The organism is Vibrio sp. VP6, assembly GCF_028823755.1.
GTDB lineage: Bacteria > Pseudomonadota > Gammaproteobacteria > Enterobacterales > Vibrionaceae > Vibrio > Vibrio parahaemolyticus.
Genome location: NZ_JAPEID010000040.1, coordinates 1 through 42,631, shown reverse-complemented (window position 1 = coordinate 42,631; position 42,631 = coordinate 1). Strand labels below are relative to the sequence as shown.

Here is a 42,631-nt window from a genome sequence, read left to right as displayed (position 1 = left end):
ACGCCTGGTTCCAAGGCTGGGGCTGGCCTTCATGCTCCAAGCTGTTAACCACTTGGTATTCACGCTCCGAGCGTGGCTTCTTATGGGCGATTTGGAACACCGCACACAACGTTGGTGGCGCGCTGATCCCTATTTTGGTGGGCTATTTAACGTTGCACTACAGCTGGCGTGAAGGCTTTATTCTACCCGGCATCATCGGGGTATTACTCGGTCTATTCGTTTGTTGGCGATTGCGCGACAAACCCACAACAATGGGCTTACCAAGTGTCGGACAATGGCGCAACGACGCACTAGAACTTGCGCAAGAAAATTACGGACGTGGCCTCACCTACCGCGAAATTCTGAAATCGTACGTATTTAACAACAAATACATCTGGCTACTCGCGTTCAGTTACGTGTTGGTTTACATCGTCCGAACCGCAATCAATGACTGGGGAAACCTGTACTTGACCGAGCAGCATCACTATAGCCTGATTAACGCCAACGCTGCTCTGTCGATGTTTGAAATCGGCGGTTTTGTTGGTTCACTGGTTGCTGGTTGGGGCTCAGACAAACTCTTTGGCGGTAACCGTGGGCCAATGAACTTACTGTTCGCTATTGGGATTTTCTTATCTGTCTCCGCGCTTTGGCTGATGCCTCTGACCAACTTTGCATTCCAAGCGGCGGGATTGTTCTCCATCGGCTTCTTTGTCTTTGGGCCACAAATGCTGATCGGTATGGCGGCGGCGGAGTGCTCTCACAAAGATTCTGCCGGCGCGGCAACAGGATTCGTGGGCTTGTTCGCCTACATGGGCGCAGCATTGTCTGGTTATCCACTGGCGTTAATTCTTGAAGAATATCATTGGACGGGTTTCTTCATCACCATTTCAGTTTGTGCAGCCGTCATTGGCCTTTTGTTGCTGCCATTTTTGCAAGCGCAACCATCACGAAAACCACTCGAACCAAAACCTCGGTTGTAAATCGACTTATCGCCCTTCGCGCAAATTGGCGAGTGACCTAACCGCGCTCGCCATCCTTATTTAACGTATCTCTGCTCAATTTTTCTTCCGATTCAGTTCGGAGGGTTAACTATGGGAAAAATTCATGAATTTGAACACTATTTCATCGCATAGCTTCTTTCAAATGAACAACAAAATCCAAAACTACGCTTGGGGAAGCACCTCTTCTATTCACGATTTGTTTGGCTTTTCTAACGAAACGAATGAGCCTCAAGCAGAAGTATGGATGGGTACTCACCCAAACGGCTGCTCTGAAGTTCAGATTGAGCAAAACACGCTGCCTTTGTCTGAACTGATCAAACAAAACCAACCCGCTTACTTATCAGCAGAAACCGCAGCGAAATTTGGCGACCTGCCCTTTCTGTTTAAGATCTTAGCGGCCGAACATGCACTGTCGATTCAAGTTCACCCAAGCAAACAAGATGCCGAAATAGGTTTCGAAAAAGAGCAAAGTGCTGGCATTCCACTAAACGCGAGCCATCGTAACTACAAAGATCCAAACCATAAACCTGAGTTGGTGTACGCGCTTACAAGTTACCAAGCCATGAACGGTTTTCGTTCGTATGACGAGATTATTGAAGCATTTGGCCTTTGCGATATCGATGAGCTACGCGCGCCTCTTGATACATTCAAACGCGAAATCAACTCACAAGGTTTACGAGATTTCTTTGTGCACATTCTGACCATGGAAGGAGAAACAAAAGAGCGAGCACTGAAACAGCTTCTTGCCCACGCTTCACGTCAATCGGAAGAAGGCACTGACAGCGACGTTTTCCAGCTCATCTTGGATCTATCCACTCAATACCCCGGCGATGTCGGCTTGTTTGCGCCATTACTGTTGAATGTCATCACACTGCAACCTGGCGAAGCGATGTTCCTGAGCGCAAGAACGCCACACGCTTACATTAAAGGAACGGGATTAGAGATCATGGCGAACTCAGATAACGTTTTGCGTGCAGGACTCACGCCGAAACATATGGATGTTGAAGAACTGGTTAAATGCACAGACTTTGTGCCTAAGCCGTTTAACAGCCTTGTACTAGAACCCAATGCCAATGGTTGCCAAAGCCTTTACCCCGTTCCAGTGGCAGACTTTAGTTTCAGCATTCTTAACCAACCGAACAATGAAGTGGTTGAGGCAAACAGCGCAGAGATTTTGATGGCGATTGATGCCGACCTGACACTCATCAGTGATAACGGTGAGACGTTAACCGCCGCGAAAGGACAATCCGTATTTGTTCCTGCTTACGTTGGCTATTACCGTATTCAAAGTGCGGGACGTGTGGCTCGCGCCTTTAACTAACTTCTGAATAACGGATTCAAGCTAGCGTCTGACCCAAGGGACTGGGTTAGACAATTTATTCCTCTCATAGATTGAGCCTGTCCGGTTTTAAGACACTCATTCTTACACCTTATCGACTCAAAGCCGCTGCGGTCTAAACCATCTAAGTTCTCTGAGAACCATAGATTCCTCTATTCACTACAACATCCATTGTCGATACCCATTTATTTCCGGTAAATTCGCCGCTCCAATATCAAATTACTTGGATAACAAATGCGCTTGCACAGTGGTATTTGTTGCAAAACGTATAATCAACGTTGTAATCAAAGCCTCAATCACTACAATCTCTGGTTCGATTTTTCAGTTAACGTTTGTATGCCGAAGTTAAACCAAGATAACCCTGTTCAAAGCTCCGCCCTTTCCGATATCGAAACCAGCAGTAAGATTCAATCGGCATTAGAACCGAAGTTTCACAAGCCAGAGAAACGTCTCTGCTTAAGCCCAGGCCTGTCGGATAAGCATTTGGCGCGCCGTTGGCAAGTATTGGAACAAGTGACCGATAAAGATCATCTTCTTGATCCTTTCACACAGTCACATTGCGACGCTTACTCCAACAACATCGAGCACTTCATTGGTACTGTCAATGTGCCGGTCGGCATCGCAGGTCCTTTGCGCGTCAACGGTTTGTATGCGAACGATGACTTTTTGGTTCCGCTCGCAACGACAGAAGCCGCGTTAGTCGCTTCCTACAACCGTGGCGCAAATCTTATTACCGCCGCTGGTGGCGCAAGCGCATTGTTACTGAGTGAAGGGGTGAGCCGAACACCAGTGTTCGCCTTTAATAACCTTGCCGACGCTGGCCAGTTCGTCAGTTGGGTTATGACCCAATTTGAAGTATTTCGTCAAATAGCGGAATCCACCACCTCACATGGCAAACTCAAAGATATCAATGTAAATATCGAAGGAAACCACGTTTATTTGGTCTTTGAATACGTGACCGGTGACGCTTCCGGACAAAACATGGTGACCATCGCAACAAACGAAGTGTTCCATCATATTTTGGCGACCAGCCCAATCAAACCAACTCAAGCATTCTTGGATGGCAACTTATCAGGCGACAAAAAACCAAACGCGCACACGCTGCGCTCGGTACGCGGTAAGAAAGTATCCGCCGAAGTGACCATTCCAGCAGAGTTGGTGAAAAAATATCTGCATACAACGCCGGAGTCTATGGTTCAATTTGGCAAAATGACCACGGTGGGCGGTTTACTCAGCGGGACAATTGGCGTCAACGCGCATTACGCAAACGCTCTTGCCGCGCTGTACATTGCTTGCGGTCAAGATGCCGCTTGTGTTGCAGAGTCTGCCATTGGTATCACTCGTATGGATGTGGACGCTCAAGGCAACTTGTACGCGTGCGTAACCTTGCCAAACATCATGGTGGGAACGGTTGGCGGGGGCACTGGCCTTCCTACGCAAAAAGCATGTTTGGATATTTTAGGTTTGCACGGCAACGGCAAAGCGAAAGCCTTAGCCGAAGTCGCAGCTGCGCTTTGTCTGGCTGGCGAACTCTCGATTGTTGGCGCATTTTGTGCCGATCACTTCTCCCGAGCTCATCATAAATTAGCGCGTAAATAACTGACTCGCCGCTCAGAGAAGACCTTTTGTTTTTCTCTGAGCGCTGAACTTCTGCGGGGCACTTATTCAGATCCTTCTCTTCGATAATTTTCTTTCATGGCTCATTCGTTTTAAACACCGAGTTCGCTCTCATCGATAAAGCCGCCTCTTTACCTTGGGCAAAATTGACCGTCAGTTCCGTATCTGTTCACAATTATTCTCTTTCTTACGCGGTTTTTCTTTCTTTTTGTCTATACATAAAATTCAGTAAGTTATCTCAAATTACCAATTCCTGTCGTTACAAAATCGTACTATTTTCAGTAATTGTGTTTTTTATTAGTCACTTATAGCGACTATACTCACCTCTGCAGCTGCTTGATTTTTCTAAATTTATTTTAAAGCTCACACGAGCGTCACTACTCCCGTTAAATGGATTTAAGTCGTTCCTTTGGGTAAGCGAGTTAACTATGAGACGTCAGAAACAAAATGGAATTTCTTGTTGGGTGCTAGGATTCTTAGCCATGTTGCTCTGCTATCCAGGGTCCGTTTCCTCAGAAGAGGATTCCGCTAACTTCGTCAATGCGCGCTTTCTTTATCAAAGTACGTTTGGACCAACGCCAGCCTTGATTGATCAAGTCGAAGAAGTTGGCATTGAAAGTTGGATCAAACAACAACTTCTTCTTCCGGCGACCTATCATCGTCCTCTCTACGACACTCCTTTTAGCAAAGGAGCACAAGCAAATCGAGAAAATGCTTGGTATCAAATTGTTCTCACATCAGAAGACCAGCTTCGTCAGCGAATGGCATTTGCGTTAAGCCAAATACTCGTGGTCTCGCGCTATGGCGGAGCACTATCGAGCAAGCCAACAGGCCTAGTGGACTACTACGATGTGTTGGTGAAGCATGCTTTTGGCAACTATCGTGATCTTCTACACGAAGTGGCTATCCACCCAGCGATGGGTAACTACCTATCAATGATGGGCAGCACTAAGGAAAATACTTCAACAGGCGCGCTACCGGATGAAAACTTTGCCAGAGAACTGATGCAGCTTTTTACGTTAGGACTTTACGAGCTAAACCTTGATGGCAGTGTAAAACGTGCTCCTAAAACCGGAAAACCGCTGCCGACCTACTCTCAAACTGATATCCAAGAACTGGCCCGTGCGCTAACTGGTTGGAAAAATTCAGACACGGCATTTGTTGAACCCATGCGCGTGATAAACAGCCGACATGACACCAACGAAAAAACCGTGTTGGGAACAACCATTCCTGCGGGTTTGACCGCCCAAGAAGAGCTCTCACAAGTGCTGGATATATTGATGTCTCATCCTAACATTGCGCCATTTGTGTCGAAGTTTTTGATTCAACGATTCGTCTCTTCTAACCCAAGCCCGGAGTACGTTGCGCGAGTTGCTCGCGTATTCAACAACAACGGAAAAGGGGTAAAAGGTGATTTAAGCGCAGTGATCCGCGCGGTTTTACTTGATAACGAAGCCATGGGGTTAACCAACACGCCGCCAATGAAAGTGAAAGAGCCCATTTTGGTGCTCACTAACTTCCACCGAGCCGCAGGCTTTACACTTACCGCTGCGCGCTATGACGGAGCAACAACAGTGATGAACACCGCAGAACAAGGCGCACTGCGTTCTCCTTCAGTATTTAATTTCTACTCGCCAGACTATCAACCTTCGAATGAGTTTGTGCAATCAGGCATGGTGTCACCCGAATACGAATTGCTCGATTGGTCAGTGTATACCGATCTGGTCAATTTCATGCTTAGTAGCACTCGCTCGGGTGGTGGTGATACTTATACGCTGGACTTTAGCGAACTGTATTCCCTACTCGATGATCACGAAGCTCTCGTTGAGCGTGTCGATGAACGATTCTTTGCGGGCACGGCTTCGCCTGAACTCAAAGCGCTTTTGCTAGAAGTGTCGGATGAGTATCGAACCGATTACGTACCAACAACAAAACTCGCACTCGTTATCTTTACTGCGATTTCTGGCGATGAATTTTACATTCAGGATTAGGGGTGAATTATGGACATTTCGAGACGTAACTTTCTAAAAAGCACCGCATCGTTTGGGGCGATCGCTTCACTCGGATTGCCGGGTTATTCACTTGCCGCGCCTTCAAATGATTTCCGAGCGCTAATCTGTGTATACTTAGCTGGCGGAAACGACGCGATTAATACCATATTGCCGCTATCTGATTTTCACTACAACCAGTACGCCAATGTGAGAGGATCTCTTTCTGTTGCCAAAAATACCATTATTCCCATCGGATTGAATGCCCACGACGCAAACAACAACGCCGTTCCGCTTGGGCTACATCCTAAGTTGTCGGCACTTGCTCCACTATTCCAACAAGGCGATGCTAATTTGGTGCTCAATAGCGGCATTCTCAATCAACCTGTGACAAAACAAGCCATCGAACAAGGTGATGTTCCATTGCCAGAGCAGTTGTTTTCTCACAACTCACAGACCGCATCTTGGCTGCGCGGTGGGATGGATGCTTCTACGAATTTAGGTTGGGCTGGACGCATGCTCGATGTGCTAACATCAGACGCTCAAATAACACCGCTGTATAGTGTGCATGGCGATACGTTATGGTTGAAGGCCATGGAGCACCGTCAGACCGTACTCAAAAAAGACAAAGCGGTTCAATTGACGGCGGTTGGAAATCCAGTTTACGAAGAGATTTATCAAAAACTGCTCTCACAAAGCGCAGATAACCCGTTCAGTGGGCATTTTAATTTGATGGTCGACGAATCCATGATGATGAGCAACATCCTCGCGGAGCAACTGAAACTGATCGACGACGCGCCTTTATTCTCCTCTTCTACGCTCGGCAAACAAATGCAGACCGTGTACAAATTGATCGCCAGCCAGAGTGCGCTTAGTCAGCAGCGACAAGTGTTCTTTGTAAAACATACAGGATACGACTTGCATGACTCGCAACTTGCGCGACACCCTTTGTTACTCGAAGATCTCGCCACCAACCTAAATGCCATGTATCGCGCAGTTGATAAGCTCGGTATGAGTAAAAACGTGACCACGTTTACGATGTCTGACTTTGGTCGACGAATGACCAATAATGGTAACGGTACCGATCACGGCTGGGGCGGTCATCAGTTATTGATAGGTGGTGCGGTAAATAGCAGTGCGCCGATCGGTACGTGGCCAGAGTTAACACTTGGAGGGCAAGATGATTACTCAAAAGGTCGATTGATTCCGGCTATTGCCGCAGACCAAGTTGGCTCAACTCTCGCACAGTGGATGGGTGTGAGTGACAATGCCGCACTGGACTACGTATTCCCGAACATCCGTAATTTCACCACATCTAACCTTGGCTTTATGGCTTAAGCTAAGCGGCTTAGTTTCGTTTATTTAATTGTCAAAAAGGGAGCGCAATGCTCCCTTTGCAATATCATCTATGTTAACGAACGTTCATTAAACTTCGTCACGACGACGTTCGTTACAAAGCTTGATAGCGCGCTCAAGTAATTCTAGCGCAGATTTTTCACACTCAGGCAGAGCTGCATCACTTTCACCAATTGGCGTTACGCGGTCACCCCACTTCAGCACTGCTGCACCCCACGTCAAACCTGCACCAAACGCAGCCAGAAGCATGTTATCGCCAGGATTTACTCGGCCTTGCTCTACCGCCTCACACAATGCAATTGGCACCGTTGCCGCAGAGGTATTGCCGTAGTTTTGAATGTTCACAAACGCTTTGTCTTGAGGAATACCGGAAAGGTCGCACAGCGTTTGAATAATACGGATGTTCGCTTGATGCGGAATCACCACATCAATTTGTTCCGTCGTCAACTGAGATGCTTTCAGTACGGTTTTCGCCGCTAGGCCCATGCCTTTCACTGCGCGTTTGAAGATCTCTTGACCCACAAAGTTGAAATCCCAGTAACCGTTATCTTCCGCAAAGCGGTCCATACAAGTACCAAACTTCGGCACAGAAAGAATATCGCGACCTTTGGCATCACAACCAATTTGCGATTGCAGCAAGCCCGTTTCTTTCTCTGTGCGAGATAGAACCACCGCACCCGCGCCGTCACCAAATAGAACCGCGGTATCACGCATCGCCCAGTCAATGTAGAAAGACAAGCGTTCCGCACCGATGATGATGGCGTGTCGGTAGTTACCGGACTGAATCAAACGCGTGCCCGTTTCTAGGCCGTATACAAAACCGGTACATGCTGCGTTTAAGTCGAAAGCCGCCGCTGAGCGAATGCCCAGATTTTGCTGCACTTTAGACGCAATGTTTGGAATAAGTGAATCAGGAGAGCACGTTGCAACAATGATTAGGTCGATTTCGCTTGCTTCAACGCCTGCTCTTGCCAACGCATGCTGAGCGGCTACTGTCGCCATATCTGAAGTATTTACATGGCTAATACGGCGATTTTCGATACCTGTTCGGGTGCGAATCCACTCATCTGAAGTATCAAGGAAAGTGCTAAGATCATCGTTAGAGAGCACGGTTGGCGGAACACATTTCCCCCAACCTGTAATTTCAGCGTAGTAATTTGTCATCGCAGACCTATTTATTGTTGTATTTTAATGAAATATCTAAGAACCTGATCCGGTTCTATTATAAAACTTGCTATTCCATAAAATTTGCAAGTAAAAAGAAAGTATACGCATTATGAAGCTGACTGGTAAGTCATGTTTTCATCAAGTTGTTATAAAGGAAGAAGTCATGTCATCGTTTAAAACTCGTTGCCCATCTTGTGGCGGTTTAAATCGTGTCCCTAATGAGCGTGTTGCAGAAGCTGCAACGTGCGGTAAATGTAAGAGCCCGCTTTTAGATGGCGCGCCTATTGAAGGTACACTCGATAACTTTTCTGCACTATTAGAAAGCTCAACGCCAGTTATTGTCGATTTTTGGGCTCCATGGTGCAATCCGTGCGTCGGCTTTGCTCCTGTTTTCTCGGATGTCGCGCAAGAACAAGCAGGAACGGCTCGTTTTGTAAAGATTGATACTGAAGCCCAACAACAGCTTGCGGCGCAGTTTGGTATTCGCAGCATTCCAACCATCATGGTATTCAAGAACGGTCAGCGCGTTGATATGCTGAATGGTGCGCTGCCTAAATCGCAGTTTGATCAATGGTTAAATCAAGCACTTACAAAATAATCCCAACCTTGAGCCTGCCAGTCTGGCAGGCTTTTTTATGCAGCAAATTGCCATATAATCTCGACAAATTTTATTTGTCGATACGACACAAATTTATCATTTTACATGCCTACTAATTAGCCTCATATTCGCGCCGAATAACCCCCAGATTTCTCTTAATTTATAGGCGCAAAACATTGGAAAACACAGTCGTTTCTGCAGCATCACCACGAGTTACAGTTCCAGTCGTCGCACTGTCTCTTTACGCGGTTGCTTCAGGTTATTTGATGAGCTTGATCCCACTCATGCTCGGCGAATACAACATCTCTGCTGATTACGCGAGTTGGTTGGCGAGCGTGTTTTATGGCGGCTTGTTGATTGGTGCCATGTTTATCGAACGCATTGTTCGCAATGTTGGCCACCGCAAAGCATTTATTGGCTGTTTGGCTGCATTTTCGCTCACCATCGTTGCCCTACCAGCATTCCCGAATGGCCTAGTTTGGCTCGTTGCGCGCTTTATTGCTGGTGTCGCGGTTGCTGGTGTATTCGTGATCGTTGAATCCTGGTTGATGTCAGGCGACGAAGCATCACGCGCAAAACGCCTAAGCCTATACATGCTTTCTCTGTACGGCGGTTCGGCTCTAGGTCAATTTGGTATTGGCGTTCTTGGCGTAAGTGGCGGCGTACCCTTTGTTGCGATTACAACATTGATCCTAATGGCGATGCTGGTACTGATGTTTATTGATTGCGAACAACCGAATAGCCATGAATCGACTTCATTGTCATTCAAACAGATTGCAAAACTCAATCATGCAGCGATCATCGGTTGCGTCGTATCTGGTTTAACCTTGGGTGCGATTTACGGTCTTATGCCTGTTGAATTGGCGAACCGTAAAATTACCTACCAAGACATTGGTACGCTTATGGCGTTGGTGATCCTTGGCGGCATGTTGGTTCAACCTATGGTGACCACATTAAACAAATACATGAGCCGAACAGTCTTAATGGCGTTCTTCTGTATTTTGGGTATTTTCTCTATCGGTTTGACGTTCATCTCTACGTCTACCGCAGTGTTGGCGGCGTCGCTTTTCCTATTGGGCATGGCCACGTTTGCTCTATACCCAGTGGCAATCAACCTCGGCTGTGAAGGACTTGATGAACGCTTTATTGTCTCTGCAACTCAAGTCATGCTGTTTAGCTACAGCGTAGGCTCAGTAGCAGGCCCAGTGGTCGCAGACAAATTTATGGGCCAAGTACACGGCTTGTTGGGTTACTTGTTTGCGGCTTTGGTAGCGACATGCGTTTACATGTTGCTTGCAGCGAGCAAAACCAAACAGCAAATGGCTGCGGGCCTATAAAGCTAAAACAACCAAATGACCATTGAAAACGAGGGCTATCTGCCCTCGTTTTTTTATGCGTTTTCCATTAACTGCTTTCGATAACGTGTTGGTGAAATGCCGTAGAACTTCTTAAATCGATGCGTAAAGTTGTACGGGTCTCGGTATCCCAATCGATTGGCAATCATCGCAATTGACCACGCCCGGTATTGCAACAAGTCTGCTGCTTTGTGCATTCGCAGCTCGATCAACTTGCTCCTCGGGCTCATATTGAAGAGCTGTTTCGACAAACGGTTTAGCTGTTCTTCACTAATAAAACATCGCTTCGCCATCTCACTGACAGTCCAAGGCAAATGCAGTTGCCCTTCTATCTCATTAAACAAGGTCTGAACACGCGAAAGTGACGTACTGATTGGCGTTTCCACACTTTTCACCAACCGTTGCACTTCACTGATCAATAACTGACGAAAACCAGAGCGTCCGCCGATTTCGTTGTAGAGTAAGGTCATCAACGACCAAATCTGTTCTGAGCCACGAAATGGAATCACGCACTGACCAAGATCATTGAGATGATGCCATGCAGGTGCATTTTGTGGCAGCAACCAGACCATTTTCCAACTTCCCAAACGCGGGTTGATCTCGAAACGAAAGCAAGTGTCTACGGGCAAGATGGTCAGCGTATACGGTTCGATCTCCTTAACGCAATTCGGCGTAATCAACACACCGCCGCCTTCTAACGTGAATAACAACGTATGCACGCCCACCTTGTCACGCTCAACATGATAACCGTCGTGCAGCTCAGCCAATCCCGCCATAAAAATATCGGCACGTTGCCATTCTGGAATTTCCGTTAGCGTAAGAAAACGTTCTTTGCACGCAGGTGCAAGGTAGACGTCATCGTGCCACTCATGTTGAGGAGAGAATTGACCGATGACGGATTCGCACAGGTTTTGTCGATTTTCGAACATGTATTTATGCCTCGGTTGGTTTTATATTCCCCCACAAACTGAGGAGTGACTATGACGAACAACACTGACATCAAAAACCAAACAAATCCTATGTCTGGCGACTTGTTACGTCAGATTATTCGCTTAGGTTTTCCCGTCGCAATCCAAAGCGCGCTTGTCGCGATATTGGCATTGGCTGATGTTCTCATGGTTAGTGACTTTGGTAAAGAAGCGACAGCGGCTGTGGGAATTGCGTCAAAATGGCATTTCGTAGCGATCATGATCATGGCCGGTCTAGCCTCTGCCAACGGCACGCTCGTTGCTCAATATTGGGGGCGAAATGATGCCGTCAGTGCCAAAACCGTCACTGGTATCGCCATCCGATTTGGCTTAAAAGTGCTTATCCCAGTGACGTTGATCATCACGCTTGGTAGCGAACTCATCATGCGTTTACAAACCAGCGATACACGAGTGATTGAGTTGGGTGCGACTTACTTGTGGTATGCGTTTCCGGTGCTGTTGCTTACGCATATCGTCATCGTGCTCGAAGCCAGCATGCGCTCTTCGGGTGACACCGTCACTCCGCTATTAATGGATGCAATGACCATCGTCCTTAATATTGGTTTGAATTTCTGGTTAATCAAAGGCGGCTTTGGCATCCCAGCAATGGGGGTCGCTGGTGCGGCATTCGCTACGACCATTTCTCGTTTGTTCCAAGTACTCGCCATGATTGCCTACATGCGTTGGCAGAAGCACTGGGTGCTGGAAGTAAAAGAAGGCTCTGAACGCCCTTCGCTGTGGCTGTCTTATCGTCGTCTTGCGCTGCCAATGACGCTAGGTGCGCTACTTTGGGCAATCGGCACTATGGTTTATCAGATGATTTTTGGCCACATGGGGACAACCGAATTGGCGGTATTTAGCATGCTCGGCCCATTTGAATCACTCTGTTACTCGATTTTCTTTGGGATCTCTGTGGCGTGCTCTGTGATGATTGGTCAATCCTTGGGGCGCGATGCCTTTGAGCAAGCCGAACACATGGCAAAATTCTTTATCAAAGCAGTCTTTGTTTTTGGTATTTCCATTGGCGCACTGTTGCTTCTCAATCGTGAGTTGATCATTGCAGCATTGAATTTGGACAACCCTGAGCTTTACACACTCGCAGCCCCTGCGGTGATAATTTTGTGCTGCGCGATTTGGTTGCGTATGTTGAACATGATCATCATTAACGGGATTATTCGAGCTGGTGGCGACAACGTATTCTGCTTACGCATGGACTTTATCGCCATGTGGATGACAGGCTTACCACTTTGCGCAATCGCTGCGTTTGTTCTTGGTTGGGAGTTTAAGTACGTGTATGCACTTATGATTGCAGAGGAAGTCGTTAAGTTGGCGTTGTGTTATCGTCGATACACGCAAAAGTATTGGATAAAGAATCTAACCGTCGTTACGACTTCTTAGTATCGCGTTCTACATTGATTCTTTTGTGGCGGTTCGATGCATTGGCAGCTGGTTTTTCAGGAACCTCGCGTTTCTCGTGCAGCAGGTGCCGAACTGCCAGAATCGGATGTTTTAGTAACATTCTCGGGCCTGAATAGCGCATCACTAAACGCATCTGTTCTTTAGGTTCGGGTTTATAGCAGTGGATTGGGCACTTGTTACACGTCGGTTTTTCTTCTCCGTATGGGCATCGGTCCAATCGCACTTCCGCGTACTCAAGCAGTTCACGGCATTCGCTGCACAGCGCATCTTTGGTTCCATGATGATCATGGCAATACACCTCCACCATCGCTTTGACGGTTTTAAATTCGGTGGCGAGTTTGCCAAGTAAAATATCGCTCATGGTATTGCCCAAAATCACAGCTGGAGAGTGTAGAGTTCTAAAGTTCGGCCATTATCATATTGCTGCTCAACACGTTCAAATTCGAAACCGAGTTTTTTCAGCAAACTTATACTACGAATATTATCATTATTCATAATCGCGAGCAGTTGACTAAGTTGCATCGCTTGTTTCGCGTACTCGATCACTGCCTTTGCTGCTTCTATAGCAAAACCTTGGCCGTAAGCTGAAGGAAGAAAACCATAGCCGATGTCGTAAGCGTTCAAGGTATCACGCTTCACTAACCCACAAATGCCTAGAGGCTGTGTTGTCTGCTTATCTTCAACCACCAGCAAGCTCACACCTTTCTTTTCTTCCATACGCAGCATGTTCTCTTTGATGTAACGAGCCGCTTCGTAATCGGTTCGCATTTGCTTATCCCCAACAAAGCGATAAAAGTCAGGGTGGTTGTAGAGCTCCAATATAAATGGCGCATCATCTACACTCACTAGACGCAGTATCAATCGTTCGGTGGTCAAAGTTTTCATACGAACTCCATTAAGGTTGTAACTTGGATGAAAAATCACTATCCTGCCCCGCTAAATTAAAGGACCAACACCATGAACCGCAAGAAGAAAATCAATCAGATCTTAAAAGCGAAGCAGAAGAAGCACAACGCGAAGCTGCATAAAAGCAACAAACCGCGCTACATCTCTAAAGCTGAGCGCGCGAAAATGGAAGCCGAAGAACAACAGCAATCTTCTGAAAACGTTGTAGAGACAGCAACTGCTGACCAAGCTTAAAAAGAAAAGCCGCATAATGCGGCTTTTTTACTTTTAGAAAAGAATATTGAACTTAGTATTCAAGGCTGTAGTTCAGTGTAAACGTGCGGCCTCGACCTTTGTAATCATACGCCGCCGCATCGTAGTGAGCTGCGTACAAGATCTGTGCACGTTGGCCCCAAGCCGTGGTGTAATCTTCATCAAGCAGGTTTTGAATACCAAAGCCAAGCTGACCAACTGGCAAATTCACATTGCCCAGTAGATCAAACGTGGTGTAACCATCAAGCTTGTTGTTAGCATCATCTTCGTAATCAAACATCGTTTGGCTTTGTAGACGCACTGAATAATCATCCTGATAATAAGCCGCCCACGCGTTCGCTTTTGATGTGCTTGCTTTACCTGCGCTTAAGTCTTCCCACTTCCCGTTGGTTTTTAGCTCAGACACGACATAATGACCAGAAGCACCCAATAGGATGTCACTGCTTACCCAATAATTGATGTTTGCTTCTGCGCCGTAAACGCGCTGCTCGTCATCGACGTTGGTAATTAGAAGCGTTTTTGCTTCTGCGCCGTAAACGCGCTGCTCGTCATCGACGTTGGTAATTAGAAGCGTCTTTTTATCGTACTTGATGGAGTTATCCGACACCGAGTAGTAACCCGCCGCTTGCAGTGCGACGGTATCGGTATCTAAGCGATAACCAATTTCGTAGCTGTCCGTTTTAATGCCCGACATTTTTGAATCGGCTACGTTGATGCTGTCTTTGAGTGCGTAGTGCCCGTTGGCATCAACGGCCTCGTAGCTGCCTTGACCGTAGTATTTCGCTGGGTCTGCTAATTCAAAACCTTGTGAGAAGTTCGCCCACAATTGAGATTCATCATTCAACTGATAAATTGTCCCAACATTAAACAAACTCACCGAGTAATCAGTACTGCCACCCGGCACTTCATCGGCAGACACACCTTTGCCCGAAGCAATGTTCTTCTGCACACTGTATGCGACAAAATCATCAATCTTGTTGTCCATATATTGATAACGGTATCCCGCCTGTATAGACCAATCTTGACTGATTTGGTAATCACCCTGCACAAACATCGCGTAAGAGGTTACGTCTACACCAGGATAACGCCCCACTTCCGCATACGTTCGGTTAATTAGGTTACCTGAGTTGTCAGCGATGGTTTTGTCGAACAAAGCTTGGTTGCTATCGAATCGATCTAGGTATGCATCCACACCGTAAACGGCACTGAATGCACCCCAACTTTTCGCCAGCGCTAAACGCCCCGCAAACACTTCGGTTTCTTGTTGTGAAGAGCTTTGGTAATACGGTGTAAAGGTTTGATCTTCGCTGCGGTAAGACAATTCACCAATCAATTGATGACCGAATACGTTGTCGTGTGCGTAGTTTGCACTTAAAAGTACACGCTCTGTACCATGCTCACGATCGGAATCGAACCCTTTTCGCACATCAACAAATTTGCTATTAACAATGTACAAGCCGTATGGCGAATCTTGCTGGCTGTCATAGTATTGCGCGACTAGGTTTAGTTTGCTGGCATCGGAGATTTGGATCTCTGCCGAACCCATAACATCAAGCGTTGAGTTGTATTGCAGAGAACCTTGAGAAATGTCTGGCGTGACAATGTCACCATTTCCGTCAAATGCACCTTGTGTCTCGGAATACACCACTGAGCCACGTGCTTTTACGATGTCATTTCCACCAGCAACGGATTGTGCGACTTTGTAGTCAAAATCATCGCTGCTGTTGAAGCCTGACGTACCGCCGACAAAAGATTCAAACGCCAATTCATCTGAGTACGCTTTTTTAGTGATGATGTTAATGACACCACCCGTCGCACCAGCCCCATAAATGGAAGTCGCGCCTGAAAGCACTTCAATTCGTTCGATGTTGAACGGGTCAATCGCATCCAATTGACGACTGATAGGACGAGAAGATTGCAGAGAAACGCCATCAATCATGACCAACATGGCTCTGCCACGCAGATTTTGGCCGTAGTTTGTTCGGCCGCCAGTGCCAACATCTAAAGAAGGGATCGTGGCAGAAAGAATATCACCCAGAGTTTTACCTGCTCGGTATTGTTGAGCAATTTCTTCTTGCCCTACAAACCAAACCGTACCGGGAATATCAGAGATAGATTTTGGCATGACGCTGCCAACCACGACTAATTGTTCATCTGCTGCGTTTTGAGACGCCAGTTGCTGAGCTTGTTCCGCAGCCAATGCGTGCGCTGCATATCCACTGCTCATCGCTAATACGATGAGGTTTAAAGAGAACTTCCTATTTGTCATTGTATTTATCTTTTTGTTGTAGCCAAAGAATCGACAATGATACTTATTATCAATAACAAATCGAGCACTGTTACATAGGTTAACGAATTGTTAACTATTGCTCTTTTGCATGATTAACTGACGGTTTTTTGCAGCTCTCGGGCAGTCCTCGCAGAGCTTTCTTCCTTCACACTTGTACACCAAGCAGCAGCTTTTTCTGACCAGTTTGAGCGGTTGCTCATGAGGCACACCATGCAAAGCATCGATATGACGCTCATCCAGCCCCAGAGCACTAAGCCACAAGCTAGCGTGCTCTTTAATGATGGCATCGGTCAGTTGAGGGAAATGTTGCTGTAACCTTAACAAGCACGCCAAAATACCGTCTGACATCAACTGATGAGTAAACCCCGGACGAATGCGAATCCACTCGTTCATCTGTTCTTGATAAAAATCGAACAAAGCTCGAATTTGACGCCCAGCCTTCGTAATCAATATTGTGTGATCACCTTGAATATGTTCCTGATCCGCAAAGCGAAATCCTCTTACAAAGCAGGGCTGTAAGTACTGCGCAATATTTCCCAAATTCGGGAGCGATTGAAAACCGTAGATAGAGACAAGCGCAACGTAGATTGGCTGCCAGCAGAGCAAATCCCATGTTCTTGTGAGCCAATACGCCCTTCCGGCCTCTGGATACGTTTCAGAAAGTTGACGATACAACTCTTGGACGATGGGATTGATATCATTATCGATATGAATGGCATCCGACTCAATGCGACCAATATCGCCATGTAAATAAGGAGTGATGGTTTGCGATGTTTGAAAGAGTTGCGGGAAAAATGACTCGGACATGATTGCGTGCGGTTACGGTTTGAGATCTGCCCCCTTTATACTTAACCATGAATCGCAATGCAAACTATTATCTTTTGTATTTGTACATTTTATATACCGTTGACCGGCGCCCCAAGTCAGTATCCATTTCGTTGCTCAACCACTTGAGTAAAACGACACACTATAAAATTCAACAAATGATTAAATCATCAGCAGGTTTTGAGGTATTTCGATTTAAAAATGCCACAGCATAAAAACACCTTGGTAAAAGGTCTGTAACAGTTCGCTCTGATAGCGTGAGTTATTGCCAATAATTGAATATTGCTGTTTCTTATCCAGCGGAATGTGAACAACATGAAGTATTTTCCATCTGAATATCGGGACAATATAACTAGGTAATTTGGCTATATAGCCCTCTGTTTTGAATAAGGAAATCCACATGTTGTATCTTGAGTTTCTATTTTTGCTCGTGATGCTGTATATCGGCTCACGCTATGGTGGTATCGGCCTCGGGGTCGTATCTGGTATTGGTTTGGTGATTGAAGTCTTTATCTTTAAGATGCCGCCAACCTCCCCTCCTGTCACCGTTATGTTGATCATCCTAGCGGTTGTAACATGTGCATCGATTCTTGAAGCCGCAGGCGGTTTGAAATACATGCTTCAAGTTGCCGAACGTGTGCTTCGTAAAAACCCAAAACGCGTCACCCTGATCGCTCCTTTTGTGACTTACTTTATGACTTTCTTGCTCGGTACAGGTCACGCGGTTTACTCCATTATGCCAATCATTGGCGACGTTGCATTGAAAAACGGCATTCGTCCTGAGCGTCCAATGGCGGCGGCGTCTGTCGCTTCTCAAATCGCAATCACAGCCTCACCAATTTCAGCGGCTGTGGTTTACTACTTAGCACAACTCTCTGATATTCAGCACGAGATCACTCTGCTTTCTATTTTGCTCGTTACGGTTCCAGCAACACTATTCGGTACGTTGCTAATGTCACTTTACAGCATCAAACGCGGTAAAGAACTGGAAGACGATGAAGAATACCAAGAGCGTTTGAAAGATCCTGTGTGGCGTGAAAAGATCCTTAACACAACTGCAACGTCTCTTGACGAAGTGCTACCAACAAGTGCTCGCAACTCTGTGTTGCTGTTCATCGCTTCTATCTTGGTTATCGTCGTTATCGCGATGTGGCCAGACATTCGTACCATTGTGGATGGCGCGAAGCCAATTAGCATGGCCGTTGTCATTCAAATGATGATGCTCTGCTTCGGCGGTATCATTCTTCTTGCAACCAAAACTGACCCGCGTGACGTGCCAAACGGTGTGGTATTCAAATCAGGTATGGTGGCGGCAATTGCTATCTTCGGTATCGCATGGATGTCTGATACTTACTTCCAATACGCAATGCCTCAATTCAAATCTGGCATTGTAGAGATGGTAACGAACTACCCTTGGACGTTCGCGCTTGCGTTGTTCATTGTATCGGTTGTGGTGAACTCTCAAGCAGCAACGGCTCGTATGATGCTGCCTGTTGGTCTTGGCTTGGGTCTAGATCCTGCACTGCTTATCGGCCTAATGCCAGCGGTGTACGGTTACTTCTTTATTCCGAACTACCCTTCTGATATCGCGACAGTGAACTTCGATACATCAGGTACAACTAAGATTGGTAAGTGGTACTTCAACCACTCATTTATGTCGGTAGGTTTGATTGGTGTGATCGGCGCGTGTTGCTTAGGTTACGTACTAGGACAAATCATCATTCCTTCATAAACAACCTGTAAAGTAAGATTGGAATGCGAGTCATTGTACGCATAAGTACAGCCTGAATGACTCGCCTTTTCTTTGTCTAGTCTAATGATTACAGCAAGAAATCATCATCAATCGCGACGAAATTATCAGCACAATCAATCAAGGTTTGCGAGGTTAACCTTGGTACACCATAGACGGTGACCTTCTTGTTGTAGCGCTGCTGAATACGTTCCACCAGCAAACTGAAGTCGCCATCACCAGAAACCAAAATCACGCGGTCAACATCAGGCGCAATCTCAATCGCATCGAGCGTGATACCGACATCCCAATCCCCTTTGGCGCTGCCATCTCGACGCTGAATGTAAGGCTTCAACATCACCTCAAATCCCACACCTCTTAGAATGTGATGAAACTGGCGTTGCTTCGGATCGTTACTGGCAATGGCATAAGCTTTTGCGCTTACTACTTCCTTTTCTTGTGTCGCGACATACCAAAACTGGTTGTAGTCAAAGTTACTGCGATACGCTTCGCGACAAGTGTAATAAACGTTTTGAACGTCAACGAGAATGGCGATTTTTTCTTTGTGGGCTGATTGCATGGTGATCTCATACCGATAATTTGCCGCCTACCCTAAGCCAGATCGCCCAAAAGCACAATGAGCCAATTCCACTAAACTTAACGTATAAACGGAAAATCGCGTTTTTAGGAGTGAGTCATGGATGGAAAGTTATTGGTGATACTGCTTTTGTGCGTCTTTGCCTCGACGGCACTCGGCTATCCTGCGCACACTCAATACTGGCCGCATCGCAGTGTTCTGTATTTCGCGCCTGAAAATGATGATTACGTAAAACAGTTCTTGCTTGAAGCATTGATGCACGAGTGTGAGTTAGTTGATAGAGATGTCGTCACACTGGTGATCACAGAAGACGGCTACACCGTGCCAAGCTGGCTTAAAGAAGAGTTTGATTTAAAGATACTCGCAGAGATCTACAGCGTGAAAAAAGGCGAGCACACTGCGATTTTACTCGGTAAAGATGGCTTAGAAAAATACCGCTGGGGGGCAGAAACCGACTGGCAATACATTAACGATTTGATTGACCAAATGCCGATGCGAAAACAAGAGATGCAGAGGCAACGAAGCCCCTGCGAAATCTGAAGTACTTGAGGAAATGAAGACTCGTGAAGAAACAGGATTCTTCGTTACTTTCCGAACCACGCCAACTTATTATGCAGCTGCGTAACGCTCCCCACCACAATCAATGCAGGGCTCACTGCTTGCTCTGCCATGCTAGACAGTTCATTTAGTTTACCTTGGAACACGCGTTGCTCTGGTCGCGTCCCATTTTCGATGATTGCGCATGACATTTCTGGGTCTAAGCCGTGCGTGATGAGCTTGTCCATAATGTGGCCGCTTTGCTTCAACCCCATGTAGAACACAAGCGTGTTGTTTGATTGCGCTAACGAGTGCCATTCAATTTCGCGACCGTCTTTTTGCACGTGACCCGTGATGAATTGAACACTTTGCGCATGATCACGGTGTGTTAGTGGAATACCTGCGTAAGCCGTCGCCCCCGCCGCAGCAGTGATCCCCGGCACCACTTCGTATTGAATACCGTATTCTGCAAGCTCTTCCAACTCTTCACCGCCGCGTCCAAAGATAAATGAATCTCCACCTTTTAGGCGCACAACGCGTTTCCCTTCTTGTGCTTTTTCCACCAAAATTTGGTTGATCTGATCTTGCGGTACGCAATGAAAATCGAGCTTTTTCCCGACATAAATCATCTCTGCGGATGCCTGTGCTAACTCTAGAATCTCTTTCGATACCAAACGGTCATACACCACAACTTCAGCCGCTTGAATCACTTTCAAACCTTTGACCGTCAGTAAATCCGGATCGCCAGGCCCAGCACCAACAAGAGAAACAAAGCCGCTGTTTAAAGATGAGTTCGCAGTAGTCATATCAACGCCTATCGGAAAATTTGGATATAAAGAGTAACACTCACTTAATTGGCTTAGGGTTCAAACTACCCCAAGGAGTTATTACTTTTTATAGCCAAATCAATACAATACCTATCGAAAGTTAAATGAGTTGAATAGCCCTACCCACCAAAGGTAGGGCCAAATAAAGCGGTTTATTTTGCGATTGCAGGTTCTGCAATAACGTCCTCTTCAACACTTAGAGAAGGCGCTGTTTTCGCATGAGTTAGGTACAGTGGTAGACAAGTCATGACAAGACCACCGATGATGTTACCTAGAATGGTTGGGATTAAATTGAAGTTCAACCAAGTCGCGATACCAAAGTCCGCACCTAGAATCATACCTAGTGGGAATAGGAACATGTTTACCACAGTGTGCTCAAATACGAGTGCGAAGAAGATGAAGATTGGGAACCACATCATCGCCACGCGACCGGAGACTGAACGCGCAGTCATGTTGCCAATCACGCCTAGACACACCATTAGGTTACAGAAGATGCCGCGTACGAAACACGTGATCCATCCGTCCATACCCATGTTTTCAAAACCAAGGCTACGCGCGGTAGAAACAGCGACGAATTTCTTCGCTACCGCGTTGAGTTCTAGAGAGAAGTTACCGGTTAGAGAAATCGCCACAAGGTAAGCCACAATCAGAGAACCAATCAGGTTACCCAAACCTACAAGACCCCAGCAACGGAAAATGCGCCCCCAAGTGATGCCCGGACGGTTTGCAAACTTCGCCAAAGGCGCAAGACCAAATACGCCCGTAACTAGGTCGTAACCCATCACACTAAGAATCACAAAACCAACAGGGAAAACAAGTGCACCCACAAGGCCAATTCCCGTTTGTACCATCGCCGTAATTGCGACAACTACCGCTAACGACAAAATAATGCCGGCCATCGTGCCACGAAGCAAAAGGTCGCGCGTGCTTGTATTGGTTTTTGCTTCACCAACGTTGATCATGGTTTGCAAGAATTCAGCAGGTTTAAAGTCTGTAGACATGAATGTGTCCTTATTCAAAATTGAAAGTTAAAAGTTGAAGATTGAATAGAGAAAGGCTTCCCGCTGACATCCACTGCTGTCGACATCATCTCGCTTCCCTGTCCCCCGGAAATGATGCGTGGAAAGCCTTTGTCTATTGAATCTATGAAACGGATACTAAAAGGCGAAGAAACATCCCTCCTCCGTGGAGGAGGGCTTAAACTTACGCTTGAATCTCGACTTCGCCGTTTGTCACGCGCGCTTTGTACGCTTTCACGTTAAAACGCTCGTCTTCCATACAAGCACCTGTTGTCAGGTTAAAGCGTTGCTTTTTAAGCGGGCTCGCCACCCAAAGCTCTCCTTGATGCTCACAAATCAAACCGCGAGAAAGCACGTTCGATTGGAAGAACGGGTCGGTGTTGCTGATAGCTAACACTTCTTCCGCTTCTGTTGGGCGAAATACCGCAACTTGCTGACCATTAACCAAAGCACAAACGCCAGTGCCCGGTACGATGTCGCTGATTTGGCAAATCTTTTCAAATGACATGTTCAACCTTCCCTTATGCTTCAGTGATCGCTACGTGTAGGATGTCGCCTTTCGCTTCAGGATGTTTCTCCGTGAAGGTCGCTGGGCGGTGCTGTTCGCGCTCTTGAACAAACACAACGTTGTCATCGCGCCTGTCAGAGTTGATGAAATGTGCGAAACGAGTCAGTTGTGATTCGTCATTGATAGTTGCCGTCCACTCACACTCGTACTCGTCTACAAGCTTCGCTACGTCTGCTTCTAATTGAGCGTTGATGCCAAGTTTGTCTTCAACAATCACTGCGCGTAGGTAGTCAACACCACCTTCCATGTTTTCCATCCAAACTGATGTGCGTTGCAGTGGCGCAGCAGTACGGATGTAGAACATCATGAAGCGGTCGATGTACTTGATTAGCGTTTCTTTATCTAGGTCGCTGGCTAGTAGGTCTGCGTGACGAGGTTTCATGCCGCCGTTACCACAAACGTACATATTCCAACCTGCGTCAGTCGCGATAATGCCAAGGTCTTTACCTTGTGCTTCCGCACACTCACGAGTACAGCCAGAAACACCGAACTTCATCTTGTGAGGCGTACGGATGCCTTTGTAACGGTTCTCGATGTAAGAACCTAGACCAACAGAATCTTGAACACCGTAACGACACCAAGTTGAGCCAACACAGGTCTTCGCCATACGAAGTGCTTTTGCGTACGCTTGACCTGTTTCGAAACCAGCGTCGATAAGCTTGCGCCAGATCTCTGGAAGATCGTCTTTTTGAGCACCAAACAGACCAATACGTTGAGCACCGGTTACTTTGGTGTATAGGTTGTATTCTGCAGCAACCTTCGCTAGCGCACCCAGTGCTTGAGGTGTTACTTCACCACCCGCCATACGTGGAATAACAGAGTAAGTACCGTCTTTTTGGATGTTACCTAGGAAGTTATCGTTCGTGTCGTGCAGCTTAACCAGTTGTGGCTTAAGAATGTGTTCACCCCAGCAAGAAGCTAAGATAGAACCAGCCAATGGTTTACAAACTTCACAACCGTAACCTTTACCGTATTTCTCCAGAAGCTCATCAAACGTTTTGATCTCTTCAATACGGATTAGGTGGAACAGCTCTTGGCGTGAGTAAGCAAAGTGCTCACACACGTCGTTCTTCACTTCGATACCCGATTTAGCAAGCTCTGCATTTAGAACAGAGGTCACTAGAGGAATACAACCACCACAGCCTGTACCTGCGCCAGTCACTGCTTTGATGTCACCCAATGTGTGGTGACCATCAGCAACCGCTTGAGCGATCTTGCCTTTGGTTACGTCGAAACATGAACAGATCACTGCGCTTTCTGGTAGTGCATCCGCACCGAGTGCTGGTTTCTCAGCACCTGCGTGTGCAGGAAGGATCAAGGCATCTGGATGCTCTGGTAGGTCGATTTCGTTCAACATCAGTTGAAGCAGATCGCCGTAGTCAGACGTATCACCCACCAATACCGCACCGAGCAGTTTCTTGTTGTCTTCAGAAACGATAAGACGTTTGTAAACTTCTTGCTCTTCGTTTTGATAAACGTAGCTCTTACAACCTTCAGTACGGCCATTCGCATCACCGATAGAGCCCACTTTCACACCAAGCAGTTTTAGCTTCGCAGACATATCAGCGCCTTCGAATTTGCTTTCTGTGTTACCTAGTAGGTGATCAACCGCAACGGTCGCCATCTTGTAACCAGGAGCAACAAGGCCGTAGAACATTTCATTCCAAGACGCACACTCACCAATCGCGTAGATGTTCTCATCAGAAGTCTGGCAGTGGTCGTTGATGGCAACACCGCCACGAGGGCCAAGTTCTAGCTCCATTTGGCGAGCCAGTTTGTCTTGTGGACGAATACCCGCAGAAAATACGATGAAGTCTGTCTCTAACTCAGTGCCGTCAGCGAAACGCATGACGTTACGAGCATTTTTACCTTCTGCTGCAATCTCTAGCGTGTTTTTGCTGGTATGAACGTTCACGCCCATACGCTCGATTTTTTGACGAAGTTGATTACCACCAGCAAGGTCAAGTTGCTCAGCCATTAGCTTTGGCGCGAACTCAACGACGTGTGTTTCTACACCGAGTGCCTTTAGTGCGCCTGCAGCTTCAAGACCTAGCAGACCACCACCGATAACCACGCCTGATTTGCTCTTCTTCGCACACGCTTCGATCGCTTTAAGATCTTCGATTGTGCGGTAAACAAAACAGTCTTTGCTTTCATGACCTTTGATAGGCGGAACAAATGGGAATGAGCCAGTAGCAAGAATCAGTTTGTCGTATTGAACTTCACGACCAGTGCTTGAGTAAACGATTCGGTTTTCACGGTTGATGTTGATCGCACGTTCACCGATCAACATATTGATGCCGTGTTTCTCGTAAAAGCCTTCTTTGACTAGAGACAGTTCGTCAGCTGTGTGGTGAGAAAAATAAGAGGAAAGGTGCACACGGTCGTATGCGACACGAGGTTCTTCACAGAAAACGGTGATATCCATTTGCGAGACATCCGCTTTCTCGACTAAGTCTTCGATGTAACGGTGCCCTACCATACCGTTACCGATAACTACTAGCTTCAACTTGCTCATTGTACTTCCTAAGGGTTAGGTTCTTATCACTGAGCGCATTGTTAATTGTGAAAGAAAATTAATACATGATGTAAATCAATTACAAATTCAAACTACCCTAAAGGGGTAGCCGGCTCTATTTGCTCTGTTTATCTATAAAATAAGGTAATTTATTAACGAATATTGGTAGTTTTTACAAAGAACTCTTATAAGCAATCAGCTGCCCATGATAAGTTATGGTTATAAAGAAGAATTTTGTACCGAACAGCGTTCGAAGTGTTTGATAGTTTTAGAAAAAATCAAGCCCCACAATAAAAATCTTTTACTAGCTAACGGATTGCATAAAGACTAGAATCAAAAGTAGTTCATATGGAATGAAAACCATGTGATTTATACCGTAATTGACATATAGAGCGCCGTCCCATGTTTATGAGGCGGCATTTTATTTGGGAGTCATAAAATGTCAGAAAACAACTCTATCTATATCTCAAGCTTAGATATGAACAGAATTACCGCCCTGCTGGATAAGATGCCAAACATCGCTGCAGAGCTTGTTGAGCTAGAAGCAGAGCTTGACCGCGCAACGGTTTTAGAACCAGAAGAGATGCCGTCGAATGTGGTCACCATGAACTCAACCGTTGAGTTTAAATTTTCGGGCGAAGAAAGAACCATGACCAAAACATTGGTCTACCCATCGGAGCTAAAAAGCAGCGATGACATTTCGATTTTTGCTCCTGTTGGGAGCGCACTAATCGGTTTGTCTGTGGGTCAAAAGCTCGATTGGCCAATGCCAAACAAACAAGTGAAGACGATTGAAATTGTCGATATCACATACCAACCTGAGCGTTGTGGTGCACTAAACCGCTAACCCTCAGGAGTCCCGGTGCAAAGGACATCGCAAGACTTTGCACCAGGAGAGCTCCTCGAATCTTTTCTTACATTGTCGCTTTTCACCTTCGGCTTCCCTCGCGCTGCCTTGCTACTCTCTTCGCCAGCCTCTCCAACCTGTTCACGTGTGTTACACATTGTCCATCTGATACAGATTTCTGTCTTTTCAATCGAATTCATACGCTTATCGTTCCGTATCACCTAAACACCGCAATCTAAACTGTTCACCTCGACAGCTTGAAATTATTTTTCCTAAATTTTTCAGCCAGTTAACTAACGGATTACTTCTTGCTTAACCCCTCCCGTACGTAACGAGCCCAGCGTCAATCGAGATGACATGTTAATTGGAGACGCTCCTTGCCGTTATGAGCGCCAATCGGCTCGTATCTTCTGTTTGGAAAAGGAGAAAGTAAGATGGACTTTAATAAACTGGTGATATTGGCTCGAGCATTTTGCTTGGGGCTGATATTGAGTGTGTTTGCCTCGCCGACTTGGGCGGTTCATGATCTGGGCACCTTCGAACTGGAAGGTAATGCAACAGACGAAGCCGTTGCGGGGGATGATTGGGAAAATATTTACGATGGTAGCGACAGTGCCAATGTCGATACTGGGATTCTTCCCGATCCGTCACCTATCTCCATATTTACTGGTGGTCGAAAAGATATTCAAGACATATCAGAATGGTCTCACAAAGATGGTTCTGTACCAGATAAAGATGACTTAACCAATGCTTACGCTGCTGCCTACGGCGTCGATAACGGCGGTGGCGGTTCGGATTTGGTCATTTATTTTGGTGCCGACCGTTTTGCGAACGTAGGTGATGCCTTTATGGGTTTCTGGTTCTTCCAAGATGATGTCCAAGCCCTTGATGACGGTTCGTTCTCTGGTCAACACGTTGTGGGCGACGTTTTGGTATTGATTGATTATCCGCAAGGTGCGAATGATGAACCTTACGCCGCATTGGTAACTTGGGATCCAACCTGTTCAAAAGCGGACAGTAATGACCCTGCCCCTGGCGATTGTGCAGCCAAAAACTTACGCCTACAAGCGGAAACCAGTGGTGCAAACCCTGCTGACTGCTCTGCTGTCAATGATGGTGACTTTGGTTGTGCAACCACCAACAAAGGTGAAACACCAATCCCATCACCTTGGCCATACACTGCAAAAAACGGCACAATGAACGCTTTCCCATACGAAAGCTTCTATGAAGGTGGTGTAAACCTCACTCAACTGCTTGGCGGAATCGACGGCACAGCGTCTTGTTTCAGCAGCTTCATGGCTGAAACCCGTTCGTCTGCTTCATTCACCGCATCTTTGAAAGACTTCGTTTTAGGTCAATTCCAGTTATGTGGTATGGAACTTGTGAAAACATGTCCAACTGGTGCGTTATCACCAAGTGGTGACTCAATCATCTACAACTACGAGATCAAAGTAACCAATACTGGTTTTGGTGCACTTTACGACCTTTATGTTGAAGATATTACCGCTGGCGATTCATTCACTGCTGACGTTCTTGCCGCTGGCGAAACTGCAACATTTACTGGTTCCTTTGTTTCGCTCATCAACGGTGTAGAAAATGAGGCTACGGCGAGCGCAGCCATCAAAGATGGTGGCGAACCTGTGCTTACTAAGTCTGACACAGATAGCTGTCCTCCACTTACTCCAGTGGGCGCATTGAGTATCACTAAAGACTGTACAACCTACGTTGAAGAAAACGCATCTGGCGCGTACGGATTAAGAGTGAACTACGAAGGTAAAGTATGTAACGACAGTAAAGTGAAACTTAACGATGTGAAAATTACTGAAATGCATGACGGTATGACAGTCGTTAAAGATGTCGGTACTTTAAATCCTGAAAGTTGTATGAACTACGATGGCACCTACATCCCTGCTCCGGGTAGTGATGTTTCTGGTGGTCCGGTTGTTGCACATGATGTAAGAACCTTCAAAGACACCGTCGTTGCAGAAGGTGTTAACGCCATTACAGGTGTCACTGTCGATACAGGCATGCCTGTAGAGGCAAGCTGTCCACTATGTCCTGCACCGTAAGCAAGACAAACCCGATAGCAGCAATCCACAGTAAACAATAACGAAAAAGCCACCTTAAACATAAGGTGGCTTTGCTTTGTTATTTGTTCTTACCTTTGCCAGGTGAAGACCCGCCAGAATCAGGAGATGATTGCAGCGCCACAGTCACCATTGCCGTCGACGTAACATTACCGCTGGTGATCGTATAGCTAAAGCTGTCTTGATTCTTGAATCGCTTCGCTGGCGTGTATTGGATACTCCCATCAGAAAGTAGCTTCACCGTTCCTTTACTCGGTGCGCTCATTGCTGAGATCTCGACAGACACACCATCAGCAATGATGTCATTACCCAACACATTAATGGTTACCGTTGAAACTTTGCTCATCTGAACGTTATCGTCAACCGCCACAACATCACCACTGCCCGTTTGCTGCTCAGCAACGGCATACGTTGCTTGTGTAGCCACGTTGTAAGCCTCATCTTTCGTGTTTACCACATTAAACGTCACAGGGTAGTCACCAGAGGTTGCACTTAGAGCAGAAGTCACCGCGATGGTAGCCACGCTAGACTCGCCAGACGCAAGGGAAATAGATTGAGAGCTCGCTTGCCAGCCACTCTCTACTTGAGCAGACACATCAAAACGAATCGTGCCACAAACATCATTTGCCGTGTTTATTACCGTCAGTTGATATTCAACCGTGTCGCCAGCATTAACTTGTGTATCAGACGTCGCTTTCACAGACACACTTGGCGCAGACATCTCGCAAACGCTTGGAGTTACCGAACCACCAAACGATACATTCACACCGGCAAAACCATTGGCTGCACTCGCAAGATTAATCGTGAGACCAGAAACTGGATCGGTGAAACTGTCACCCACTGGTAACGCGGTGTCTTTCCAATCCTTTCGGCCATAAACTTGGCTGTAATCCGAATTTGGCTTCATGTGCAGAATGTAACTTTCTTCCGCGCCTTCTTCGACTAAACGAACAATCACACCGTCCGTCACATCACCACGAAACAGCATATAAGAGCGGTCATCTAAAAACTGGTCATAACCCATCGCTTGACGATATTCGACATAGAACCACTCCTTCAAGCCAGTATTAGGGTTCACACCGCGAGGTATTTTTAACGCGATGTTTTGTGTTATGTCTTGGGTTTCGTACTCTGCGATTTCATACAAACCATCTTGAGTTGCCGTAAGAATGTTTGGTGATTCCGCATCATTCAACCATCCCATACGTTCTTTGTAGTACGTATTGATGTAACCCATATCAGGAGTACCCATAACATCGTACGAGTCGCCGTATTCAATTACGCTACAGTTGTTCGATACCGACGCATCGCCACAATCCAACGCCTTAGCGTGGCTCAAACCAAGGTTGTGCCCGAATTCATGTGCAATCACTCTTGCTGACAGCGTGCCATCTATGTATGCACGACTCGGGAACGTTTTCCCTGTTGTTGCAGAACCACCACCAGCACAACCTGATTGCGTCATGATGTAAATGATGCGCTGATAATCCTCAAGCACTACGCCATCAGCACGCGCCATTTTATCCGCTTCCGCTTGAACCGAAGGATAATCACACACCTGATTCGATACAGGCAATGTGTACCAACCTGCAACTTGACCACTTAGCCATGTCTTGCCGTAGGAGTTTTCTTGGTAAAAATCGTTAACCTCACCAAATACTAACGCGTGCGCCTCTTCTGACGTGATCGGTTGATCGTTAGGATTCTCTTTGAAATTCAATAGCATCACCAACGTATCTTGTTGGCCTATTGAACTGCCTGCAGCTTTGGCGTACTGGATATTTTGTAGAAATAGAAATAAGACGAGTAAGAAAAAGATCCCTTTATTTAGGGCGTGCTTATTCATGCGGAGTTTATCAATCACTGCTTCACCTGAAATAATTATAATAATTATCCTTCCCACCGAATTAACGATAAGAATATATAGGATTAGATAGAGGTTAAAATTTAGAAAATATAGAACCAGAGCTTATTCTATGAATAATCTCTATTTTCTATACATAATGTATTTATTCTTCTAAAACATCACCAACATCAATAAATGAGGCAGCATCATAACAAAGCAAAAGGTTAAAATTCAACCAACCACATCACCAAATTACGTTAATTCTTTGTAAGAGCCAAAGAGTTTCAATCACATCAAACAGTTAAACATCGATCATTTTTCGCTCAAAAATTGAGAATATTCAATCGTATCAATAATGAACCGATTGCACCCATAAAAAGAAAAACTTCTATGAATCAATTAAATACATGTCGAAAATAGAAAATGAGCGCTAAACTGTTCTCACTCAACTGCTATTAGTTTTTTTACTGACCACATTTCAAAGCCTTACCTTAAGATAACAACAAATAATAACAATTAACAAACAAAGCAAAAACATTAATCACATTACACACCAAGTGTGAACTTTATATTTAAGGTGGCATTTATATGAACATAATAGATATAAAATGATGACAATAATAAGATCACTCGAAGAAATATAGAAGCTTCACTCTACTATTCAATTCCTACCTGTGAATAAAAAATTGAACAAGATAAATAGTTTTATTCTGTAGAAAAAATGGAAATACACTTTGAATATGATAATGATGTGACAAACAGAATGGTGATAATTAATTGTAGCCAGAACAAGAGAGGAAAATGATTTGCGGGTGCTATAAACGAGAAAAGCCAGTCACAAGAGACTGGCTTTCGAAATAATGGAGGCGCGTCCCGGAGTCGAACCGAGGTCCACGGATTTGCAATCCGCTGCATAGCCACTCTGCCAACGCGCCTTACCTGATTGTTTTCTCATTGTCATGAGAACGATGCTTTAAAACTGAATCTGAAATCCATACATCGTTTTGATGGTGCCCCGGGCCGGACTTGAACCGGCACAGCGCGAACGCCGAGGGATTTTAAATCCCTTGTGTCTACCAATTCCACCACCAGGGCAACGCAATTCTTTGCGATGGTAACACCATCTCTCATCGGCCGTGCCGTGAGAACGAGGCGTACTTTAACGGATTAATTTATCTGGTCAACAATAAATTTTATCTTTTTGATTCAGATGCTTAAAAAGCAATCCCAACAGCATAAATCACGCACAATTAGTGCAACTATCATTCAAATCGATTCCTCACAATCTTGTTCGAATCCCCTTCCCCCAGTCTCTACATTGACTTTGTTAGGCACAAAAAACCACAGCAAGACACATGGTTTTCTCACTCGCTGTCAACAAAGTGTCCACCTGTTAACTCGAACACGACCCAAGTGGCACGTTTTTCTTTCCCTCCATAACCGACTGATATCCCGTTTAATTTCTAGGAATGGCCTCCTAGACCCTTTCCCAACAAGTTAACACTCTGTTCACACAAAGTGTTTTTGAAACAGTTTTAAAAAACACAAAATATTTAAAAATCAATGCGATAGGTGTTGGTTTGTTTTTTGCTCTCTAGTGGGCACCGACAAGCGCTCCACCATACAAGTTTCAGAACACACACTTTGTGGAGCAATTGTCATGGGACAGGGGGCACAGCAGTTCGTGTGTTCAATGATGCCGGAGTCCAGTGTTGGCATCATTGGATACTTACATCGCCCTTTTATCAACTTTCAATGAGAAAAGAAGGTAGATGATGGAACATTTAATATTTCACCCACATAAAACGCTGTTCAGCGCCATGTTATTAGGTGCAGCAGCGCTTTATGGGCCAACAGCCTTAGCTCAAGATCCAGGCATACAAAGCGTTTGTATGGAGGATCAATATGGAAAGAGTTTGAACTGTACAGCAAATGACATAAACATTGCAGAAGCTTCAAACATCAAAATAATTGAAATCGATGGTCAGCCAGTTGATCCAGACACCACAGTCTGTGTCGCAGGTAAGGATGTTACCTTTGAAGCTGACTTTAATGTCGTCTCAACCGCAAGTGATCGTTACGACATCGGTTTATATTTCCAAAGAAATGGGGCTCCAGACGCGCTTAACGGAAGTTGTAATATCTACACGTTAAGCGATGAGCACTCAACCAACGCATCGAACACAGATGGCGACTCTTGTTGGGACGTAGAACAAGCTGAAGTAGTTGTTCACTCAACAACTATCACGACACTTTGTCAGGACTCTGACGGTGACGGACAACTCAACCTGCCAAACTGTGTAAGCTGGCGACAACCTGGTAAAAATGAAGTTTGTGAGGATGGTAATGACGCCTACCCTGGCGCTCCATCAAAATGTAATTGTGATGATGATTACAACATCCCAATCTTTATTCAGCCAGATCCACCGGTATCAACTAAGTCTGTTAATAAAACAACCGGCTCAGAACCTGGTGACGAGTTTATCTATACGATTAAAATCGTTCCAGCTGACAGTACAGGCAATAGTGTCTTCGTAACAAAAATTGAAGATGAAGTGTCTTCTAGTACTGATTCTGATTCACAAACCTTCTTGCTAAATAGTGTTGGTGGCGGTAATGAAATTGGCACAACAAAAGGTCACTACACTCTAATGTCTAGTGGCTTAGCGAATGCTTGTGAAAATCTCGTACTACCTTATGAGATCCCACCAGAAGCCGTTGGTTTAGAATGTACATTCAAAATAGCGATTAGTGATGACGACTTACCAAACATTCCTACTGCGGAATCGTTTGAAAACTATGTTCGTTCTACTATCGTCGATGAATATGGTGAACCTGTTGGGGATAACACTTGTACCGTCGCGAGTACCGCTGGTACGCCAAATCCTAACTGTAGTAATGAGGTCGTCGTGACACTCACAAATGTACCGCCGGTAATTTCCGTTACTAAATCCGCTAACCCAACAACTGTTGTAGAGAGTCTTGCTGGTGAACCTGTCGAATACACTGTGGTAATTACCAACAATTCTTCTGTTGACGCGGTAGAGATCACTTCTATAACGGATGATCAGTACAATATTGCTGCTGAAGCGGCGACATGTCTGGGAGCAGTACTCGGAACTGGTGGATCATGTCAATTCAGCTACACACGAAATGTTACTGGTAACGTGGGTGATCCTGCATTTGTAAACACGGTAACTGCAAAGGCTTATGACAACGAAAACGACTCCGATGAAGACTCTGGTCAAGCGAGTGTGTCCTTTAGTAACAGCCCTGGTGCTATTGATTTGGTAAAAACTCCTAATGCTTTAGACGAGCCACCATATTCGGTAACAGAGTCTGGTGACAATGTAAACTTCACGTTTACTATTACCAATACATCCCCAGTGGACAGTATCACTCTTACAGAAATGACGGATGACAAACTTGGTGTATTGTTCGACTCAGTAAGCTATCAAGGCGATTGTGACTTCTATGGTGATGTCTTAGCCCCTGGAGATACTAGATTCTGTACTGTTAGTTCCTTCCTATCGGGTGAGCCAGATGCACCGCATATGAACACCGCTCAAGTAACTGGTGAGACAGATGACGCGGTTCCTGAAATAGTCACAGACACAGATAACGGTAAAGTAGCATTTATCAATGAACCTGCTGACATTAACTTGAGCTTCGCTCTGTCACTAACATTGAACCTCAACATTGCCAATGCTTCTAGTTATGAGGCGGTCAACTTAAATGCGCTTAGTGTTGCAGGTACACCGATTGCGGCTGGTCAAGGTAATACACATTACATGATTACCGCAAGTGACTGTCCGGTTGCGTTCCCATTCTCTATTGCAGCGAATGGCAACATGAACTGTACATTTAGTGTTGATTTATTAACACCTGATGCTTCGGTAGATAATTTGTTTAGATCTGCTGGTTCAGGTGGTTTATTGCTAATCTCAGTAGCCGATGAGGATGGCGGACCTGCTGTAGAGCCAGTGATTTCAGTCAACGCACAAGCTATATTGGCACCTTAACCTTTAGGTAGCCATACGAAGTTCTTGAATTATCTTTGTATAAAAGGGGCAATGGTATCACCCATTGCCCCTTTTCATTTGATTGAACTTTACTTACAACAGAGCTATTTTCGCCCCTTTCCTTTACTTGAATCGTTGCCAGAAGAGCTCGCCATACTAATATACACAGATGCTGTCGAAGTAAGGGAGCCATCGCTGATAGTGTAACTAAAGCTATCGCTGCCTTTAAAGCTTTTCGCTGGCGTATATATTAACTGGCCATTTGACGTAATTTGTACTGAACCTTTCGAACCTTGAGTCACAGATGTTATCGTCAGTCTATCTCCTTCAGGATCGCTATCATTTGCAAGTACATTAATGCTCACTGAATCTTTTGAGGTCACTTCCACTCGATCAGTTTGAGCAGTTGGCGCAGTGTTCACCTGAACTGGAACTGAGATGCTGAAACTCACTCTTTTGCTAACACTTAGACTTGAATCCGACAAGTGCTGAGCCGTAATAGCAATATCATATGTACCCTCTGTTGCTTCAGTGCTTGATGTTATGTTCATTGTGAGCGATTGAGTTTCACTTGGGTTCAAAGTAATAGCCCCACTATTGGCGCTCCACCCACTTGGTACACTCGCCGCTAGGGTAAATGTACTCGCGTCACAAGTAGCACTGTCTTGGTTAGTCAGTGTCGCTGTGTAACTCGCTGTGCTGCCTGCTTCAAGCTCATCAGTTTGACTTGCCGATAACACCAACAATGGCGTTCCACGTAAGCAGGCTTCCACTGGCGTTTCGATGACATAGTTTTCTGTCGCCTTCGTGAAGTAGTTCGTATCAGCGCTGTTTGTTACATTAAATAGTATTGAATAATTACCATCCGTCGCAGCAACATCAGAAGTCACATCAATTAACACACTTTCACTAGCACCAGGATCTAAATTTAGCGTAGACGAGGTTGCAGTCCACCCACTTGGTACCAAAGCGTCAACTTCAAATTCTGACGCATCACAACCTGCCGCATCATTGTTAGTGACCGTAACGTTATAGCCAAGTGTGCTACCCGATTCCGCTTCAACATTTTGACTAGGAGAAACGGTAACAACAGGATCACTCTTGTTGCATACTGGCTGAGTAAAGCTGATATGAACACTTGCTCCAGTATTATCTGCCCATTCTGTAGTCATCGTGATTCCAGCATCGGCATCTGTATAGGTTGAACCGACAGCCAATGTAGAATCGTTCCAGTCCATAACTTGGCTTGCTGGTGTTAAATCGATGATTTGGCTGCTATTCATATCAGACTCAGTACCCAAGCGCATCGTTACACCCGATGTTAGAGATGGATAGCTCTCTAGGTAGCTGTCAAAACCTGTCGGCTGACGATACTCCAAGTAGTACCATAGCTTTTTTCCAGTCGAATCAACGCCACGCTGAACTTTTATTGCCTTTGCTTCGCTTTCGGGAGCTAATTCATAAGGCTCTAATATGTAGCTACCATCGGAACTGACTTCAATAATTTTGCCTGCGACTGACGATGACTCTGCAGAAAACCACCCAAGGCTATCTTTATTGAACGCATTGAAATGTCCGGTAAAACCTGGCGTTCCCATGATCTCTAAGCTGTCGCCGTATTCAATCGTGTAACAATCCCCACTAATCACATCGACACCACATTCAAGCTTTTTAGCATGATGTAATCCGAGGTTGTGACCAAGTTCGTGAGCGACAGTCCTTAGTGTCAAAGAACCATTTACCCAAGTTCTCGATGGTGTCCCCCCCACTGTACCTTTTCCTGTCCACCCACAATCTGCAATCTTAGGAAAAACAAAAACGACTCGGCTGTAGCTATCGATATCTACATTTTTAGTTGCAGCAACATCTTTACTTGCAGTGTAAATCTGCGCAGTATCGCAAACTGAGTTAATAGGCAACGTGTAATAACCTAGAACATCTCCAGCAAACCACGTCTGATTATTTGAATTTTCTTTATAGAAATCATTCACCGAGCCAAACACTAGATCGGTTACTTCTTCAACAGACCATGGTTCTTGTACATCGTCCTGAAAATTCACTAGCATCACGAGAGTCGATTGTTCACCTAAAGTATTGGACAAAGTGAAAGATGATGTGCTCGTCGATGCACTACCTGTGCTGCCATCAGCCAAAACAAGTAGACTTTGTTGTGATTCTTCCAGAACTAGCGCGCTTTGATTATCAAACTTCCAACCACGCGCACGAACTTTTGCACCCGACTGAATCGCGTTGATTGGTGATTGTGAAGAACCGTGCACCTCAATAAGTCCCTCAGAGGTGTTTAGTACGTGTCGAAGACGGCTCTTGCTGTGATCTTCATAATCTTCGTAGAAGACTTCCAGTTCGCCTTCTAGCGTTTGCTCCTGCTCTAGCAAAGCTTGTACTTTTCCAGGCATACCTTTGCGAGCTTTTGCAGTCAGAGTAACCTGCGCTACCGCGCTAGGATCTGACTGAAACAGCTCGGAAAGCAATGCTTGACGACCATGAGCAAGAGAAATCATTTGCTCTAAATAGTGATGTTTGTTTTTCGCCGATGCACCGCGATAATCAGCCATCGCTTGCTTTAATGCGCTGGTATTATCTTGAGCCTGTTGGCGTTTTCCCTTAGCAGTAGGTGAAACCAGTTTTTCTTGTTGAATCACATGTCCATGCGGGATGTCTTGCGACTGCGCGGTCGCGTTGAATGTCAGAGATAAGAGGCCGATAAGAGCCGTTGTTGATAGTTTAAATGTATTGGAAGTAGCAATATTAAAATGGGTATTAAACATACTTAATTTCTTATGTATTTTTATCTTTGGTTCTTAATTTTTGCGCAGCAGAAGTCCGCAATCATGTCGATCGCTTGACGCTTAGGGAGCGCAAATAACTAAGCTAAACGCATGAATTTCCATTCATTTCGAAAAGCTACAAACGTTAAAGGTAAGCAATAGATGCTAGAATTAGAACCCCAAAGACATCTAATAATTAGTCAATAAGATGCCGTGCCTTTTAACAAAAATTAAAAAGCAAAACTCTAAAATAGTCATTTATTATTTAGGTTAAACTTGCATTAGTAACACAAGATAAATTATTTATTTGTATGCAATAAATTTACCCCTCTTTCCTATTTTTTAAGCGCAGGTTGGTTTTTGAAGGTAAAATCCTACAAACACAGTGATTAAATTTCAACCAAAAACAATTAATTTTTATCGCAAGATCAAACATTCTTATTTAAAGCATGAATATATAAGAAGATTTAAATTACAAGTAAAATGCCAATCCCAATATGAATTCAGCTTAATATAACTTTGCCATTTTAATATATGCTCAAAGTTAACCCATGAAAAATAAGAAATTTATCTTAAATAACCCAAAATTAACACAAACAAAACAATTATTAAGCATCGATGATTTAAGAAGATCTATGTGTGTGGTTTCAATTCACCAGAACAACTATAAATATCGACACCTAATATCAATATATAAAGACAAGCTCTAAATTAATAAACTGGTTAATTTAGATAAAATAAAAGGCAACTAACATTAGTTGCCTTTTATTCAATATGAAAAATATTATTTTGCTTTATCACTATTCGATAACTGCTCTAATAGAGATTCAAACACTGCATACCTCTGCGCGCCCACTACTATCTGTGGTTCTACAAGTTGATCGTTTTCGACGCGACCAATTAAGAAACTTGGCGTGCCACGAATGCCCAAGGATTTTCCTAACGTCAAATCTTGTTCAACTTTGTTAGCAATAGATTTATCTTTCATGCACTTATTGAACTCTTCCAAGTTCAAAGATAAATCTGTGGCTGCTTTTTGATAGAGCTCTTCTCCTAAGTCTTTGACATTGCTAAACAGCATATCTCGCATTGGCCAGTAGGAATTTTGGTGAAGACTACACGTCGCTGCGATCGCAGCACCCATGGCTTTCGCGTGAAAACTCAACGGGAAATCGCGCGCAATATATTGAACTTTACCAGTATCAATATAATTTTCTTTTATCTGTTTAAAAGCACTGTCTGTAAATCGTTTACAATAAGGACATTGAAAATCAGAAAATTCAATAATAGCAATTTTTGCGTCTTTACTTCCAAGAAGTGGCAATGTGCCATCTTCAGTAAAGTTAGGTTGATTCGGCAAAGTCGGTGGCTCTTTTTTGGGTGGATTAAATGCCAAATCTTTCATTTCTTTCATTTCATTTTCTATCTTTCCTACTTCTTTTGTTAGTTGACTGATCTCTTGTTTTAATGACTCAATTTCAGATTTTAGCTTATCGTTATCATCCGACTGACAACCCGTTAAAAACTGCAGTAATACTAACGGTATGACGATTCTTACTGTTTGTATAAACATCTCACGCCCTCACTATGAAATAGTACGAATATAAATTCGCACTTTACTTATCCCTATTAAAAGATTTGCTGAGATGTCATTGACAGAATATGCCTGTTAAGTGATTAGAGAAAATTTAAACTATCAGTAATAACAACAAGCTACAGATTTCCATCTAATCTGAGTATTAATAAATTCCGAATAACTATTAACACTGACGATAAGACAGCAATTTCTTTCAAGTTGGTAAAAAGTATTGTAAAGGAGTCGATATAAGTCAATTCGATTAATAATATGGTTATAAAAAATAGTCATATTATGCTTATATAAAATGACTATCGGCTAACGACATGTATTTAAAACAATTAATTTATTGCTTGGTAAGATTTCGATTTATTTGAACGACTTTTATGTCTATGCAATATCAACCTCTACACTTAGTCTAAGTATGTTGGAGGAAAACCATGAGCGCCCCACCAAAATCTTCAAGTCGATTGCCACTGCATCTCGATTCCGAACTCTGCTTTGTATTGCCTGATTTTCTTGCGAGAGAGTTTGAGTATGCTCGTTCGTTAGAGCAAGGGATCATGGATAACCTTCACCCTGAATTTACACATCAATATCGCGTCACGTTACGACGCATGCGCTCTTTATGCGTTTTACTCAGCGAAGTGATTCCCTGTTTTGAGTTAGCCATCCTCAAGCCTCATTTAAAGACATTAATGAAACAAACGAACTTATTGCGAGACCTAGACGTGTTCACTTTAGACACCAACCAGTATCTTGTGATGTTGCCAGAACAGCATTCATCATTAATGCGCATTTTCGCGGATATTGATGCCATGAAGAATGCTGAACAAGTGCGCGTAGCAAGTTGGTTGGCATCACTTGCTTACCAAACGCATTGCGCTATGGTTCGAAACAGCCTTGAGCGAACTAAACAATACGACTTGCTAAAAAACGACATTGAATTAGTGACGTTCGCAAATCAAAAGATTGCCGACCAGTTTAGAAAAGTAAATAACTCACAAAGAAAAATCTCGCCCGCGAGCAAAGACGATGTCATTCACACATTACGCATTAAATGCAAAGCTCTACGCTACCTGCTGGAGTGCTTCTCTGCTCTCTATCCCGCGCAACAACACAAAGAAAATGTGCAGCAACTTAAGCTGCTTCAAGACAAGCTCGGCGACTTCAATGACACTTCGACTCAAATTGCGTTTTTCACCCAGATCCGCAAAGACAAACGCCACAACAAACTAGATCGCCAAGTACTCAAATCTTTGATTAAGCAAATAAAACAGGCTCATGAGCAATCTCGGCAATCTACCTTACTTCGCCTAAAAAGTTTTGATTCATTTATCAATGACGCTTCGACGTTAGAGATTTACCGTTAACCACGAGGAATGAACCGGTAAAACATTCTGCTGATGTTCACGTGTTCTTCACACTCGCTCACTAGAGTATAAGGTTGGACAGTTTTAAGTAAGACAACGTGAAACCACTAAAACGATACCAATACGAACGCTACGCCGTGCTGTGCAACCTCGCGTATCCAAGAGTCTTTAAACAAACACGTTATGGCTTCGATCCGAATGGTCAGCGAATCATCCGAAACGAACACGGTAAGATTATGATTCGCGTATTGTGGAGCAAAAACCGCGATGAAGTCGTGGTCGTTATTAAAGGTTCTCACAGCATTACCGATTGGTTGCTCAACTTTGCAATGTGGACACGAAGCTGCCGTCGATTAGGTCTCAACTACCGTATTCACGCAGGGTTTTATCACCTATTGTTCCAAGAAAGTTTACCTAGTAGAAACGAAGACCGCTTAGGTTTGAGCGTGATAGAACGGCTAGAAGCAACCGTTGTCCCGCTTATTCTACAAGGCAAGCGCATTTCGGTGACAGGCCACTCTTCTGGTGGTGCAATTGGTAGCGTGTTTGCGGATTACATAGAAAAGAAGTATCCGAAAAGCATCAAGCGCGTTGTGACTTTCGGGCAGCCCGCCATTGGTGACTGGACGTTCAAACGCCGCTATCGTCTGGCGCATAAAACCTACCGAATTTGTTGTGATATCGATATTGTGACTTTCATGCCTCCGGTGCCTTTTCTGTACTGGCACGTCGGAAAAATGCTGTGGCTGTACAATGGCAGAATTTATGAGAACACGCCGACACTCATTCGCCTCGGGCGTTCACTGTTTAGTTGGCTGATTCGTCCGTTTTCTTACCATTTAATGAGTAAGTACATCCGAAACAAAGACTTTTTCGATGAACGTTGACTGAAAAACCAAACGATAGACATAAAAAAGCCGGACTGATCCGGCTTTTTCTAAGATTTGAATTACAGCGAAGCAATTTCTTTCTCAAGTTGATATTTGCTGTCGGTGACGATTCTCTCTAGCACTTCAACGCGTCGTTTTAACTCGCCAATTTGCTTTTTGAGGCTTTCTTGCTCTTCTTGGCTCATCGTATTTCGCTCAGAAATCTCTAACGCTCGAACTTCTTTACGATGATTTAAGATCAACTTGACGATCCCGCCTCCAAAAATGGCACCAAACACAATGGCGACAACCAATACATCAGCAATAGATTCCATTCTTTATATTCCTCTAGATAATGCTCAAATATAAGTTACGCATTTGTTACATGAATATCAAATAACACCTTGATTAAATGTAATGTTTCATTGAAATTTGCATGTTCTGTATCAAAATCACAGGACGACGTTACTTAACGCCCACCCAAACCGAGACTGAACCACCATTGACAGGAAATTCTGCCCAGCCATTGGCATCGGTCCAAACTTCTTCAGTTCGGATACCCAGCTTGTCGACATAGCGCGTGCTTGGCTTACCGGTATACATCCATTTTGTGCCGCCCGGTCCATCACTCATGATCACCGCCATTGAGTTTGGATGTTCAGCATCGCCCTCTCGGGTCCAGCCAATCACATCCCAATGGTCGAGATAAGAATTCTGTTTGCCGTACGCATACTCTTTACGCAGTGTTACAAGTTCTTCAATGTAAGGCACTTTGGCCATATTGATGTTGTAGCCTTTGTCGCTGTACTGCGCGCCGTAGTAATCTGCGTAGAACACCGACGGATAACCTTCTTCACGCAATAAAATGAATGCGTAAGCAAGAGGCTTGAACCACCAATCTACTGTCGACTCTAACGCCTGCAGTGGCTGCGTATCGTGATTTTCTACGAGAGTCACTGCTTTGACTGGGTTGTCCTTCATTAACGTGCCATTCATGATTTGGCGCATATCGTAATTACCGCCAGATTTTGACGCGTTGTAGAAGTTCATGTGAAGCGGCGCATCGAACAACGACATACTGCCAGAGGTCTTGGTAATAAAGTTATGCAGTTGATTTACGTCGTAATTCCAATACTCACCAACGGTGAAAAGCTCTTTGCCTGTTTTCCAACGTAAATGATCAATCCACTCTTGTAGATACTGATATTTAATGTGCTTCACGGCATCCATTCTAAAGCCATCAACGCCGGTCATGTTGATGTACCACTCACCCCAATCTTTCAGCTCTTGTTTAACTTCTGGGTGATCCATGTCTAAATCGGCGTACATTAGGTAGTCGTAATTGCCTTTTTCAGAGCTGACTTCCCAATCCCAAGCTTTTCCTTCGCCTTTGAATTTAAAGATCGCTTTTTCTTTGCCGGCGTCATCCCAGTCAACACCGTCAAAGTGATACCAAGTCCAATGGAAGTTCGAGTATTTGTCGTTGCGGCCAGGAAAATTAAACTCAACCCAAGCTTCAATCCATTTGTCGCCCAGTTCAATATTGCGGTTGTCCCAATCAACGCGCTTGGTATCGACCCACGACTTTCCATCTGCGCCACCTCGGTGGTTAAACACAACGTCACCGTAAATTTGGATATTGTTGTTGTGCGCGGCATTGATTGCAGATATGTACTGAGCCTTGGTGCCGTATTTGGTTCGTACTGAGCCTTTTTGATCAAACTCACCTAAATCGTACATATCATAGACGCCATAACCGACGTCATTACTGCCGCCCGCGCCTTTGTAAGCTGGCGGTAGCCAGAGCGCTGTAAAACCGTTTTCAGCGAGTGCTGGAGCATTGCTTTGAACCTGCGTCCATAATGCGCCATCATTAGGTACATACCAATGAAAATACTGCATCATGGTGCCATTTTGCCCAGCAAAGGCAGGAGCACTGAGCAGCAAGGTTAGCGGTAAAAAAGTGCGTTTTAATTTGAATGTTTTCATTATTTTTCTCTCACGTTAAAGGACCAAAACCCGCTTTCTGACCTACCATGCAGCTGCAATAGCAACACATAAAACTTGCTAACGTATTGTCTGTAAGACAGAAAGTTCGGATTACAATCGAAGAGAAATTAACACCAATCTACCCATACAATTATTGAGTTGATTAACATTTATAAAATCAATAATTAGCGTGTGTAAAATATTGAATGACGATCAAATGAGTTTGGTGATACGGATACGAATGAAACAAAACGAAGAGAAGAAGCGATTTGCGAGCACTAGAAACGAGAAAAGCCAGTCATAAGAGACTGGCTTTCAAAATAATGGAGGCGCGTCCCGGAGTCGAACCGAGGTCCACGGATTTGCAATCCGCTGCA

General features: G+C 44.9%; 32 protein-coding genes and 2 tRNA genes. 16 read left to right on the top strand and 18 right to left on the bottom strand.

All coding sequences use genetic code 11. The annotated features are described in order from the left end of the window. The 5 genes from uhpC to OU793_RS19995 all read left to right on the top strand — a co-directional run. Window positions 1–959: MFS transporter family glucose-6-phosphate receptor UhpC (gene uhpC, locus OU793_RS20015; RefSeq protein ID WP_274647825.1), on the top strand; the 959-nt coding region annotated here is incomplete at its 5' end. 124 nt (window positions 960–1,083) lie between these two features. Next, entirely contained in the window at window positions 1,084–2,301 is a 1,218-nt protein-coding gene (gene manA, locus OU793_RS20010; protein ID WP_140103624.1) for a mannose-6-phosphate isomerase, class I, read from the top strand. A 354-nt stretch (window positions 2,302–2,655) separates the two neighbouring features. Then, window positions 2,656–3,918 (top strand): hydroxymethylglutaryl-CoA reductase, encoded by a 1,263-nt coding sequence (locus OU793_RS20005; RefSeq protein ID WP_140103623.1) that lies wholly within the window; start codon window positions 2,656–2,658, stop codon window positions 3,916–3,918. Window positions 3,919–4,364: 446 nt separating this feature from the next. Next, window positions 4,365–5,927, top strand: a complete 1,563-nt coding sequence (locus OU793_RS20000; protein WP_140103622.1) for a DUF1800 family protein — start codon at window positions 4,365–4,367, stop codon at window positions 5,925–5,927. A 9-nt stretch (window positions 5,928–5,936) separates the two neighbouring features. Further along, window positions 5,937–7,262, top strand: a complete 1,326-nt coding sequence (locus OU793_RS19995) for a DUF1501 domain-containing protein (protein ID WP_140103621.1) — start codon at window positions 5,937–5,939, stop codon at window positions 7,260–7,262. A gap of 87 nt (window positions 7,263–7,349) precedes the next feature. On the opposite strand, the gene OU793_RS19990 is transcribed toward OU793_RS19995, so the two are convergent. Next, the gene (locus OU793_RS19990) at window positions 7,350–8,444 is read right to left on the bottom strand and encodes a ketoacyl-ACP synthase III (protein ID WP_021450860.1); all 1,095 of its coding nucleotides are present in this window, start codon (window positions 8,442–8,444) and stop codon (window positions 7,350–7,352) included. Window positions 8,445–8,610: 166 nt separating this feature from the next. Between OU793_RS19990 and trxC the strand changes: the two genes are divergently transcribed. Next, complete coding sequence (trxC, locus tag OU793_RS19985; protein ID WP_140103620.1) at window positions 8,611–9,045, top strand: thioredoxin TrxC; 435 nt, start codon at window positions 8,611–8,613, stop codon at window positions 9,043–9,045. 176 nt (window positions 9,046–9,221) lie between these two features. Next, complete coding sequence (locus tag OU793_RS19980) at window positions 9,222–10,382, top strand: MFS transporter (RefSeq protein ID WP_159404339.1); 1,161 nt, start codon at window positions 9,222–9,224, stop codon at window positions 10,380–10,382. A 53-nt stretch (window positions 10,383–10,435) separates the two neighbouring features. Here OU793_RS19980 and OU793_RS19975 read toward each other — a convergent pair whose 3' ends face one another. Further along, entirely contained in the window at window positions 10,436–11,329 is an 894-nt protein-coding gene (locus tag OU793_RS19975) for a helix-turn-helix transcriptional regulator (RefSeq protein ID WP_025536183.1), read from the bottom strand. A gap of 51 nt (window positions 11,330–11,380) precedes the next feature. On the opposite strand from OU793_RS19975, the gene OU793_RS19970 reads away from it, so the two are divergent. Continuing rightward, window positions 11,381–12,766, top strand: coding sequence for an MATE family efflux transporter (locus tag OU793_RS19970; protein WP_159404340.1), 1,386 nt, complete (start codon window positions 11,381–11,383; stop codon window positions 12,764–12,766). On the opposite strand, the gene OU793_RS19965 is transcribed toward OU793_RS19970, so the two are convergent. Together OU793_RS19965 and OU793_RS19960 are read right to left on the bottom strand one after the other, a co-directional pair. Then, complete coding sequence (locus tag OU793_RS19965; RefSeq protein WP_025627277.1) at window positions 12,753–13,148, bottom strand: nitrous oxide-stimulated promoter family protein; 396 nt, start codon at window positions 13,146–13,148, stop codon at window positions 12,753–12,755. The genes OU793_RS19970 and OU793_RS19965 overlap by 14 nt on opposite strands. Before the next feature lie 14 nt (window positions 13,149–13,162). Beyond that, window positions 13,163–13,672, bottom strand: a complete 510-nt coding sequence (locus OU793_RS19960; protein WP_274647824.1) for a GNAT family N-acetyltransferase — start codon at window positions 13,670–13,672, stop codon at window positions 13,163–13,165. A 72-nt stretch (window positions 13,673–13,744) separates the two neighbouring features. On the opposite strand from OU793_RS19960, the gene OU793_RS19955 reads away from it, so the two are divergent. Then, window positions 13,745–13,927: a DUF2986 domain-containing protein gene (locus tag OU793_RS19955; RefSeq protein ID WP_005480281.1), complete on the top strand. Its 183-nt coding sequence runs from the start codon at window positions 13,745–13,747 to the stop codon at window positions 13,925–13,927. A gap of 52 nt (window positions 13,928–13,979) precedes the next feature. Here OU793_RS19955 and OU793_RS19950 read toward each other — a convergent pair whose 3' ends face one another. Next, window positions 13,980–16,214 carry a TonB-dependent receptor gene (locus tag OU793_RS19950; protein ID WP_274647823.1) on the bottom strand — a complete coding sequence of 745 codons (2,235 nt, stop codon included), beginning with the start codon at window positions 16,212–16,214 and terminating at the stop codon, window positions 13,980–13,982. A 90-nt stretch (window positions 16,215–16,304) separates the two neighbouring features. After that, window positions 16,305–17,042 (bottom strand): siderophore ferric iron reductase, encoded by a 738-nt coding sequence (locus OU793_RS19945; RefSeq protein WP_140103617.1) that lies wholly within the window; start codon window positions 17,040–17,042, stop codon window positions 16,305–16,307. Window positions 17,043–17,460: 418 nt separating this feature from the next. Here OU793_RS19945 and OU793_RS19940 point away from each other — a divergent pair, with 418 nt between their 5' ends. Further along, the gene (locus tag OU793_RS19940) at window positions 17,461–18,792 is read left to right on the top strand and encodes an anaerobic C4-dicarboxylate transporter (protein ID WP_005460955.1); all 1,332 of its coding nucleotides are present in this window, start codon (window positions 17,461–17,463) and stop codon (window positions 18,790–18,792) included. 88 nt (window positions 18,793–18,880) lie between these two features. On the opposite strand, the gene OU793_RS19935 is transcribed toward OU793_RS19940, so the two are convergent. Further along, complete coding sequence (locus OU793_RS19935) at window positions 18,881–19,369, bottom strand: NYN domain-containing protein (RefSeq protein ID WP_140103616.1); 489 nt, start codon at window positions 19,367–19,369, stop codon at window positions 18,881–18,883. A 117-nt stretch (window positions 19,370–19,486) separates the two neighbouring features. Here OU793_RS19935 and OU793_RS19930 point away from each other — a divergent pair, with 117 nt between their 5' ends. Beyond that, window positions 19,487–19,927, top strand: a complete 441-nt coding sequence (locus tag OU793_RS19930; protein WP_005460915.1) for a DUF4174 domain-containing protein — start codon at window positions 19,487–19,489, stop codon at window positions 19,925–19,927. 44 nt (window positions 19,928–19,971) lie between these two features. On the opposite strand, the gene cobA is transcribed toward OU793_RS19930, so the two are convergent. From cobA to nirB, 4 genes are all read right to left on the bottom strand, one after another. Continuing rightward, entirely contained in the window at window positions 19,972–20,730 is a 759-nt protein-coding gene (gene cobA / locus OU793_RS19925) for a uroporphyrinogen-III C-methyltransferase (protein ID WP_031856677.1), read from the bottom strand. Between the two features lie 173 nt (window positions 20,731–20,903). After that, entirely contained in the window at window positions 20,904–21,752 is an 849-nt protein-coding gene (locus OU793_RS19920) for a formate/nitrite transporter family protein (RefSeq protein ID WP_159404341.1), read from the bottom strand. Between the two features lie 202 nt (window positions 21,753–21,954). Further along, the gene (nirD, locus tag OU793_RS19915; protein ID WP_005460996.1) at window positions 21,955–22,278 is read right to left on the bottom strand and encodes a nitrite reductase small subunit NirD; all 324 of its coding nucleotides are present in this window, start codon (window positions 22,276–22,278) and stop codon (window positions 21,955–21,957) included. Window positions 22,279–22,291: 13 nt separating this feature from the next. Beyond that, on the bottom strand, window positions 22,292–24,856 hold the full coding sequence (nirB, locus tag OU793_RS19910) for a nitrite reductase large subunit NirB (protein ID WP_140103615.1): 2,565 nt from the start codon (window positions 24,854–24,856) through the stop codon (window positions 22,292–22,294). 439 nt (window positions 24,857–25,295) lie between these two features. On the opposite strand from nirB, the gene rnk reads away from it, so the two are divergent. Together rnk and OU793_RS19900 are read left to right on the top strand one after the other, a co-directional pair. Next, window positions 25,296–25,703, top strand: a complete 408-nt coding sequence (rnk, locus tag OU793_RS19905) for a nucleoside diphosphate kinase regulator (protein ID WP_005486313.1) — start codon at window positions 25,296–25,298, stop codon at window positions 25,701–25,703. Window positions 25,704–26,137: 434 nt separating this feature from the next. Further along, window positions 26,138–27,772, top strand: coding sequence for a hypothetical protein (locus tag OU793_RS19900; protein ID WP_017447503.1), 1,635 nt, complete (start codon window positions 26,138–26,140; stop codon window positions 27,770–27,772). 79 nt (window positions 27,773–27,851) lie between these two features. On the opposite strand, the gene OU793_RS19895 is transcribed toward OU793_RS19900, so the two are convergent. From OU793_RS19895 to OU793_RS19885, 3 genes are all read right to left on the bottom strand, one after another. Beyond that, window positions 27,852–29,654, bottom strand: coding sequence for an Ig-like domain-containing protein (locus OU793_RS19895; RefSeq protein WP_029837672.1), 1,803 nt, complete (start codon window positions 29,652–29,654; stop codon window positions 27,852–27,854). Window positions 29,655–30,497: 843 nt separating this feature from the next. After that, window positions 30,498–30,571, bottom strand: a tRNA-Cys gene (locus OU793_RS19890). Window positions 30,572–30,644: 73 nt separating this feature from the next. Beyond that, window positions 30,645–30,731 (bottom strand) — tRNA-Leu (locus OU793_RS19885). A gap of 677 nt (window positions 30,732–31,408) precedes the next feature. On the opposite strand from OU793_RS19885, the gene OU793_RS19880 reads away from it, so the two are divergent. Then, window positions 31,409–33,658 (top strand): hypothetical protein, encoded by a 2,250-nt coding sequence (locus OU793_RS19880; protein WP_180767795.1) that lies wholly within the window; start codon window positions 31,409–31,411, stop codon window positions 33,656–33,658. A 104-nt stretch (window positions 33,659–33,762) separates the two neighbouring features. Here the strand turns inward: OU793_RS19880 and OU793_RS19875 are convergent, their stop codons facing one another. Together OU793_RS19875 and OU793_RS19870 are read right to left on the bottom strand one after the other, a co-directional pair. Then, window positions 33,763–36,447 (bottom strand): Ig-like domain-containing protein, encoded by a 2,685-nt coding sequence (locus OU793_RS19875; protein ID WP_065770483.1) that lies wholly within the window; start codon window positions 36,445–36,447, stop codon window positions 33,763–33,765. A 784-nt stretch (window positions 36,448–37,231) separates the two neighbouring features. Next, window positions 37,232–38,020 carry a thioredoxin domain-containing protein gene (locus OU793_RS19870; RefSeq protein ID WP_159404342.1) on the bottom strand — a complete coding sequence of 263 codons (789 nt, stop codon included), beginning with the start codon at window positions 38,018–38,020 and terminating at the stop codon, window positions 37,232–37,234. Between the two features lie 443 nt (window positions 38,021–38,463). Between OU793_RS19870 and OU793_RS19865 the strand changes: the two genes are divergently transcribed. Continuing rightward, the gene (locus OU793_RS19865) at window positions 38,464–39,396 is read left to right on the top strand and encodes a CHAD domain-containing protein (protein WP_159404343.1); all 933 of its coding nucleotides are present in this window, start codon (window positions 38,464–38,466) and stop codon (window positions 39,394–39,396) included. Between the two features lie 98 nt (window positions 39,397–39,494). After that, entirely contained in the window at window positions 39,495–40,283 is a 789-nt protein-coding gene (locus OU793_RS19860; protein WP_005460910.1) for a lipase, read from the top strand. Window positions 40,284–40,345: 62 nt separating this feature from the next. Here OU793_RS19860 and OU793_RS19855 read toward each other — a convergent pair whose 3' ends face one another. Both OU793_RS19855 and amyS read right to left on the bottom strand, forming a co-directional pair. After that, on the bottom strand, window positions 40,346–40,600 hold the full coding sequence (locus OU793_RS19855) for a hypothetical protein (protein WP_005460888.1): 255 nt from the start codon (window positions 40,598–40,600) through the stop codon (window positions 40,346–40,348). Between the two features lie 130 nt (window positions 40,601–40,730). Next, on the bottom strand, window positions 40,731–42,254 hold the full coding sequence (gene amyS, locus OU793_RS19850; RefSeq protein ID WP_159404344.1) for an alpha-amylase: 1,524 nt from the start codon (window positions 42,252–42,254) through the stop codon (window positions 40,731–40,733). Window positions 42,255–42,631 lie beyond the last annotated feature (377 nt).

Coding starts and splice junctions, on each gene's coding strand:
- manA (WP_140103624.1), top strand. CDS start 1,084: ATGAATTTGAACACTATTTCATCGCATAGCTTCTTTCAAATGAACAAC.
- OU793_RS20005 (WP_140103623.1), top strand. CDS start 2,656: ATGCCGAAGTTAAACCAAGATAACCCTGTTCAAAGCTCCGCCCTTTCC.
- OU793_RS20000 (WP_140103622.1), top strand. CDS start 4,365: ATGAGACGTCAGAAACAAAATGGAATTTCTTGTTGGGTGCTAGGATTC.
- OU793_RS19995 (WP_140103621.1), top strand. CDS start 5,937: ATGGACATTTCGAGACGTAACTTTCTAAAAAGCACCGCATCGTTTGGG.
- OU793_RS19990 (WP_021450860.1), bottom strand. CDS start 8,444: ATGACAAATTACTACGCTGAAATTACAGGTTGGGGGAAATGTGTTCCG.
- trxC (WP_140103620.1), top strand. CDS start 8,611: ATGTCATCGTTTAAAACTCGTTGCCCATCTTGTGGCGGTTTAAATCGT.
- OU793_RS19975 (WP_025536183.1), bottom strand. CDS start 11,329: ATGTTCGAAAATCGACAAAACCTGTGCGAATCCGTCATCGGTCAATTC.
- OU793_RS19970 (WP_159404340.1), top strand. CDS start 11,381: ATGACGAACAACACTGACATCAAAAACCAAACAAATCCTATGTCTGGC.
- OU793_RS19965 (WP_025627277.1), bottom strand. CDS start 13,148: ATGAGCGATATTTTACTTGGCAAACTCGCCACCGAATTTAAAACCGTC.
- OU793_RS19960 (WP_274647824.1), bottom strand. CDS start 13,672: ATGAAAACTTTGACCACCGAACGATTGATACTGCGTCTAGTGAGTGTA.
- OU793_RS19955 (WP_005480281.1), top strand. CDS start 13,745: ATGAACCGCAAGAAGAAAATCAATCAGATCTTAAAAGCGAAGCAGAAG.
- OU793_RS19950 (WP_274647823.1), bottom strand. CDS start 16,214: ATGACAAATAGGAAGTTCTCTTTAAACCTCATCGTATTAGCGATGAGC.
- OU793_RS19945 (WP_140103617.1), bottom strand. CDS start 17,042: ATGTCCGAGTCATTTTTCCCGCAACTCTTTCAAACATCGCAAACCATC.
- OU793_RS19940 (WP_005460955.1), top strand. CDS start 17,461: ATGTTGTATCTTGAGTTTCTATTTTTGCTCGTGATGCTGTATATCGGC.
- OU793_RS19935 (WP_140103616.1), bottom strand. CDS start 19,369: ATGCAATCAGCCCACAAAGAAAAAATCGCCATTCTCGTTGACGTTCAA.
- OU793_RS19930 (WP_005460915.1), top strand. CDS start 19,487: ATGGATGGAAAGTTATTGGTGATACTGCTTTTGTGCGTCTTTGCCTCG.
- cobA (WP_031856677.1), bottom strand. CDS start 20,730: ATGACTACTGCGAACTCATCTTTAAACAGCGGCTTTGTTTCTCTTGTT.
- OU793_RS19920 (WP_159404341.1), bottom strand. CDS start 21,752: ATGTCTACAGACTTTAAACCTGCTGAATTCTTGCAAACCATGATCAAC.
- nirD (WP_005460996.1), bottom strand. CDS start 22,278: ATGTCATTTGAAAAGATTTGCCAAATCAGCGACATCGTACCGGGCACT.
- nirB (WP_140103615.1), bottom strand. CDS start 24,856: ATGAGCAAGTTGAAGCTAGTAGTTATCGGTAACGGTATGGTAGGGCAC.
- rnk (WP_005486313.1), top strand. CDS start 25,296: ATGTCAGAAAACAACTCTATCTATATCTCAAGCTTAGATATGAACAGA.
- OU793_RS19900 (WP_017447503.1), top strand. CDS start 26,138: ATGGACTTTAATAAACTGGTGATATTGGCTCGAGCATTTTGCTTGGGG.
- OU793_RS19880 (WP_180767795.1), top strand. CDS start 31,409: ATGATGGAACATTTAATATTTCACCCACATAAAACGCTGTTCAGCGCC.
- OU793_RS19875 (WP_065770483.1), bottom strand. CDS start 36,447: ATGTTTAATACCCATTTTAATATTGCTACTTCCAATACATTTAAACTA.
- OU793_RS19870 (WP_159404342.1), bottom strand. CDS start 38,020: ATGTTTATACAAACAGTAAGAATCGTCATACCGTTAGTATTACTGCAG.
- OU793_RS19865 (WP_159404343.1), top strand. CDS start 38,464: ATGAGCGCCCCACCAAAATCTTCAAGTCGATTGCCACTGCATCTCGAT.
- OU793_RS19855 (WP_005460888.1), bottom strand. CDS start 40,600: ATGGAATCTATTGCTGATGTATTGGTTGTCGCCATTGTGTTTGGTGCC.
- amyS (WP_159404344.1), bottom strand. CDS start 42,254: ATGAAAACATTCAAATTAAAACGCACTTTTTTACCGCTAACCTTGCTG.